Annotated in this window: 45 protein-coding genes, 2 tRNA genes and 3 rRNA genes (1 of these 50 running past the window's edge); 38 read left to right on the top strand and 12 right to left on the bottom strand. The window is 58.8% G+C overall.

What is annotated here, in order from left to right; all coding sequences use genetic code 11:
• The 4 genes in view from ACP3TA_RS00750 to ACP3TA_RS00735 are tightly spaced (at most 60 nt apart) and all read left to right on the top strand, a layout consistent with a single transcriptional unit that may run on beyond the window.
• On the top strand, nucleotides 1–3024 hold the 3' portion of the coding sequence (locus ACP3TA_RS00750) for an alpha-2-macroglobulin (protein WP_206196276.1). The gene continues 2952 nt to the left of window position 1, outside the view; the window shows 3024 of its 5976 coding nt (coding positions 2953–5976); the start codon falls outside the window, past its left edge; the stop codon is at nucleotides 3022–3024.
• A gap of 49 nt (nucleotides 3025–3073) precedes the next feature.
• Nucleotides 3074–5422, top strand: coding sequence for a penicillin-binding protein 1C (gene pbpC / locus ACP3TA_RS00745; RefSeq protein WP_262825749.1), 2349 nt, complete (start codon nucleotides 3074–3076; stop codon nucleotides 5420–5422).
• A 60-nt stretch (nucleotides 5423–5482) separates the two neighbouring features.
• Nucleotides 5483–6253 carry a tRNA pseudouridine(65) synthase TruC gene (truC, locus tag ACP3TA_RS00740; protein WP_096242852.1) on the top strand — a complete coding sequence of 257 codons (771 nt, stop codon included), beginning with the start codon at nucleotides 5483–5485 and terminating at the stop codon, nucleotides 6251–6253.
• A gap of 33 nt (nucleotides 6254–6286) precedes the next feature.
• Complete coding sequence (locus ACP3TA_RS00735; protein ID WP_033644870.1) at nucleotides 6287–6739, top strand: flavodoxin; 453 nt, start codon at nucleotides 6287–6289, stop codon at nucleotides 6737–6739.
• Between the two features lie 57 nt (nucleotides 6740–6796).
• Here ACP3TA_RS00735 and ACP3TA_RS00730 read toward each other — a convergent pair whose 3' ends face one another.
• The 4 genes from ACP3TA_RS00730 to map all read right to left on the bottom strand — a co-directional run bounded on the left by ACP3TA_RS00730 (nucleotide 6797) and on the right by map (nucleotide 11714).
• The gene (locus tag ACP3TA_RS00730) at nucleotides 6797–7186 is read right to left on the bottom strand and encodes a DUF3461 family protein (RefSeq protein WP_004931929.1); all 390 of its coding nucleotides are present in this window, start codon (nucleotides 7184–7186) and stop codon (nucleotides 6797–6799) included.
• 129 nt (nucleotides 7187–7315) lie between these two features.
• Nucleotides 7316–8140, bottom strand: coding sequence for a 2,3,4,5-tetrahydropyridine-2,6-dicarboxylate N-succinyltransferase (gene dapD / locus ACP3TA_RS00725; RefSeq protein ID WP_004931932.1), 825 nt, complete (start codon nucleotides 8138–8140; stop codon nucleotides 7316–7318).
• Nucleotides 8141–8182: 42 nt separating this feature from the next.
• Complete coding sequence (gene glnD, locus ACP3TA_RS00720; RefSeq protein WP_033652507.1) at nucleotides 8183–10846, bottom strand: bifunctional uridylyltransferase/uridylyl-removing protein GlnD; 2664 nt, start codon at nucleotides 10844–10846, stop codon at nucleotides 8183–8185.
• A 73-nt stretch (nucleotides 10847–10919) separates the two neighbouring features.
• Nucleotides 10920–11714 carry a type I methionyl aminopeptidase gene (map, locus tag ACP3TA_RS00715; protein WP_028127527.1) on the bottom strand — a complete coding sequence of 265 codons (795 nt, stop codon included), beginning with the start codon at nucleotides 11712–11714 and terminating at the stop codon, nucleotides 10920–10922.
• A gap of 345 nt (nucleotides 11715–12059) precedes the next feature.
• Here map and rpsB point away from each other — a divergent pair, with 345 nt between their 5' ends.
• The 25 genes from rpsB (at nucleotide 12060) to ACP3TA_RS00590 (ending at nucleotide 43335) form a co-directional block, all read left to right on the top strand.
• Nucleotides 12060–12785, top strand: a complete 726-nt coding sequence (gene rpsB, locus ACP3TA_RS00710; RefSeq protein ID WP_016929891.1) for a 30S ribosomal protein S2 — start codon at nucleotides 12060–12062, stop codon at nucleotides 12783–12785.
• Nucleotides 12786–12914: 129 nt separating this feature from the next.
• Nucleotides 12915–13766 (top strand): translation elongation factor Ts, encoded by an 852-nt coding sequence (tsf, locus tag ACP3TA_RS00705; RefSeq protein ID WP_033644872.1) that lies wholly within the window; start codon nucleotides 12915–12917, stop codon nucleotides 13764–13766.
• A 148-nt stretch (nucleotides 13767–13914) separates the two neighbouring features.
• Nucleotides 13915–14640, top strand: a complete 726-nt coding sequence (gene pyrH / locus ACP3TA_RS00700; protein ID WP_004931940.1) for a UMP kinase — start codon at nucleotides 13915–13917, stop codon at nucleotides 14638–14640.
• Nucleotides 14641–14759: 119 nt separating this feature from the next.
• On the top strand, nucleotides 14760–15317 hold the full coding sequence (frr, locus tag ACP3TA_RS00695; protein ID WP_025160240.1) for a ribosome recycling factor: 558 nt from the start codon (nucleotides 14760–14762) through the stop codon (nucleotides 15315–15317).
• 157 nt (nucleotides 15318–15474) lie between these two features.
• Nucleotides 15475–16680 (top strand): 1-deoxy-D-xylulose-5-phosphate reductoisomerase, encoded by a 1206-nt coding sequence (gene ispC / locus ACP3TA_RS00690; RefSeq protein WP_046687715.1) that lies wholly within the window; start codon nucleotides 15475–15477, stop codon nucleotides 16678–16680.
• A 268-nt stretch (nucleotides 16681–16948) separates the two neighbouring features.
• Nucleotides 16949–17707, top strand: a complete 759-nt coding sequence (gene ispU, locus ACP3TA_RS00685) for a (2E,6E)-farnesyl-diphosphate-specific ditrans,polycis-undecaprenyl-diphosphate synthase (RefSeq protein WP_033644874.1) — start codon at nucleotides 16949–16951, stop codon at nucleotides 17705–17707.
• A 9-nt stretch (nucleotides 17708–17716) separates the two neighbouring features.
• Complete coding sequence (gene cdsA, locus ACP3TA_RS00680) at nucleotides 17717–18559, top strand: phosphatidate cytidylyltransferase (RefSeq protein ID WP_033644875.1); 843 nt, start codon at nucleotides 17717–17719, stop codon at nucleotides 18557–18559.
• A gap of 27 nt (nucleotides 18560–18586) precedes the next feature.
• Nucleotides 18587–19942 (top strand): sigma E protease regulator RseP, encoded by a 1356-nt coding sequence (rseP, locus tag ACP3TA_RS00675; RefSeq protein ID WP_025304033.1) that lies wholly within the window; start codon nucleotides 18587–18589, stop codon nucleotides 19940–19942.
• Between the two features lie 35 nt (nucleotides 19943–19977).
• A complete protein-coding gene (bamA, locus tag ACP3TA_RS00670) occupies nucleotides 19978–22404 on the top strand; it encodes an outer membrane protein assembly factor BamA (RefSeq protein WP_033652498.1) in 2427 nt (808 codons plus the stop codon).
• 157 nt (nucleotides 22405–22561) lie between these two features.
• The gene (skp, locus tag ACP3TA_RS00665) at nucleotides 22562–23059 is read left to right on the top strand and encodes a molecular chaperone Skp (RefSeq protein WP_004931958.1); all 498 of its coding nucleotides are present in this window, start codon (nucleotides 22562–22564) and stop codon (nucleotides 23057–23059) included.
• Between the two features lie 3 nt (nucleotides 23060–23062).
• A complete protein-coding gene (gene lpxD / locus ACP3TA_RS00660; protein WP_025304030.1) occupies nucleotides 23063–24085 on the top strand; it encodes a UDP-3-O-(3-hydroxymyristoyl)glucosamine N-acyltransferase in 1023 nt (340 codons plus the stop codon).
• 160 nt (nucleotides 24086–24245) lie between these two features.
• Complete coding sequence (gene fabZ / locus ACP3TA_RS00655) at nucleotides 24246–24701, top strand: 3-hydroxyacyl-ACP dehydratase FabZ (protein WP_004931962.1); 456 nt, start codon at nucleotides 24246–24248, stop codon at nucleotides 24699–24701.
• Nucleotides 24702–24704: 3 nt separating this feature from the next.
• Nucleotides 24705–25493 (top strand): acyl-ACP--UDP-N-acetylglucosamine O-acyltransferase, encoded by a 789-nt coding sequence (gene lpxA, locus ACP3TA_RS00650; protein ID WP_033644878.1) that lies wholly within the window; start codon nucleotides 24705–24707, stop codon nucleotides 25491–25493.
• 3 nt (nucleotides 25494–25496) lie between these two features.
• Entirely contained in the window at nucleotides 25497–26645 is a 1149-nt protein-coding gene (gene lpxB, locus ACP3TA_RS00645; protein ID WP_004931967.1) for a lipid-A-disaccharide synthase, read from the top strand.
• Nucleotides 26642–27235: a ribonuclease HII gene (gene rnhB / locus ACP3TA_RS00640; protein WP_060660314.1), complete on the top strand. Its 594-nt coding sequence runs from the start codon at nucleotides 26642–26644 to the stop codon at nucleotides 27233–27235. Before lpxB ends, rnhB begins: the two co-directional genes overlap by 4 nt.
• Before the next feature lie 77 nt (nucleotides 27236–27312).
• Nucleotides 27313–30801: a DNA polymerase III subunit alpha gene (gene dnaE / locus ACP3TA_RS00635; RefSeq protein ID WP_033652500.1), complete on the top strand. Its 3489-nt coding sequence runs from the start codon at nucleotides 27313–27315 to the stop codon at nucleotides 30799–30801.
• A gap of 12 nt (nucleotides 30802–30813) precedes the next feature.
• Nucleotides 30814–31773, top strand: coding sequence for an acetyl-CoA carboxylase carboxyl transferase subunit alpha (accA, locus tag ACP3TA_RS00630; protein WP_004931972.1), 960 nt, complete (start codon nucleotides 30814–30816; stop codon nucleotides 31771–31773).
• Nucleotides 31774–31884: 111 nt separating this feature from the next.
• Nucleotides 31885–34029, top strand: coding sequence for a lysine decarboxylase LdcC (locus ACP3TA_RS00625; RefSeq protein WP_042785262.1), 2145 nt, complete (start codon nucleotides 31885–31887; stop codon nucleotides 34027–34029).
• A 107-nt stretch (nucleotides 34030–34136) separates the two neighbouring features.
• Entirely contained in the window at nucleotides 34137–34526 is a 390-nt protein-coding gene (locus ACP3TA_RS00620; RefSeq protein WP_033644884.1) for a VOC family protein, read from the top strand.
• An 89-nt stretch (nucleotides 34527–34615) separates the two neighbouring features.
• Nucleotides 34616–36172: a lysine decarboxylation/transport transcriptional activator CadC gene (gene cadC, locus ACP3TA_RS00615; RefSeq protein WP_033644885.1), complete on the top strand. Its 1557-nt coding sequence runs from the start codon at nucleotides 34616–34618 to the stop codon at nucleotides 36170–36172.
• A 369-nt stretch (nucleotides 36173–36541) separates the two neighbouring features.
• Nucleotides 36542–37885 (top strand): cadaverine/lysine antiporter, encoded by a 1344-nt coding sequence (gene cadB, locus ACP3TA_RS00610; protein ID WP_033644886.1) that lies wholly within the window; start codon nucleotides 36542–36544, stop codon nucleotides 37883–37885.
• A gap of 95 nt (nucleotides 37886–37980) precedes the next feature.
• Entirely contained in the window at nucleotides 37981–40119 is a 2139-nt protein-coding gene (gene cadA / locus ACP3TA_RS00605; protein ID WP_033635725.1) for a lysine decarboxylase CadA, read from the top strand.
• A gap of 68 nt (nucleotides 40120–40187) precedes the next feature.
• Nucleotides 40188–41633 carry a dipeptide permease DtpD gene (gene dtpD, locus ACP3TA_RS00600; protein ID WP_089197371.1) on the top strand — a complete coding sequence of 482 codons (1446 nt, stop codon included), beginning with the start codon at nucleotides 40188–40190 and terminating at the stop codon, nucleotides 41631–41633.
• A gap of 56 nt (nucleotides 41634–41689) precedes the next feature.
• Nucleotides 41690–43021 carry a tRNA lysidine(34) synthetase TilS gene (tilS, locus tag ACP3TA_RS00595; RefSeq protein WP_089197370.1) on the top strand — a complete coding sequence of 444 codons (1332 nt, stop codon included), beginning with the start codon at nucleotides 41690–41692 and terminating at the stop codon, nucleotides 43019–43021.
• The gene (locus ACP3TA_RS00590; RefSeq protein ID WP_025304017.1) at nucleotides 43021–43335 is read left to right on the top strand and encodes a c-type cytochrome; all 315 of its coding nucleotides are present in this window, start codon (nucleotides 43021–43023) and stop codon (nucleotides 43333–43335) included. The genes tilS and ACP3TA_RS00590 overlap by 1 nt, the downstream gene beginning before the upstream one ends.
• A 50-nt stretch (nucleotides 43336–43385) precedes the next feature.
• On the opposite strand, the gene rof is transcribed toward ACP3TA_RS00590, so the two are convergent.
• Together rof and ACP3TA_RS00580 are read right to left on the bottom strand one after the other, a co-directional pair.
• Nucleotides 43386–43649 carry a Rho-binding antiterminator gene (gene rof / locus ACP3TA_RS00585; RefSeq protein ID WP_004931991.1) on the bottom strand — a complete coding sequence of 88 codons (264 nt, stop codon included), beginning with the start codon at nucleotides 43647–43649 and terminating at the stop codon, nucleotides 43386–43388.
• Nucleotides 43636–43836: a YaeP family protein gene (locus ACP3TA_RS00580; RefSeq protein ID WP_033652508.1), complete on the bottom strand. Its 201-nt coding sequence runs from the start codon at nucleotides 43834–43836 to the stop codon at nucleotides 43636–43638. Before ACP3TA_RS00580 ends, rof begins: the two co-directional genes overlap by 14 nt.
• Before the next feature lie 213 nt (nucleotides 43837–44049).
• Here ACP3TA_RS00580 and ACP3TA_RS00575 point away from each other — a divergent pair, with 213 nt between their 5' ends.
• Genes ACP3TA_RS00575 through nlpE form a run of 3 tightly spaced genes read left to right on the top strand, consistent with a single transcriptional unit; the run spans nucleotide 44050 to nucleotide 45728 of the window.
• Nucleotides 44050–44598: a YaeQ family protein gene (locus tag ACP3TA_RS00575; protein ID WP_033644891.1), complete on the top strand. Its 549-nt coding sequence runs from the start codon at nucleotides 44050–44052 to the stop codon at nucleotides 44596–44598.
• Nucleotides 44599–44601: 3 nt separating this feature from the next.
• On the top strand, nucleotides 44602–45015 hold the full coding sequence (arfB, locus tag ACP3TA_RS00570) for an alternative ribosome rescue aminoacyl-tRNA hydrolase ArfB (protein WP_060660319.1): 414 nt from the start codon (nucleotides 44602–44604) through the stop codon (nucleotides 45013–45015).
• 29 nt (nucleotides 45016–45044) lie between these two features.
• Nucleotides 45045–45728 carry an envelope stress response activation lipoprotein NlpE gene (gene nlpE, locus ACP3TA_RS00565; RefSeq protein WP_089197369.1) on the top strand — a complete coding sequence of 228 codons (684 nt, stop codon included), beginning with the start codon at nucleotides 45045–45047 and terminating at the stop codon, nucleotides 45726–45728.
• A gap of 68 nt (nucleotides 45729–45796) precedes the next feature.
• Here the strand turns inward: nlpE and proS are convergent, their stop codons facing one another.
• The 6 genes from proS to metN form a co-directional block, all read right to left on the bottom strand.
• The gene (gene proS / locus ACP3TA_RS00560; protein ID WP_033644896.1) at nucleotides 45797–47515 is read right to left on the bottom strand and encodes a proline--tRNA ligase; all 1719 of its coding nucleotides are present in this window, start codon (nucleotides 47513–47515) and stop codon (nucleotides 45797–45799) included.
• 112 nt (nucleotides 47516–47627) lie between these two features.
• Nucleotides 47628–48335: a tRNA (N6-threonylcarbamoyladenosine(37)-N6)-methyltransferase TrmO gene (gene tsaA / locus ACP3TA_RS00555; RefSeq protein WP_033644898.1), complete on the bottom strand. Its 708-nt coding sequence runs from the start codon at nucleotides 48333–48335 to the stop codon at nucleotides 47628–47630.
• Complete coding sequence (rcsF, locus tag ACP3TA_RS00550) at nucleotides 48332–48736, bottom strand: Rcs stress response system protein RcsF (protein ID WP_025304011.1); 405 nt, start codon at nucleotides 48734–48736, stop codon at nucleotides 48332–48334. Before rcsF ends, tsaA begins: the two co-directional genes overlap by 4 nt.
• A gap of 114 nt (nucleotides 48737–48850) precedes the next feature.
• Nucleotides 48851–49666, bottom strand: coding sequence for a MetQ/NlpA family lipoprotein (locus ACP3TA_RS00545; protein ID WP_033644900.1), 816 nt, complete (start codon nucleotides 49664–49666; stop codon nucleotides 48851–48853).
• Nucleotides 49667–49705: 39 nt separating this feature from the next.
• Complete coding sequence (locus ACP3TA_RS00540; RefSeq protein ID WP_004932010.1) at nucleotides 49706–50359, bottom strand: methionine ABC transporter permease MetI; 654 nt, start codon at nucleotides 50357–50359, stop codon at nucleotides 49706–49708.
• Complete coding sequence (gene metN, locus ACP3TA_RS00535; protein WP_004932012.1) at nucleotides 50352–51383, bottom strand: methionine ABC transporter ATP-binding protein MetN; 1032 nt, start codon at nucleotides 51381–51383, stop codon at nucleotides 50352–50354. The genes ACP3TA_RS00540 and metN overlap by 8 nt, the downstream gene beginning before the upstream one ends.
• A gap of 188 nt (nucleotides 51384–51571) precedes the next feature.
• Between metN and gmhB the strand changes: the two genes are divergently transcribed.
• The 6 genes from gmhB (at nucleotide 51572) to rrf (ending at nucleotide 57664) form a co-directional block, all read left to right on the top strand.
• Nucleotides 51572–52135: a D-glycero-beta-D-manno-heptose 1,7-bisphosphate 7-phosphatase gene (gene gmhB, locus ACP3TA_RS00530; protein WP_025304009.1), complete on the top strand. Its 564-nt coding sequence runs from the start codon at nucleotides 51572–51574 to the stop codon at nucleotides 52133–52135.
• Between the two features lie 393 nt (nucleotides 52136–52528).
• A 16S ribosomal RNA gene (locus tag ACP3TA_RS00525) occupies nucleotides 52529–54070 on the top strand.
• A 74-nt stretch (nucleotides 54071–54144) separates the two neighbouring features.
• Nucleotides 54145–54221, top strand: a tRNA-Ile gene (locus tag ACP3TA_RS00520).
• Nucleotides 54222–54259: 38 nt separating this feature from the next.
• A tRNA-Ala gene (locus ACP3TA_RS00515) sits at nucleotides 54260–54335 on the top strand.
• Between the two features lie 206 nt (nucleotides 54336–54541).
• A 23S ribosomal RNA gene (locus ACP3TA_RS00510) occupies nucleotides 54542–57449 on the top strand.
• Between the two features lie 99 nt (nucleotides 57450–57548).
• Nucleotides 57549–57664 (top strand): 5S ribosomal RNA (rrf, locus tag ACP3TA_RS00505).
• Together the 16S, 23S and 5S rRNA genes with 2 tRNA genes alongside form the textbook arrangement of a ribosomal RNA operon.
• The last annotated feature ends 7 nt before the right edge of the window (nucleotides 57665–57671 follow it).

Here is a 57671-nt window from a genome sequence, read left to right as displayed (position 1 = left end):
CTGAATGTGATCGCCATTGATCCGGCCTTGAAACAGATCGCCATGCCGAACCTGAAGCAGGTGCTGATCGAACAGAAATACATTTCGGTGCTGACCAAACAGGATTCGGGCGTTTACAAATATCAGTCGAAGATGAAGGAAGTGCAGCTCTCGGAACAGCCGCTGGCGCTGGGCGATCAGGGCGCGGAGCTGCGGCTGGCGACCGATAAGCCGGGCGACTTCGTGCTGGTGATCGAAGATGCGCAGGGCAAGACGCTCAACCGCGTCGCCTACAGCGTGGCCGGCAACGCCAACCTGAGTCGTTCGCTGGATCGCAACGCCGAACTGAAGCTAAAACTCAACCAGGCGGAATACCAGCCCGGTGAAGAGATCGAGGTGGCGATTAACGCGCCCTATACCGGCAGCGGCTTGATCACCATCGAGAAGGACAAGGTTTACGCCTGGCAGTGGTTCCACACCGACACCACCAGCTCGGTGCAGACGATCCGCGTGCCGGCCGGCATGGAGGGCAACGGCTACATCAACGTGCAGTTCGTGCGCGACATCAACTCCAGCGAGATCTTCATGAGCCCGCTGAGCTATGGCGTGATGCCGTTCAAGATCAGTACCAAGGCGCGCCAAAACAGCCTTGAGGTGACGGCACCGGAGGTCATCAAACCGGGTGAAAACCTGACGATGACGGTCAAGACCGATGCGCCGCAGCAGGTGGCGCTGTTCGCCGTCGATGAGGGTATTCTGCAGGTGGCGCGTTATCGCCTGAAGGATCCGCTGGAGTTCTTCTTCAGCAAGCGCGAACTGAACGTGAGCAGCTCGCAGATCCTCGATCTGATCCTGCCGGAATTCAGCAAGCTGATGGCGCTGACCGCGGCGCCGGGCGGCGATGCGGGCGAAGGGCTGGATCTCAACCTCAACCCGTTCAAGCGCAAGCGCGATAAGCCGGTGGCCTATTGGTCCGGCATTACCGAGGTCAGCGGCGAGAAACAGTTCGTCTATCCGGTGCCGGATTACTTCAACGGCAAGATCCGCGTCATGGCGATTTCGGTGACGCCGGAGAAAATCGGCAAGGCGCAAACCGCCGCTACGGTGCGCGACAGCTTCATCATGACGCCGAACGTGCCGGCGATGGTGGCGCCGGGCGATGAGTTCGACGTCAGCGTGGGCGTCAGCAACAACCTCGAAGGGCTGAACGGCCAGTCGGCAGCCATCAACGTCCTGCTGACGCCGCCGCCGCAATTGGAGGTGGTGGGCAACGCGACGCAAAGCCTGACGCTAGCGGAAAAACGCGAGGGCGTGATCGCCTTCCGTCTGCGCGCCAAAGCCGTTTTGGGCGATGCGCCGCTGGTGTTCGACGCCCGTTACGGCGACCAGGCCAGCCGTCGCACCGTCAGCACCTCGGTGCGGCCGGCGGCGCCGTACCGTACTCAATCGGTGATGGGGCGCATGAGCGGCGGCAGCCAGAACGTCGATGGCCTGCGCCAGATGTTCGACGCTTTCGCGCAGCGCCGGGCGGCAGTGTCGAATTCGCCGCTGGTGCTGACCAGCGGGTTGGCGCAATACCTGGCGGATTATCCGTATTACTGTTCCGAGCAGATCGTCAGCCGTTCCATTCCGCTGATGTTGCAGAGCCGCCATCCAGAGATGAAAGGCAGCCTGAGCCAGGCGGAAGTCAGCAAGCAGCTGCGCAACCTGCTGGGCGTGCTGCGCGCCCGTCAGAACGACAGCGGGGCGATCGGCGCCTGGCGTTCGTCGCCGGATGCCGATCCTTTCGTCACGCCTTATGTGGTGCAATATCTGCTCGAAGCCAAAGCGGCGGGTTACGCCCTGCCGGAAGGCATGCTGGACGAAGCTAACGGCGCGCTGCGCGAGCTGGCGGCCAGCGGTTTCGACGATCTGTATCTGCTGCGCCTGCGTAGTTGGGCGGTCTACCTGCTGACGCTGCAGGGCGAAGTGACCACCAACTCGCTGGCGGCCGTGCAGGATACGCTGCAAAAACGCTATGGCGAAGGGTGGAAAACCGATCTGAGCGCGCTGTATCTGGCCTCTTCCTATCGTTTGTTGAAGATGGACGACGAAGCCGCCGCGCTGTTGCAACCCAGCTGGCAGCAACTGAGCAAAGCCTATGACAGCGCCTGGTGGACGCAGAACTATTTCGATCCGCTGGTGCAGGATGCGACGCGGCTGTATTTGATTACCCGTCACTTCCCTGAGAAGGTGGCGTCGATTCCGCCGCAGGTGCTGGAGAATATGGTCAAGGCACTGAAGGAAGAGCGTTATACCACCTACTCCTCTGCAATGAGCATCCTGGCGCTGGAAAGCTATTCGGCCCAGGTGGCGGCGCAATCCGCCAATGCGGACGCGTTAGGCATCGTGCAGGTGGGCAAAAGCGGCGGCGACCCGCAGCGCATCAGTGAGCTGCAGGGGCTGTTCGTTCAGGGGCAGTTCAACGCCGATGCCACCGCCGTGCGCTTCACCAACGGCGGCAGCGCGCCGGCCTGGTATGTGGTGACGCAGGCCGGTTACGATCTGAACGCGCCGCAAAAAGCGCTGTCGCGCGGGATTGAGATCGTCCGCGAGTACACCGACGAACAGGGCAAACCGGTGACGCAGGTGACGCTGGGGCAGAAGATCAACGTCCATCTGAAGGTGCGCGCCAACTCGAAAGAGGGGCAGAGCAACCTGGCGATTGTCGATCTGCTGCCGGGCGGGTTCGAAGTGGTGCAGCAGACGCCGCCGGAACCGGCCGATGCCGGTGAGGAGAGCGACGATCGCGGCGGCTGGCAGTCGCCGCTGGCCGCCACCGGCTCCACCTGGGCGCCGGATTACAGCGACATCCGTGAAGATCGGGTGATTATCTACGGCAGCGCCGGCACCGAGGTGCAGGAGTTCGTCTATCAGATCAAGGCCACCAATACCGGCAGCTTTATTATTCCACCGGCCTACGGCGAAGCCATGTATGACCGAGAAGTGCAGGCCATGTCGGCCGGCGGCGGCAAGCTGGTGGTGGTGCCGGCGGGCAACGACTAGGCCGTATCCGGCGCCAGGCCAGTGTCTGGCGCCGGAATGCTGAGAACGTATGAAGATCCTGACCGGGCGCGTGCTGCAAAACGGCTTGATGGCGGTGTTTTTACTGGCGCTGCTGTTGACCGCAATTCGGCTGTGGCCGCATCCGCCCCTGTGGCAGGGGCTGCCGCAGTCTTCCGTTTATTACGACAGGCACGGCGCGCTGCTGCGCATTACGCTGGCCAACGACGATCGCTACCGGCTGTGGACCCCGCTGGAGCAAGTGTCGCCGCTGGCGGTGCGCGGGTTGCTGCTGCACGAAGATCGTTGGTTCTACTATAACCCCGGCTTTAACCCTGTCAGCCTGATGCGCGGTTTCTGGCGCAGCTATGTCGCCGGCGGCAAAATGCAGGGCGGTTCGACCATCAGCATGCAGCTGGCGCGGATGCGCTGGCATCTCAATACCCGTACGCCGGGCGGCAAGCTGCTGCAGGTGCTGCGTGCGGTGCAGCTGGAACTGAGCTACTCCAAGCGCGATATCCTGGAAGCCTATTTGAATTACGCGCCCTACGGCCGCAACATTGAAAGCATCGGCGCCGCCAGCCTGATCTATTTCGCCAAGCCGCCGCGGGAGTTGACTCTGCCGGAGGCGCTGACGCTGGCGGTATTGCCGCAGTCACCCAGCTACCGTCTGGAGCCGAAAACCGGCGTGCTCGGCGCGGCGTTGACGCAGGCGCGCAATCGTCTGTTCCAGCGTTGGCAGCGGGTTTACCCCACCGACGCCAGCCAGCAAACGCTGTTCCGCCTGCCGTTGGCGCTGCGGCAGCCTGAACAAGTACCCTATATCGCACCGCACTTTATCGAACAGCTGCGCCTGCAGACGCAGCAACTGGTGCAGCGCGATACCCGCGTAGACACGACGCTGGACGCCGGGCTGCAGCGGCTGGTCGAACGGCAGGTCAACGCTTTTATCGCCCGCAACCGCAGCCGCGGCATCCAAAACGCCGCGGTGCTGCTGGTGGACAGCCGCGATATGGGGGTGCGCGCGCTGGTGGGCTCGGCGGACTATTACAATCGTCCGATCCAGGGGCAGGTGAACGGCACCAACGCCAAGCGTTCGCCGGGATCGACGCTGAAGCCGTTCATCTACGCGCTGGGCATGGAGCAGGGCGTGCTGCATCCGATGACCATTCTGAAAGACGTGCCTTCGTCGTTCGGCGCCTATGCGCCGGAAAATTTCGACCGGCGTTTTCTCGGCCCGGTGACCGCCACCGACGCGCTGAATTTCAGCCGTAACATCCCGGCGGTCTATGTCGCCTCACAGCTGCGTCAGCCGACCTTTTATCAGTTTTTGCGCCTGACCGGCGTCGCCAATATGGCCAATGAGAGCCACTACGGACTGTCGCTGGTGCTGGGCGGCGGCGAGGTGACGGCGCAGGAGCTGGCGAAGCTGTACGCGTTGCTGGCGAACCGCGGCGAGCTGCGGCCGCTGCGATTGCGGCTGAACGAGGGTGAACCGAGGCCGGTGCGGCTGTTGAGCGAGGAGGCCAGTTTCATCACGCTGGATATGCTGCGCCAGCACCGGCGGCCGGGCGATACGCTGGCGCAGCGTTCTTCGTCGCTGCCGGTGTACTGGAAGACCGGCACCTCATGGGGCTTTCGCGACGCCTGGAGCGTCGGGATTTTCGGCCCTTACGTGCTGGTGGTGTGGGAAGGCAACTTCGATGGGCGCGGCAACAATGCGTTGGTCGGCGCCGAGGCGGCCGCGCCGCTGTTTTTCAATATCATCGACAGCGTCAACGCCAGCTATCCCGCCCTGCGGGAACCGAAACATCCGTTCCCCAAGCGGCTGCGGCGGGTAGACATCTGTCTCGCCAGCGGCGATCTGCCGACGCCGTGGTGCCAGCAAAAGGGCAAGACCTGGTTCATTCCCGGCAAGTCGCCGATCAAGGTAGACAGCGTCTACCGGCCGGTGGTGCTGGATATTCACAGCGGCGAGGTTGTTTGCCCGCCGTATGACGCGGCGCAGACCCGCACCGAAATTTTTGAATTCTGGCCTTCCGATTTGGCCAACGTGTTCGCCCAGGCCGGGCTGCCGAAGCGGGCGCCGCCGGTCAATCGCTGCAAGGACAACGGCATCGCCGTCGGCGGCAACGCGCCGCGCATCACCTCGCCGTTGAAAAACACCACTTATACCCTGCGCCAGTCGCAACAGGGACGGGACAAAATCGCCTTCAATGCGGTGACGGACGCCGACAGCAAGACGGTGTACTGGTTCGTCGACGATATCTATCTCGGCAGCAGCGCCAGTAAAAAACCGATCGACTGGCGGCCGATCAACAACGGGCGCTACCGCATTCGGGCGGTGGACGATCGCGGCCGCGCCGATACGCGCCTGGTGACCATCGAATGGGTGAACTAGCGTTGCGTCTCATGCCTGTTATACTCGCGCCCGAAACGGCTATTGACCTGGGAATGCGATGTGATTGAGATTTTGTATCAGGATGAACACCTGGTGGCGGTGAACAAACCGTCGGGCTGGTTGGTGCACCGCAGTTGGCTGGACCGTCATGAAACTCGCTTTATGATGCAGACGGTGCGCGATCAGCTCGGGAAGCACGTCTTTACCGTGCACCGTCTCGATCGTCCGACGTCCGGCGTGCTGCTGATGGCGCTCTCCAGCGAGGTGGCGCGCCTGCTGTCGCAGCAGTTCGAGCAGCATCAGGTGCAGAAAACCTACCATGCGGTGGTGCGCGGTTACGTGCAGGAGGAGGCGACCCTCGACTACCCGCTGACGGCGGAGCTGGATAAAATCGCCGATAAACATGCCGATGCCGACAAGGGGCCGCAGCCGGCCGTGACGCACTACCGGCCGTTGGCGCAGGTAGAGATGCCGGTGGCCGTCGGCCGCTACGCCAGCGCGCGTTACAGTCTGGTGGAACTGCAGCCGGAAACCGGCCGCAAACATCAGCTGCGGCGCCATATGGCGCACCTGCGCCACCCGATCATCGGCGACAGCAAGCACGGCGATCTGCGGCAGAATCGCGGGATGGCGCAGCATTTCGGTTGCCCGCGCCTGATGCTGCACGCCAGCCATCTGCAGCTGACGCACCCGGTGACCGGCGAGCCGCTGCAGGTAACGGCGCGCTGGGACGAGGCCTGGCAAGGGGGGATGGCGCAGTTCGGCTGGGCGGGGGTATTCCCTGAACTTGCCGGGGTTGAGTTTAACGCGGCTAACGGTCAGGATAGCTGACAATTTTTAAAGGTAATGAAGGGAGTAGGAGCCATGGCTCAGGTTGGTATCTTCGTGGGAACGGTCTACGGCAATTCGCTGCTGGTGGCGGAAGAGGCGCAAAACATCCTCAGCGAGCAGGGCCATGAGGTCAAACTGTTCGAAGAGGGCACGCTGGAGGCCTGGCAGTTTTATCGTCAGCACTACGCGCTGGTGATCACCTCCACCACCGGGCAGGGCGATCTGCCGGACAGCATCGCGCCGCTGTTCCACGCTATCCGCGATCAGGTTGGCTATCAGCCGGAGCTGCGCTATGGGCTGATCGCCCTCGGTGACAGCAGCTATGACCACTTCTGCGGCGCCGGGCGCACGTTCGATGCGCTGCTGCAGGAACAGGGCGCCACCCGCGTTGGCGAAGTGCTGGAAATCGATGCGATGGAACAGCCGGAGCCGGAAGTGGCCGCCTGCCCGTGGGTCGAGCAGTGGGGCACGCTGCTGCAGTCATAACGTAAAAAGGCGCCGCAAAAGGGCGCCTTAACGATGATGCGGGTCAACCGATCCGCATTATTTGCCGCGGGTGAGTTTTTCCAGATCGGCTTCGATCTCGGCAATCTTGTGCGACACCACGCCTTCGAGATGGCGCAGGTCGTCGAGGATTTTACGCTTCAGATCCACTTCCACCTGATCGCGCTGGCACAGCTGATCCAGCTCGTCGATCACGTAACGCAGGTTCGGGTTGATCTCGTGAATTTCCTTGTAGCCCTGGCCGGCGTTGTCCGCCACCACGGTTTTACGCTGGCGCGGATACTTGAACTTCACGCTCTTGGCGAAGAACTCGCCCTTGTCCTTGCGGAAATAGATCTTGAGGATGTCGTTGTTGGCCTCTTGACGCAGGCTATAGCGATCGACGTCTTCCGGTTGATTGATGCCCAAACTCTTCAAGTTATCGTACATACTGCGCCCTCTTTAGATGTGATCGTTATATTCCACGACTGCGATTATGGCGGAAAGCGAGATCTGCGACTGTGACTGCCAGCGAAACGCAGACAAAAAAATAGCGGGTGAATCACCCGCTATTTCAATTTAGTCGATAGTACGCAATAACTCATTAATGCCGACTTTACCGCGCGTTTTGGCGTCGACTTTCTTGACGATCACCGCGCAGTACAGGCTGTAAGAACCGTCTTTCGACGGCAGGTTGCCGGAAACCACCACCGAGCCCGCCGGCACGCGGCCGTAATGGATTTCGCCGGTCTCGCGGTCATAGATGCGGGTGCTCTGGCCGAGGTAGACGCCCATCGAAATCACCGAGCCTTCTTCCACGATCACGCCTTCCACCACTTCGGAACGCGCGCCGATGAAGCAGTTGTCTTCGATGATGGTCGGGTTGGCCTGCAGCGGCTCCAGCACGCCGCCGATGCCGACGCCGCCGGACAGGTGAACGTTTTTGCCGATCTGCGCGCAAGAACCGACGGTGGCCCAGGTGTCGACCATGGTGCCTTCGTCGACGTAGGCGCCGATGTTAACGTAAGACGGCATCAGCACGGTGTTGCGAGCGATGAACGCGCCCTGGCGCACGGTGGCCGGCGGCACGACGCGGAAGCCTTCCTTCTGGAAGCGTGCTTCGTCGTAGTCGGCGAATTTCATCGGCACTTTGTCGTAGTAGCGGGTTTCCGCGCCGTCCATCACCTTGTTGTCGTTGATGCGGAAAGAGAGCAGCACGGCTTTCTTCAGCCACTGGTGGGTGACCCATTGACCGTCGATCTTCTCGGCGACGCGCAGGGCGCCGCTGTCCAGCAGGCCGATCACCTGGTTTACCGCTTCGCGCGTTACGGTGTCTACGTTCGCCGGGGTGATGTCCGCACGGCGTTCGAAGGCGCTTTCAATAACGTTCTGTAATTGCTGCATGCTGTTCTCTTTCCTGATGTTGTCGGTAAAAAGTTACTTGTATCACATTTTATCGTTTGGGGTGAGGGCCTCTGTCAACCGTTGCTCCAACTTTCTGCGCGTTTCTTGGTCGAGCGCGCGCCGCTCGCCGTCGGCCAGGATAAACAAATCCTCGACCCGCTCGCCGATGGTGGAAATGCGCGCGCCGTGCAGCGACAGCCCCAGATCGGCGAACACTTCGCCCACCCGCGCCAGCAGGCCGGGTTGGTCGAGCGCGGTCAGCTCCAAGTAGCTGCGGCGATCGGTGTGGGTCGGCAGGAAAGTGACCTCGGTCGGCACGCTGAAGTGGCGCAGCTTGGAAGAGGGGCGGCGCACGCGCGGCGGCTGGTACTCACGCTGGGTGATGGCCTGCAGCAGCGCCTGGCGGATCGCCGCGTGGCGATCCTGCGCCAGCGGGCTGCCGTCCGGCTCCAGCACGATAAAGGTGTCCATCGCCATACCGTCGCGGTTGGTGAAGATCTGGGCGTCGTGCACGCTCAGGTTGCGGCGATCCATCTCCCCGGCGACGGCGGCGAACAGATAAGGACGATCCGGGCTCCAGATGAAGATCTCGGTGCCGCCGCGCGTCGCCTGGCGGCTGACCAGCACCAGCGGCTGGGTGGAATCGTGGGCCAGCAGATGGCGGGCGTGCCAGGCCAGCTGATTCGGCGAGTGGCGCAGGAAATAGTCGGCGCGGCAGCGGCTCCAGATGCGGTGCAGCGCCTCTTCGTCGATGTTGTCCATGCGCAGCAGCGCCAACGCCTGCAGCCGGTGGTGGCGCACGCGTTCGCGCAGATCCGGGCTGTTTTGCATGCCGCGGCGCAGCTGTTTCTCGGTGGCGAAATACAGCTCGCGCAACAGGCTCTGCTTCCAGCTGTTCCACAGGGTTTCGTTGGTTGCGCAGATATCCGCCACCGTCAGGCATACCAGGTAGCGCAGGCGAGTTTCGCTCTGCACTTCGCTGCTGAACTGCTGGATCACCGTCGGATCCTGGATATCGCGGCGCTGCGCGGTGACCGACATCAGCAGGTGGCAGCGCACCAGCCAGGCCACCAGTTGGGTTTCTCGCGAGTTGAGGCCGTGCAGCTCGGCGAACTCCACCACGTCCTCCGCGCCGAGGATCGAGTGATCGCCGCCGCGCCCTTTGGCGATATCGTGGAACAAGGCCGCCAGCAGCAGCAGTTCCGGGTGCGGCAGGCGCGGATACAGCTCCACGCACAGCGGATGGCGCGGCCGGGTTTGCGGATCGGCGAAGCTCTCCAGCTTCTGCAGCACCCGGATAGTGTGTTCGTCGACGGTATAGGCGTGGAACAGATCGAACTGCATCTGCCCGACGATCTTGCCCCACTGCGGCATATAGGCCCACAGCACGCTGTGACGGTGCATCGGCACCAGCGCGCGCGACACCGCGCCGGGATGGCGCAGGATGGCCATGAACAGATCGCGCGCTTCCGGGATGGTGCACAGCGGCTGTTTCAGGTGGCGGCGCGCGTGGCGCAGCTGGCGCACGGTGGTGGAGTAAATGCCTTTGATCTCGCGGTTGCGCACCATCAGGTAGAACATGCGCATGATGGCTTGCGGCTCGCGGATGAACAGCGTTTCGTCACGCAGATCGATCAGATCGCCGCGCAGTTGGAAATCGTCGTTCAGCGGACGCGGTTTTTCGGTGGCGTCCAGCGCCAGGATGGCTTCGTCGAACAGCTGCAGCAGCATGTGGTTCAGCTCGCTGACGCGCCGCGTCATGCGGTAGAAGTCTTTCATCATGCGCTCGACCGGCTCGTTGCCTTCGCCTTCATAGCGCAGCAGCTGCGCGACGCTGAGCTGGCGATCGAACAGCAGACGGTTGTCGTAACGCGGCAGCACCAGGTGCAGCGCAAAGCGGATGCGCCACAGGAAGCTCTGGCATTCGTTCAGCTCGTTGCGTTCGGCCTGGGTGAGAAAGCCGAAGCCGACCATTTCGTCCAGCGAGGTGGCGCCGAAGTGGCGGCGCGCCACCCACAGCAGCGTGTGGATGTCGCGCAGGCCGCCGGGGCTGCTTTTGATATCCGGCTCCAGGTTATAGCTGGTGCCGTGGTAGCGCTGATGACGTTCTTGCTGCTCGTTGATCTTGGCGTGGAAAAACTGCGGCGAAGGCCAAAAGCCGTCGCTGAAGATATGTTTTTGCATCTGCAGGAACAGCGCGACGTCGCCGCAGATCATGCGCGATTCGATCAGGTTGGTGGCCACGGTCAGATCCGCCAGCCCTTCCAGCAGACACTCTTCCAGGGTGCGCACGCTGTGGCCCACTTCCAGCTTGAGATCCCACAGCAGGGTGATGAATTCGCCGACCCGCTGCGACTGTTGCTCCGTCAGCCGGCGCTGGCTGAGCACCAGCACGTCGATATCCGACAGCGGGTGCAGCTCGCCGCGGCCGTAGCCGCCGACCGCCACCAGCGCGGTTTCCGGGATATCTTCAAAGCCGTAGAACGTCCACAGCCGGCGCAGCAGGCGATCGATGAAGTCGCTGCGCGCCGCCACCAGGCTTTCTGCACTGGAGCCGGCGTCGAACGCCGCCGCCAGCCACAGCTGAAACTGTTCCAGCCGCTGTTTCAGCACCGGGCAGGTGAGCTCGTCGTCGCCGTAGGCGCTGGGGGAGGCGGGCGGCATCGGCACGGCCGGGGCCGCCTGTTGAAGAAGATTGTCAGACATAGTGCGCAGCCCATAAAAAAGGCCGGCATAAGCCGGCCTGGTGATATTCTGCACGCGGCGTTCGCCGCGGTGCTTACATCTCGTGCGTAATGATGTTGGGGATGGTGTCATCCTTGCGCAACGTCATTATCTCGCAGCCGTTATCAGTCACCACAATAGTATGCTCATACTGCGCCGACAAGCTGCGATCTTTGGTTTTTACCGTCCAGCCGTCTTTCATGGTGCGGATGCGGTAGTCGCCGGCGTTGACCATCGGTTCGATGGTGAAGGCCATGCCCGGCTGCAGCACCACGCCGCCGTCGTCCGCGTCATAGTGCAGCACCTGCGGCTCTTCGTGGAACACTTCGCCGATGCCGTGGCCGCAGTACTCGCGCACCACGGAGAACTTCTCGGCTTCGACGAATTGCTGGATAGCCTTGCCCAGGGTGCGCAGACGGATGCCCGGTTTGACCATCTTCAGCGCCAGATACAGGCTTTCCTGAGTAACGCGGCACAGGCGCTCGCCCAGAATGGTCGGTTTGCCGACGATGAACATCTTCGAGGTGTCGCCGTGGAAACCGTCTTTAATCACGGTCACGTCGATGTTGACGATGTCGCCGTCTTTCAGCGTTTTGTCGTCGCTCGGGATGCCGTGGCACACCACTTCGTTCACCGAAATGCACACGGATTTCGGGAAGCCGTGATAGCCGAGGCAGGCGGAAATGGCCTGCTGCTCGTTGGTGATGTACTCGTGACAGATACGGTCCAGCTCGCCGGTGGTCACGCCAGGTTTGACGTGCGGCTCGATGATCTCCAGCACTTCGGCGGCCAGGCGGCCGGCCACGCGCATTTTTTGGATGTCATCAGGTGTTTTAATTGAGATTGCCATGAAATTCGTCCGCAGGTGTCGTTATCGTCGACAATAAGAAGCAGTGACTTATGGTATCAGCCCGGCCGGGGGCTGCCAAATTTCATTTCCTGACGCCCGGCGAAACGCAACAAAAGTTGGTGTCGGCGGCGGGTTTATGGTATAAAGCGCGCCGGCGATCCGTGTCTTGGTTCTTGTGACCTGGCGGGAATGAGCCGAAAATACTTTAACTGCACTCATTTTGTGTAAATAACACACACGTATCGGCACATCCGCCGGGGTGCCCTGAGGTGACTTGTCGCCGCCAGGGTCGGCGTTATGGGATACGTGGAGGCATAACCCCAATTAATCTATAGAGGTTTAATCATGGCAACTGTTTCCATGCGCGACATGCTCAAGGCTGGTGTTCACTTTGGTCACCAGACCCGTTACTGGAACCCGAAAATGAAGCCTTTCATCTTCGGCGCTCGTAACAAGGTTCACATCATCAACCTGGAGCAGACTGTACCAATGTTCAACGCCGCTCTGGCTGAACTGAGCAAGATCTCTTCCCGTAAAGGCAAGATCCTGTTCGTTGGTACCAAACGCGCAGCAAGCGAAGCGGTAAAAGACGCTGCGAACAGCTGTGACCAGTTCTTCGTGAACCACCGCTGGTTGGGTGGCATGCTGACTAACTGGAAAACCGTTCGTCAGTCCATCAAGCGTTTGAAAGATCTGGAAATCCAGTCTCAAGACGGCACCCTGGACAAGCTGACCAAGAAAGAAGCGCTGATGCGCACTCGTGAACTGGCCAAGCTGGAAAACTCCCTGGGCGGTATCAAAGATATGGGCGGTCTGCCAGACGCACTGTTCGTTATCGATGCCGATCACGAGCACATCGCGATCAAAGAAGCCAACAACCTGGGTATCCCGGTATTCTCTATCGTTGATACCAACTCCAACCCAGACGGCGTTGACTTCATCATCCCTGGTAACGACGACGCAATCCGTGCAGTAAACCTGTACCTGACTGCTGTTGCTGCCGCTGTGCGTGAAGGTCGTTCTCAAGATCTGGCCGTTCAGGCGGAAGAAGGCTTCGTAGAAGCTGAATAATAAGGCAAGCTCGTCACTGAGCCCTTATTAACCAGGTATTGACATATGTTGGTTAGGGGGGCCTGTAAAGGCCCCCTTTGCTTATCTGAATGAGAACTGTCTCCACGCGAGATAACCGAGGAAAAATAAATGGCTGATATTACCGCTGCCCTGGTAAAAGAACTGCGCGAGCGTACCGGCGCTGGCATGATGGATTGCAAGAAGGCGCTGGTTGAATCCAACGGCGACATCGAACTGGCAATCGAAAACATGCGTAAGTCCGGTGCGATCAAAGCCGCTAAAAAAGCAGGCAACGTAGCTGCTGACGGCGTGATCAAAACCAAGATCGAAGGCAACTACGGCATCATTCTGGAAGTTAACTGCCAGACTGACTTCGTTGCGAAAGACGCCGGTTTCCAGGCGTTCGCCGACAAAGTGCTGGATGCCGCTATGGCCGGCAAAATCACTGACGTTGACGTGCTGAAAGCACAGTTCGAAGAAGAGCGCGTAGCGCTGGTGGCAAAAATCGGCGAAAACATCAACATTCGTCGCGTTGCTTCCCTGGAAGGCGACGTGCTGGGCAGCTACCTGCACGGCGCGCGCATCGGCGTTCTGGTTGCGGCTAAAGGCGCTGACGAAGAGCTGGTTAAGCAAATCGCAATGCACATTGCGGCGAGCAAGCCAGAGTTCGTGAAGCCAGAAGACGTGTCTGCTGAAGTGGTAGAAAAAGAGTACCAGGTTCAGCTGGACATCGCCATGCAGTCCGGCAAGCCGAAAGAAATCGCAGAGAAAATGGTTGAAGGCCGCATGAAGAAATTCACCGGCGAAGTTTCTCTGACCGGTCAGCCTTTCGTTATGGATCCGAGCAAATCCGTTGCTCAGGTGCTGAAAGAGCACAACGCTGACGTGACCAACTTCATTCGCTTCGAAGTGGGCGAAGGCATCGAGAAAGTCGAAACCGACTTCGCTGCTGAAGTTGCCGCGATGAGCAAACAGTCTTAATGACTGTCGATGGAACCGCCGTCTGGCGGTTCCATACTATCCAGCCAGAATTACACCGGTGGCAGGCCCTGCAGCGTGATGCTCACCTCAGGCGCGTTTCATCGGCTGAAATCCCCAATACTAATACTGCTTCTTAGGACAGAACACCATGGCAACCAATGCAAAACCCGTATATCAGCGTATTCTGCTTAAACTGAGTGGCGAAGCCCTGCAAGGTGCAGAAGGTTTTGGTATCGACGCCAGCGTTTTGGATCGCATGGCTCAGGAAGTGAAAGAGCTGGTCGAACTGGGAATTCAGGTCGGTGTAGTTATTGGCGGCGGGAACTTGTTCCGCGGCGCGGGGCTGGCGCAAGCCGGCATGAACCGCGTAGTGGGCGACCACATGGGAATGCTGGCTACCGTGATGAACGGCCTGGCTATGCGTGATGCACTGCACCGTGCCTATGTGAACGCCCGCCTGATGTCAGCGATCCCGCTGAACGGCGTATGTGATAATTACAGCTGGGCAGAGGCTATCAGCCTGCTGCGCAACAACCGCGTGGTGATCTTCTCCGCCGGTACCGGCAACCCGTTCTTTACCACCGATTCCGCTGCCTGCCTGCGCGGCATCGAGATCGAAGCGGACGTGGTGCTGAAAGCCACCAAAGTGGATGGCGTATACTCCGCCGATCCGGTGAAAAACCCGGATGCGACGCTGTATGAACAATTAACCTATCAGGACGTGCTGGAGCGCGAGCTGAAAGTGATGGATCTGGCGGCATTTACGCTGGCCCGCGATCACGGTCTGCCGATCCGCGTGTTCAACATGAACAAGCCTGGTGCGCTGCGCCGCGTGGTGATGGGTGAGAACGAAGGTACGTTGATCAGCAAATAAGGCTGTTCACACCTCTTTTTCGGAGTGCGTGACGCCAGGCGCCGCGCGCTCTTCGAGTACGATTACGGGCTATACTTGAGTATCGCCTGCCAAGTAACCAGCTTCCAAGGGTTTGCAACGTGACTAATGAAATCAGAAAAGATGCTGATTCACGCATGGAAAAAAGCGTAGAAGCATTCAAAAACCAAATCAGCAAGATCCGTACCGGCCGCGCTTCTCCAAGCATTCTGGACGGCATCATGGTGGAATACTACGGCGCCGCTACGCCGCTGCGTCAGCTGGCCAACGTGACCGTGGAAGACTCCCGCACGCTGAAAATCAACGTATTCGACCGCAGCCTGAGCCAAGCCGTTGAGAAAGCGATCATGAGCTCCGATCTGGGCCTCAACCCGTCTTCCGCCGGTTCTGACATTCGCGTTCCGCTGCCTCCGCTGACCGAAGAACGTCGTAAGGATCTGATCAAGATCGTGCGCGGCGAAGCCGAGCAGGGCCGCGTAGCGGTGCGTAACGTGCGTCGCGACGCCAACGACAAGGTCAAGGCGCTGCTGAAAGATAAAGAGATCAGCGAAGACGAAGAGCGTCGTTCACAAGACGAGATTCAGAAAATGACCGACGCTTACATCAAGCTGGTCGACGCCGCGCTGGCGGAGAAAGAAAAAGAGCTGATGGAATTCTAATCAGCATCGCGCAGAAAAAAAGCGTCGCCTGGGCGGCGCTTTGTTTTTTGTGGCGCAGATCCCGTTTCATCGTACTGAAAGATCATGGACAAGCGGTGTCCAAGGTTCCACACTGGAGCACCTCCGATCTCATCAGACAGTTATTCAGAGTGAACTCATGAAGCAACTGACCATTCTTGGCTCGACCGGCTCGGTAGGGACCAGCACCCTGGCCGTGGTCAGGGCGAATCTCGACCGTTTTGCGATCAAAGCGCTGGTAGCCGGCCGCAATGTTGCGGTCATGGCGCAGCAATGCATGGAATTTCGGCCCGCGTTTGCCGCGATGGCGGATGAAAGCGCCGCGCGCGAGCTGCGCGCCATCCTGGCGGAGAACGGCGTCGCTACCGAAGTGTTGGCCGGGGAACAAGCGGCCTGTGAATTGGCCGCTTTGGATGACGTCGATCAAGTGACGGCGGCCATCGTCGGCGCCGCGGGGCTGTTGCCGACGCTGGCGGCGATCCGCGCGGGCAAGCAGGTGCTGCTGGCCAACAAAGAGTCGCTGGTCACCTGCGGCCGTCTGTTTATGGACGCGGTGCGGCAAAGCCAGGCGCAACTGCTGCCGCTCGACAGCGAGCACAACGCGATTTTTCAGAGTTTGCCTGAGAACATTCAGCGTCAGTTGGGATACTCTTCACTGGACAGTCATGGTGTTTCGCGCATCGTGCTTACCGGTTCCGGCGGCCCGTTCCGCACCACGCCGTTGGAACAGTTCGCCGCGATGACGCCGGATCAAGCCTGCGCCCACCCAAACTGGTCGATGGGCCGCAAGATCTCGGTGGATTCCGCCACCATGATGAACAAAGGTCTGGAATACATTGAGGCCCGCTGGCTGTTTAACGCCTCGGCCGAGCAAATGGAAGTGATCCTGCACCCGCAGTCGGTGATTCACTCGATGGTGCGCTATGCCGACGGCAGCGTGCTGGCGCAGTTGGGGACGCCGGATATGCGCACGCCAATCGCTCACGCGATGGCGTATCCGCAGCGTGTGAATTCCGGTGTGGAAGCGCTGGACTTCTGCCGTATCGGTTCGCTGACCTTCGCCGAACCGGAGCGTGAGCGTTATCCTTGCCTGTATTTGGCGATCGAAGCGTTCGATGCCGGCCAGGCGGCCACCACCGCGCTGAACGCGGCCAACGAAATCGCCGTGGCGGCATTTTTGCAGCAGCAGATTCGCTTTACCGATATCGCGGCGGTCAATCGCCAGGTGGTGGAACGTCTCGCGCTGCAGGAACCGACGAGCATCGAAGCGGTCTTAGACATTGACCGTCAGGCGCGCGCCGCCGCTGAGGAGCGGGTTCGCGCGTTGTGCGGCCGATCACGGTGATTATCCGATTTTGCTCGTAATTCGCGTGCGCCGCAGCGGGGCCGTTTGTTCATGCCCCGCTGAGGTGGTATAGTCTGCGCCACCTGTCAGCGGTTATACCGTTGAATTATGGCCCGATTGGCGCCTTGTGCGTCAATGGCGGCCCGGCTGCGCCGGGTGTCGCAAGGGCAGGCTGAAAGCCGTGTCGGGCACACGGCTTTTTTTGCGCGTAAGGGCCTGATGTTCCGGAAAGGCAGTTATATTTCTATTGAGGAAATAAGTACGAGTTATGTCGTCCGCAAACCAACAAGAGGCTAATCCATCTTCCCCGGGGCCGCGCCATGTCGCCATTATCATGGACGGTAACGGACGCTGGGCCAAACGTCAGGGCAAGTTACGTGTCTTCGGTCATAAAGCAGGGGTGAAATCGGTTCGCCGCGCGGTCAGTTTTGCCGCCAGCCACCATTTAGATGCGCTCACGCTTTATGCCTTCAGCAGCGAAAACTGGAACCGTCCGGTGCAGGAAGTCTCTGCCCTGATGGAGCTTTTTGTCCGCGCTTTGGATAGTGAAGTAAAAAGCCTGCATAAACATAACGTCAGGCTGCGAGTGATCGGCGATATCAGCCGATTCAGCGCGCGTTTGCAGGAGCGGATCCGCCGCTCTGAAGCTCTGACGGAAAATAACGATGGCCTGACGCTCAATATCGCTGCCAACTACGGCGGCCGTTGGGATATCATTCAGGGAGTAAGGGAACTGGCCGAACAGGTACGGGTAGGCGAGTTGCACCCGGATCAGATCAGCGAGGAATTATTGAACGAGCGGGTTTGCATGAGCGACCTGGCGCCGGTGGATCTGGTTATCCGCACCGGTGGCGAGCATCGCATCAGTAATTTCCTGCTGTGGCAAATCGCCTATGCTGAACTTTACTTTACTGATGTGCTCTGGCCTGATTTCGATGAACTTGTCTTTGAAGGTGCGCTGAATGCATTTGCACAACGTGAGCGCCGCTTCGGGGGAACAACACCTAACGGCGCCGATGCGTCCTAGGGAGAACTTTTGCTGAAGTATCGCCTCATAACTGCTCTGATTTTAATCCCGATCGTTATCGCGGCGCTGTTCCTGTTGCCGCCGTTGGCCTTTGCTCTGGTAACGCTCGTCGTGTGCATGTTAGCTGCCTGGGAGTGGGGCCAACTGGCCGGTTTTACCTCCCGTTCGCAGCGCATCTGGTTGGCGATACTGTGCGGTTTTCTGCTTGCGCTGATGATGCTCAGCGTCCCCGCTTACCATCAATCCGTGCCGCAGATAAGCGGCTCGCTGTGGCTGTCGTTGGCCTGGTGGCTGGCGGCGTTGCTGTTGGTGCTGTTCTATCCCGGCTCGGCCGCTATCTGGCGCAATTCGCGCCCGCTGCGCCTGCTGTTTGGCCTGCTGACCATCGTGCCGTTTTTCTGGGGCATGCTGGCGCTGCGCCAGTTCGGCTACGAGCAAAACCCGTTTACCGGCGCCTGGTGGCTGCTGTACGTGATGTTGCTGGTGTGGGGCGCAGATTCCGGTGCCTACATGTTCGGCAAGCTGTTCGGCAAGCATAAGCTGGCGCCGAAGGTCTCACCGGGCAAAACGTGGGAAGGTTTGATCGGCGGGTTGCTGACGTCGGCGGTGATCTCGTGGCTGTTCGGCCGCTACGCGCCGCTGAACGTGGTGCCGACCACGCTGCTGGCCTGTTCGGTGATCGCCGCGCTGGCTTCGGTGCTGGGCGATTTGACCGAAAGCATGTTCAAACGCGAAGCGGGCATCAAGGACAGCGGGCATTTGATTCCCGGTCATGGCGGCATACTGGATCGTATCGACAGCCTGACCGCGGCGGTGCCGGTGTTTGCCTGCCTGATGCTGTTGGTGTTTTAATCCGTCGATGACGGAAAGTGAGGGATGATGGTCAGCGTGCTTTGGAACCTGGTGGCGTTTCTGATTGCGCTCGGTATCTTGATTACCGTGCATGAGTTCGGACACTTTTGGGTTGCCCGTCGTTGCGGCGTGCGCGTTGAACGCTTCTCCATCGGCTTTGGCCGGGCGCTGTGGCGCCGAACCGATCGCCAGGGCACCGAGTACGTTATCGCTCTGATCCCGCTCGGCGGCTACGTGAAGATGCTGGACGAGCGCGTGGAGTCGGTGGCGCCGGAGATGCGCCACCAGGCCTTCAACAATAAAACCGTCTGGCAGCGCGCGGCCATCATCAGCGCCGGCCCCATCGCCAACTTCCTGTTTGCTATCCTTGCCTACTGGCTGGTGTTCATCATCGGCGTGCCGAGTTTCCGTCCGGTGATCGGCGAAATCGCGCCGCAATCGATCGCCGCCAAGGCTGAAATTTCGTCTGGCATGGAACTAAAGTCGGTTGACGGCATCGAAACGCCTGATTGGGAGTCAGTTCGTCTGGCGCTGGTGGCGAAGATTGGCGATGCGCAAACCGAAGTCGGCGTAGCGCCGTTCGGCTCTTCGCAGGTGGTGACCAAAACCCTGGACTTGCGCCAGTGGAACTTTGAACCGGACAAGCAGGATCCCGTTGTCGCGCTGGGGATTATGCCGCGCGGCCCGCAGATCGAATCCGTGTTGGCGGAAGTGCAGCCGAACTCGGCGGCGCAAAAGGCGGGTTTACAAGCGGGGGACAGGATCGTTAAAGTCGATGGTCAGCCGTTGGGTCGTTGGCAGACGCTGGTGAAGCGTATACACGATGGCCCGGGGCAACCGCTGGCTTTGGAGATTGAAAGAAACGGCGCCCCCTTGTCTTTGACGCTGATACCGGATACAAAGCCGGTGGGAAAAGACAAATCGGTGGGGTTTGCAGGCATCATTCCAAAGGTGCTGCCGCTGCCGGAAGAGTATAAGACGATTCGCCAGTATGGACCGTTCCCGGCGCTGTATCAGGCCGGCGACAAGACCTGGCAGCTGATGCGGCTGACGGTCAACATGCTGGGCAAATTAATAACCGGTGATGTAAAGCTGAACAACCTGAGTGGCCCGATCTCGATTGCACAGGGAGCTGGGGCGTCAGCCGGAGTCGGATTCGTGTATTATCTGATGTTCCTGGCGTTGATTAGCGTCAACCTGGGGATCATCAACCTGTTCCCATTACCGGTGTTAGATGGTGGGCATCTCCTCTTCCTGGCGATAGAAAAGCTGAAGGGTGGGCCGGTTTCCGAGCGAGTACAGGACTACAGCTACCGCATAGGTTCGATCGTGTTGGTGTTGTTGATGGGTCTTGCACTTTTCAATGATTTTTCCCGCCTTTAGGGGCGGGGATAGGTTAGGAAGAACGCATAACAACGATGGCGATGAAAAAGTTGCTCATAGCGTCGCTGCTGTTTGGCAGCGCCACCGTATACGGTGCAGACGGGTTCGTAGTGAAAGACATTCATTTCGAAGGCCTGCAGCGAGTTGCCGTCGGTGCGGCGTTACTCAACATGCCGGTTCGCGTCGGCGATACCGTCACTGACGATGACATCAGTAATACCATTCGTGCCTTGTTTGCCACCGGCAACTTCGAGGACGTGCGCGTACTGCGCGATGGTAATACCTTGATCGTGCAGGTGAAGGAACGTCCTACCATCGCCAGCATCACTTTCTCCGGCAACAAGTCGGTGAAGGATGACATGCTCAAGCAAAACCTGGAAGCCTCCGGCGTCCGGGTGGGCGAGGCGCTCGACCGCACCACGATTTCCAGCATTGAAAAAGGGCTGGAAGACTTCTACTACAGCGTCGGTAAATACAGCGCCTCGGTGAAAGCCGTAGTCACGCCGTTGCCGCGCAACCGTGTCGACCTGAAGCTGGTGTTCACGGAAGGGGTCTCCGCCAAGATTCAACAAATCAACATCGTCGGCAACCACGCCTTCACCAACGACGAACTGATCTCGCGCTTCCAGCTGCGTGACGAAGTGCCGTGGTGGAACCTGGTCGGCGATCGCAAATACCAGAAGCAAAAACTGGCGGGCGATCTCGAAACCCTGCGCAGCTTCTATCTGGATCGCGGCTATGCCCGCTTTAACATCGATTCTACCCAGGTGAGCCTGACGCCGGATAAAAAAGGCATCTACATCACCATCAACATCACCGAAGGCGATCAGTACAAGCTTTCTGATGTTGTCGTGAACGGCAACCTGGCCGGCCACTCGGCGGAAGTCGCTCAGATCACCAAAATCGAGCCGGGCGAGCTGTATAACGGCAGCAAAGTGACCAAAATGGAAGACAACATCAAAACGATGTTGGGCCGTTATGGTTACGCCTACCCGCGCGTCGGCACCCAGCCGGAGATCAATGACGCGGATAAAACCGTCAAGCTGCACGTCAACGTTGACGCGGGCAACCGTTTCTACGTGCGCCGCATCAAGTTCGAAGGCAACGACACCAGCAAGGATTCCGTACTGCGTCGCGAAATGCGCCAGATGGAAGGCGCCTGGCTCGGCAACGAGCAGGTCGAGCAGGGCAAGGAGCGTCTGAACCGCCTGGGCTACTTCGAAACGGTCGATGTGGAAACCCAGCGCGTGCCGGGCACCGCCGATCAGGTCGACGTGACCTATAAGGTAAAAGAACGCAACACCGGTACCTTTAACTTCGGCGTCGGTTACGGCACCGAGAGCGGCGTCAGCTTCCAGGCCGGCGTGCAGCAGGATAACTGGTTGGGTACCGGCTACTCGGTCGGCATCAGCGGCACCAAGAACGATTACCAGACGTACACCGAATTCTCGGTCACCAACCCGTACTTCACCGTTGACGGTGTGAGCCTGGGCGGCCGCGTCTTCTACAACGACTTTAAAGCGGATAACGCGGATCTGTCCGACTACACCAACAAGAGTTACGGTGTTGACGGCACGCTGGGCTTCCCGATCAACGAAAATAACTCGTTGCGCACCGGCCTGGGCTATGTCCACAACGGCCTGTCGAACATGCAGCCGCAGATCGCCATGTGGCGTTACCTCGACTCGATGGGTGTGGATGCGAACAAGACCGACCGCGCCAGCTACTCGACGGACGACTTTACCCTGAACCTGGGCTGGACCTACAACAACCTGGACCGCGGCTACTTCCCGACTTCGGGTAACCGCACCACGTTGAACGGCAAGGTCACCATTCCGGGCTCGGACAACGAATACTACAAGGTGACGCTGGACAGCGTACAGTACGTGCCGATCAACGACGACCGCACCTGGGTGCTGTTGGGTCGCGGCCGTCTGGGTTACGCGGATGGGCTGGGCGGCAAGGAAATGCCGTTCTACGAGAACTTCTACGCCGGTGGTTCGAGCACCGTGCGTGGCTTCCAGTCCAACACCATTGGTCCGAAGGCGGTGTACTACAACTCCAATTCGTACCAGTGCCAGTTCAACGCCGGCAGCACCACCGATCGTCAGAGCATCTGTGGTTCGGATGACGCGGTGGGCGGTAACGCCATGGCGGTCGCCAGCCTGGAGCTGATCACCCCAACGCCGTTCATCAGCGAGAAATACGCCAACTCTGTGCGCACGTCGCTGTTCATCGATGCGGGTACCGTGTGGGATACCAAGTGGAAGAATACCAACGAGACGCTGATGTACGGCGTGCCGGACTACAGCAAGGCCAGCAATATTCGTTCTTCCGCCGGTATCGCGCTGCAGTGGATGTCGCCATTGGGGCCATTGGTGTTCTCTTACGCCAACCCGATCAAGAAATACGAAGGCGACAAGTCCGAACAGTTCCAGTTTAACATCGGTAAGACCTGGTAACGGGTCTCGCCTCTGGGCATAGACAGTTATTAAGAATCGCAATGGCCAGGCGCCCGCCGGCAGAGGGAGATGATTCTCATTGTTTGGTGGGATAAGTCTGGCAAATTGTGTACTTCAGTGTCATATGACACAAATGGGTGATGGTAAGGAGTTTATAGTGAAAAAGTGGTTGTGTGCCGCAGGCCTCGGTTTAGCAATGGCTGCTTCAGCTGGCGTTCAGGCAGCAGATAAGATCGCTGTCGTTAACGTCTCCAGCATTTTCCAACAGCTGCCGGCCCGCGAAGCGGTCGCTAAACAGCTGGAAAACGAGTTTAAAGGCCGTGCAAGCGAACTCCAGAACATGGAACGTAGCCTGCAGACCAAAATGCAACGTCTGCAGCGTGACGGCGCTACCATGAAAGCCAGCGACCGCAGCAAGTTGGAAAAAGACGTGATGGCGCAGCGCGAGCAGTTCTCTCAGAAAGCCCAGGCTTTCGAGCAGGACAACCGTCGTCGCCAGATGGAAGAGCGTAACAAGATCCTGAGCCGCATTCAGGACGCGGTGAAATCTGTCGCGAGCAAAGGCGGTTATGACGTGGTGATCGACGCCAACGCCGTTGCCTATGCAGACTCTTCCAAAGATATCACTGCTGACGTGCTGAAACAGGTTAAATAACACATGCTTTCAATTCGACTGGCTGATTTAGCGCAGCAGTTGGATGCACAATTGCACGGTGATGGCGATCTCGTCATCACCGGCATTGCTTCTATGCATTCGGCACAGCCTGGCCAAATCACGTTTTTGTCAAACAGCCGCTATCAAGAGCAGCTGTCTTCCTGCCAGGCAAGCGCCGTGGTGCTTACCGAAGCGGATTTACCACACTGCCGTGCTGCGGCGCTGGTGGTTAAGAACCCTTACCTGACCTATGCGCGCATGGCGCAGCTGATGGACACCACGCCGTCGCCGGCTCAGGATATCGCGCCAAGCGCGGTGATCTCGCCTGAAGCGCAGCTGGGGCAGAATGTCGCCATTGGGGCGAACGCGGTGATCGAGTCGGGTGCGGTGCTTGGCGATAACGTGGTTATCGGCCCGGGCTGCTTCATCGGCAAACACGCACGCATCGGCGCGGGAACGCGTCTGTGGGCGAACGTAACGATTTATCATGCGGTCGAAATCGGCCAGCGCTGCCTGATTCAGTCGGGCACCGTGATCGGCGCAGACGGTTTCGGCTATGCGAATGAGCGCGGCGAGTGGATCAAGATCCCTCAGTTGGGCACGGTGATTATCGGCGATCGCGTCGAAATCGGCGCTTGCACCACCATTGACCGCGGCGCTTTGGATAACACCCAAATCGGGAATGGTGTTATCATCGACAACCAATGCCAGATTGCACATAACGTCGTGATTGGCGACAATACCGCCGTCGCCGGCGGTGTGATCATGGCCGGCAGCCTGAAAATCGGCCGCTACTGCCAGATTGGCGGCGCCAGCGTGATCAACGGTCACATGGAAATTGCCGACAAGGTTGTTGTTACCGGAATGGGAATGGTTATGCGACCAATCACCGAACCTGGGGTATACTCTTCGGGCATTCCGTTGCAGCCTAACAAGGTTTGGCGTAAAACCGCTGCGTTGGTAATGAATATCGATGAGATCAGCAAGCGCTTGAAAGCTGTCGAACGTAAAGTCGGAAAAGACTAGTCATTGCCGCCCGCTCTCGCGGGTACAAAACGAAACGCGTTGGTCGTGAGACCAAAAGCGCAAAGAGATGTTAATTTGCGGCCTGCATGATGATCTCCTTTTGGGGTCAGCGCAGGCCGTGTTGTTGATGCCATCAGTTTTTAGAGACAGGAAGAGTATTTTGACTACTGACACTCATACTCTGGATATTGCAGAAATTTTGGATCTGCTTCCTCACCGTTACCCGTTCTTGCTGGTCGACCGCGTCCTCGAGTTTGAAGAGCACAAATATCTGCGTGCGGTGAAGAACGTATCGGTGAATGAACCGTTTTTCCAGGGCCACTTCCCTGGCAAACCGATTTTCCCAGGCGTATTGATCCTGGAAGCCATGGCGCAGGCCACCGGCATCCTGGCGTTTAAAAGCGTCGGCAAACTGGAACCGGGCGAGCTGTATTACTTCGCCGGTATCGATGAAGCTCGCTTCAAGCGCCCTGTGGTGCCAGGCGATCAGATGGTCATGGAAGTCACCTTCGAGAAAACTCGCCGCGGTCTGACTCGCTTCAAAGGCGTGGCGACCGTTGACGGTAAAATTGTCTGCGAAGCAACCATGATGTGTGCCCGCAGCCGGGAGGCTTAATCCGTGATTGACCAAACCGCCTTTATCCATCCTAGCGCGATAGTCGAAGAAGGCGCCGTGATTGGCGCCGGCGTGCATATCGGCCCTTTCTGCTACGTCGGCTCCCAGGTGGAAATCGGCGCCGGCACGGTGCTGAAATCCCACGTGGTGGTGAACGGCATTACCAAGATTGGCCGCGATAACCAGATTTATCAGTTCGCCTCTATCGGCGAAGTGAATCAGGATCTGAAATACGCGGGCGAGCCGACGCGTGTGGAAGTGGGCGATCGCAATCGCATCCGCGAAAGCGTCACCATCCACCGCGGCACCGCGCAGGGCACCGGCCTGACCAAAGTGGGCAACGATAACCTGCTGATGGTCAACGTGCACGTCGCCCACGACTGCGTGGTCGGCAACGCTTGCGTGCTGGCCAACAACGCCACGCTGGCGGGGCATGTGGAAATCGACGATCACGCCATCATCGGCGGCATGACGGCGATCCATCAGTTCTGCATTATCGGCGCGCATGTGATGGTAGGCGGTTGTTCCGGTGTCGCTCAGGACGTGCCTCCGTTCGTCATCGCTCAGGGCAACCACGCTACGCCGTTCGGCGTCAACGCGGTCGGCCTCAAGCGCCGCGGTTTTGACAAGGATGAAATGCAGGCGATCCGCAACGCCTACAAAATCCTGTATCGCAGCGAAAAAACGCTGGATGAAGCGAAAGCGGAAATCGAAGCCCTGGCCAAAGAGCAGCCGGTGGTGCAGCAGTACCTCGATTTCTTCACCCGTTCTACCCGTGGCATCATTCGCTGAGTTATGTCGAATCGTCCATTGACTATCGGATTGGTCGCCGGAGAAACCTCCGGTGACATTCTCGGCGCCGGTTTGATCCGTGCGCTCAAGGCGCAGATCCCTGACGCGCGTTTCGTTGGCGTCGCCGGCCCGCTGATGCAGGCCGAAGGGTGCGAGGCCTGGTACGAAATGGAAGAGCTGGCGGTAATGGGCGTGGTGGAGGTGCTCGAGCGCTTGCCACGCCTGTTGAAGATCCGCAAGGATCTCACCCGCCGCTTCGGTGAGCTGCGGCCGGACGTGTTTGTCGGCATCGACGCGCCGGACTTCAACATCACGCTGGAAGGCCGCCTCAAGCAGCGCGGCATTCGCACCATCCACTATGTCAGCCCTTCCGTGTGGGCCTGGCGACAAAAGCGCGTTTTCAAAATAGGCAAAGCCACCGATTTGGTGCTGGCCTTTCTCCCTTTCGAAAAAGCGTTTTACGATCGTTTCAACGTCCCCTGCCGGTTTATCGGTCACACCATGGCGGACGCTATGCCGCTGCAGCCCGATCGGTTGGCGGCGCGCGCTCAGCTTGGCATCGCTCCGCAGGCGCGCTGTTTGGCCTTGTTGCCGGGCAGCCGCGGCGCCGAAGTCGAGATGCTGAGCGCCGACTTCCTCAAAACCGCGCAGCTGCTGCGTACGCGTTATCCCGAGCTGGAAGTGGTGGTGCCGCTGGTCAACGCCAAACGGCGTGAGCAGTTTGAGCGCATCAAGGCCGAAGTGGCGCCGGATCTGACCGTACACCTGCTGAATGGGCAGGGGCGTGAAGCGATGATCGCCAGCGACGCGGCGCTGCTGGCATCCGGCACGGCGGCGCTGGAATGCATGCTGGCCAAGTGCCCGATGGTCGTGGGCTATCGCATGAAGCCGTTCACTTTCTGGTTGGCGCAGAAGCTGGTGAAAACGCCTTATGTCTCGCTGCCGAATCTGCTGGCGGGGCGGGAGATCGTCACCGAACTGCTGCAGCATGACTGCGTCCCGGACAAACTGGCTGCCGCCGTGATGCCGCTGCTGGAAGAGAGCCCGGAAACCGACGCGCTGAAACAGACTTTCCTTACCTTGCACCAAAGCATCCGTTGCGGTGCGGACGAACAGGCCGCTCAGGCTGTGTTGGAGCTGGCGAAAGCATGATTGAACCCTTTATCTATCCCACTGCCACGCTGATTGCCGGTGTGGACGAAGTGGGCCGCGGCCCGTTGGTCGGCGCGGTGGTCACCGCCGCCGTGATCCTCGATCCGGCGCGGCCGATCGTCGGGCTGGCGGACTCCAAAAAGCTCAGTGAAAAACGCCGGCTGGCGCTGTATGACGAAATCGTCGCCAAAGCGCTCTCCTGGAGCCTGGGGCGCGCCGAACCGGCGGAAATCGACCAGCTGAACATTTTGCACGCCACCATGTTGGCGATGCAGCGCGCGGTGGCCGGGTTGCATATCGCGCCGGACATGGTTTTAATCGACGGTAACCGTTGCCCGAGCTTGCCGATGCGTTCGCAGGCGGTGGTGAAGGGCGACAGCCGCGTGGCGGAGATCAGCGCGGCGTCCATTCTGGCGAAGGTCACGCGCGATCGCGAAATGGCCGAGCTGGACAGCGAGTTCCCGGACTACGGTTTCGCGCAGCATAAAGGCTACCCGACCGCCTTCCACCTGGAGCGGCTGGCCGCGCTGGGCGCCACCGAGCATCATCGCCGCAGCTTCGCGCCGGTGAAAAGGGCGCTCGCGCTGTAGCCTGCGAGCCTGACCGGCTCGACGATAGCATTAACCCGGGCTCAGCACGCTGAGCCCCTTCAATCAGGTATCTGGAGATGGCCGAACCTCGTTTTATTCACCTGCGCGTCCACAGTGACTACTCCATGATTGATGGATTGGCCAAGACGGCGCCGCTGGTGAAAAGAGCCGCCGCGTTAGCCATGCCTGCTCTGGCAATCACCGATTTCACCAACCTGTGCGGGCTGGTGAAGTTCTACGGCAGCGCGCACGGCGCCGGGATCAAACCGATCATCGGCGCGGATTTCCATGTGCAAAGCGAAGTCTTGGGCGACGAACTCGCTCAACTGACGGTGCTGGCCAGCAACAACGAAGGCTACCAGAACCTGACGCTGCTGATTTCCCGCGCCTATCAGCGCGGCTACGGCGCCGCCGGCCCGATCATCGATCGCGACTGGCTGATTGAACATCGCGAAGGGCTGATCCTGCTCTCCGGCGCGCGTCAGGGCGACGTCGGCAAGTTCCTGCTGCGCGGCAACCAGGCGCAGGTGGATCAGTGTCTGGATTTCTACCAGCAATATTTCCCCGACTGCTACTACCTGGAGTTGATCCGCACCGGCCGCCCGGATGAAGAGAACTATCTGCATGCGGCGGTGGCGCTGGCCACCGAGCGCGGTTTGCCGGTGGTGGCCACCAACGACGTGCGTTTCCTGGTGGAAGATGACTTCGACGCTCATGAGATCCGCGTCGCCATCCACGACGGCTTTACGCTGGACGATCCCAAGCGGCCGCGCAACTACAGCCCGCAACAATACATGCGCAGCGAAGACGAGATGTGCGAGCTGTTCGCCGACATCCCGGAAGCGCTGCTGAACAGCGTCGAAATCGCCAAACGCTGTAACGTCACCATTCGCCTCGGCGAGTACTTCCTGCCGCAGTTCCCGACCGGCGATATGAGTACCGAGGACTTCCTGGTACTCAAATCGAAAGAGGGGCTGGAAGAGCGCCTCGAGTTCCTGTTCCCCGATCCTGAAGTGCGCGCGCAGCGCCGCCCGGAATACGACGAGCGTCTGGACGTCGAGCTGAAAGTGATCAACCAGATGGGGTTCCCCGGCTACTTCCTGATCGTGATGGAATTTATCCAGTGGTCGAAGGACAACAACGTGCCGGTGGGCCCAGGGCGTGGCTCCGGCGCCGGTTCGCTGGTGGCCTATGCGTTGAAAATCACCGACCTCGATCCGCTGGAATTCGACCTGCTGTTCGAACGCTTCCTGAACCCGGAACGTGTCTCGATGCCCGACTTCGACGTCGACTTCTGCATGGAGAAACGTGACCAGGTAATCGAGCACGTGGCGGAGATGTACGGCCGCGAAGCGGTATCGCAGATCATCACCTTCGGCACCATGGCGGCGAAAGCGGTTATCCGCGACGTAGGCCGCGTGTTGGGGCACCCGTACGGGTTCGTCGATCGCATCTCCAAACTGGTGCCGCCGGATCCGGGCATGACGCTGGAGAAAGCCTTCGCCGCCGAACCGCAGCTGCCGGAGATTTACGAGGCCGACGAAGAGGTCAAAGCGCTGATCGACATGGCGCGCAAGCTGGAAGGGGTGACGCGCAACGCCGGTAAACACGCCGGTGGCGTGGTGATCGCGCCGACCAAGATCACCGACTTCGCGCCGCTGTACTGCGATGCCGAAGGGAACCACCCGGTGACCCAGTTCGACAAGAACGACGTGGAATACGCCGGGCTGGTGAAGTTCGACTTCCTCGGTCTGCGCACCCTGACCATCATCGACTGGGCGCTGGAGATGATCAACGCCCGGCGCGCCAAGACCGGGCTGGAACCGATCGACATCGCCGCCATCCCGCTCGACGACAAGAAAAGCTTCGACATGCTGCAGCGTTCGGAAACCACGGCGGTGTTCCAGCTTGAATCGCGCGGCATGAAAGATTTGATCAAACGTCTGAAGCCCGACTGCTTCGAAGACATGATCGCACTGGTGGCGCTGTTCCGTCCGGGGCCGCTGCAGTCGGGCATGGTGGATAACTTCATCGACCGCAAACACGGCCGCGAAGAGATCTCCTACCCGGACATTCAGTGGCAGCATGAGTCGCTCAAGCCGGTGCTGGAGCCGACCTACGGCATCATCCTGTATCAGGAACAGGTGATGCAGATTGCCCAGGTGCTGGCCGGCTATACGCTGGGCGGCGCGGACATGCTGCGCCGTGCGATGGGTAAAAAGAACCCGGTCGAAATGGCCAAGCAGCGCGGCGGCTTTGAAGACGGCGCCAAAGCGCGCGGCATCGACGGCGAACTGTCGGTGAAAATCTTCGACCTGGTGGAGAAATTCGCCGGTTATGGCTTCAACAAATCGCACTCCGCCGCCTACGCGCTGGTGTCGTACCAGACGCTGTGGCTGAAGGCGCACTATCCGGCCGAGTTTATGGCGGCGGTGATGACCGCCGATATGGACAACACCGACAAAGTGGTGGGTCTGGTGGACGAATGCTGGCGCATGGGGCTGAAGATCCTGCCGCCGGACATCAACAGCGGCCTGTATCACTTCCACGTCAACGACGACGGCGAGATCGTTTACGGCATCGGCGCCATCAAGGGCGTGGGGGAAGGGCCGATCGAAGCCATTATCGAAGCGCGCAACAGCGGCGAGCAAGGTTATTTCAAAGACCTGTTCGATCTCTGCGCGCGCTCCGACATCAAGAAACTGAACCGCCGCATTCTGGAAAAACTGATCATGTCCGGGGCGTTCGATCGCCTTGGGCCACACCGCGCCGCGCTGATGAATTCGCTCGGCGACGCGTTGAAAGCGGCGGATCAGCATGCGAAAGCCGAAGCTATCGGCCAGGTGGACATGTTTGGCGTGCTGGCGGAAGCGCCGGAGCAGGTGGAGCAATCCTACGCCAACATCGCGCCCTGGCCGGAGCAGGTGGTGTTGGACGGTGAACGGGAAACGCTGGGGCTGTACCTGACCGGCCACCCGATCACCCAATACCTCAAGGAGATCGAACGTTACGCCGGTGGCCAGCGTTTGAAAGACATGCACCCGACGGATCGGGGCAAAATGACCACCGCCGTCGGGTTGGTGGTCGCCGCGCGGGTGATGGTGACCAAGCGCGGCAACCGCATCGGCATCTGTACGCTGGATGACCGTTCGGGCCGTCTGGAAGTGATGCTATTCACCGAAGCGTTAGAAAAATACCAGCATTTGTTGGAAAAAGACCGTATCCTTATCGCCAGTGGACAGGTCAGCTTTGATGACTTTAGCGGCGGGCTTAAAATGATGGCCCGCGAGGTAATGGACATCAGTGAAGCCCGGGAAAAATACGCTCGCGGGCTTGCTATCTCGCTGACTGACAGGCAAATTGATGACCAGCTTTTGAACCGTCTCCGTCAGTCGTTGGAACCCCATCGCTCGGGGACGATTCCAGTGCATCTCTACTATCAACGGGAAGATGCGCGAGCCAAGCTGCGTTTTGGCGCAACCTGGCGCGTGACGCCCACCGACCGCTTGTTGATCGACTTGCGGACGTTGGTAGGCAATGAGCAGGTGGACTTGGAATTTGACTAAAATAGGAATGCTATGAGTCTGAATTTTCTTGATTTTGAACAGCCGATTGCAGAGCTGGAAGCGAAAATTGACTCGCTGACTGCAGTCAGCCGTCAAGACGAAAAATTAGATATTAATCTGGACGAAGAGGTTCAGCGCCTGCGTGAAAAGAGCGTTGAGCTGACGCGCAAGATTTTTGCCGATCTTGGGGCCTGGCAGATTGCCCAATTGGCACGCCACCCGCGCCGTCCTTATACCCTGGATTATATCAAACACATCTTTACCGACTTCGAAGAGTTGGCGGGCGATCGCGCTTACGCCGACGACAAAGCGATCGTCGGGGGGATTGCGCGCCTGGATGGCCGCCCGGTGATGATCATCGGGCACCAGAAAGGCCGTGAGACCAAAGAGAAGATCCGCCGCAACTTCGGCATGCCGGCGCCGGAAGGCTACCGCAAGGCGCTGCGCCTGATGGAAATGGCCGCCCGCTTCAAAATGCCGATCATCACCTTTATCGATACCCCGGGCGCTTATCCGGGCGTGGGCGCGGAAGAACGCGGCCAGTCGGAAGCCATCGCGCGCAACCTGCGTGAGATGTCGCGTCTGAACGTACCGGTCATCTGCACCGTCATCGGTGAAGGCGGCTCGGGCGGCGCGCTGGCGATCGGCGTGGGCGACAAGGTGAACATGCTGCAGTACAGCACCTACTCGGTGATTTCGCCGGAAGGCTGCGCCTCCATCCTGTGGAAGAGCGCCGACAAGGCGCCGCTGGCCGCGGAAGCGATGGGCATCACCGCGCCGCGTCTGAAAGAGCTGAAGCTGATCGACTCGGTGATCCCGGAGCCGCTGGGTTCCGCGCACCGCGACGTGCCGGCGATGGCCGCCGCGTTGAAAGCGCAGCTGCTGGCCGATCTGAAAGATCTGGATGGCCTGAACGACGAAGAGTTGCTCAACCGCCGTTACCAGCGTCTGATGAACTACGGCTACTGCTGAGTTGCGATCTTCACGGTAATAAACCGCCTTCGGGCGGTTTTTTTTTGGCTACACACCGCCGGATTTTCGTGGTGTTATAGAGACTTGGCCGTTAACTGACAGGAGCTGCCGATGAATATCATCGCCATCATGGGCCCGACGGGCGTCTACTACAAAGATGAGCCGATCCGCGAGCTCCACGCGGCGCTGGGCGCGATGGGATTCCAGCTGGTATACCCCAAAAACAGCGGTGACCTGCTGAAGCTGATCGAAGCCAATGCCCGCATCTGCGGCGTGATCTTCGACTGGGACGATTACAGCCTGGAGCTGTGCAGCGAGATCAACGAGCTGAACGAATACCTGCCGCTGTACGCCTTTATCAATACCCACTCCACCTTCGACGTCAGCCTGCATGAAATGCGCATGGTGCTCTATTTCTTCGAGTATGGCCTGAATGCGGCGGACGATATCGCGCAGCGCATCCAGCAATACACGGCGGAATACATCGACACCATTACGCCGCCGCTGACCAAGGCGCTGTTCAACTACGTGCGCGAAGGAAAGTACACCTTTTGCACGCCGGGCCACATGGCCGGCACCGCGTTCCAGAAAAGCCCGGTGGGCTGCCTGTTCTATGACTTCTTCGGCGCCAATACCCTGAAGGCCGACATCTCGATTTCGGTCACCGAGCTCGGGTCGCTGCTGGATCACACCGGCCCGCATCTGGAAGCCGAAGAGTACATCGCACGCACCTTCAATGCCGAGCAGAGCTATCTGGTCACCAACGGCACCTCCACCGCCAACAAGATCGTCGGCATGTATTCAGCGCCGGCGGGCAGCACGGTGCTGATCGACCGCAACTGCCACAAATCGCTGTGCCACCTGCTGATGATGAGCGATATCGTCCCGATCTATCTGCGCCCGCTGCGCAACGCCTACGGCATCCTCGGCGGCATTCCGCAGCGCGAGTTTACCCGCGCCAGCATCGCCGCCCGGGTGCAGGAGACCCCGAACGCCACCTGGCCGGTGCATGCGGTGATCACCAATTCCACCTATGACGGCCTGCTGTACAACACCGACTACATCAAGCAGACGCTGGAGGTGCCGTCGATCCACTTCGACTCCGCCTGGGTGCCTTACACCAACTTCCACCCGATTTACGACGGCAAGAGCGGCATGAGCGGCGATCGGGTGCCCGGCAAGGTTTTCTACGAAACCCAATCCACCCACAAGCTGCTGGCGGCCTTCTCGCAAGCCTCGATGATTCATATCAAGGGCGACTACGACGAGAGCACCTTCAACGAAGCCTACATGATGCACACCACCACTTCGCCGCACTACGGCATCGTGGCGTCGATGGAGACCGCCGCCGCCATGCTGCGCGGCAATCCGGGGCGCCGCTTGATCAACCGTTCGGTGGAGCGCGCGCTGCATTTTCGCCGTGAAGTGCAGCGGCTGCGCGAGGAAAGCGACAGCTGGTTCTTCGATATCTGGCAGCCGGAAGAGATCGATGAAGCGCAGTGCTGGCCGCTGGATCCGGACGATAACTGGCACGGTTTCGGCCAGACCGATCGCGATCATATGTATCTCGATCCGATCAAGGTGACGATCCTGACGCCGGGCATGAATGAACTGGGGGCGCTGGAGGAAGAGGGGATCCCGGCGGCGCTGGTGGCGAAGTACCTCGACGAGCGCGGCATCGTGGTGGAGAAGACCGGGCCGTACAACCTGCTGTTCCTGTTCAGCATCGGCATCGATAAAACCAAGGCGATGAGCCTGCTGCGCGGCCTGACCGACTTCAAGCGCGCCTACGATCTCAACCTGCGGGTGAAGAACATGCTGCCGGATCTGTACGCCGAGGATCCGGATTTCTATCGCCATATGCGCATCCAGGATCTGGCCGCCGGCATTCATCGCCTGATCTGCCAACACGATCTGCCGCGCCTGATGCAGCGGGCGTTTGACGTGCTGCCGGAAATGAAGCTGACGCCGCACCAGATGTTCCAGGAGCAGGTGCGCGGCAATGTGGAAACCTGCGAGCTGGATCAGTTGGTGGGCAAGGTGGCGGCCAATATGATCCTGCCTTATCCGCCGGGCGTGCCGCTGGTGATGCCGGGGGAAATGATCACCGAAGAGAGCCGGGCGGTGCTCGATTTCCTGCTGATGCTGTGCTCGATCGGCGAGCGCTATCCCGGTTTTGAAACCGATATCCACGGCGCCAAGCTGACGGAAGACGGACGCTATCTGGTGAAGGTGCTGAAGGCCCCGCAGCCATAAGGCCATAATGCGCCCGGCGGTTTGGAAAGATGCGCCGGGCTTCCTCATTGACGGCCTCATCGCCGCCGGATACCGTGCACCATCAGAATGAACAGGAGAGGGTTTCTATGCTGGCATTACGTCAGGTGCATCACATCGCGATCATTGGCGCGGACTACACCGCCAGTAAGCATTTCTATTGCGACATTCTCGGCTTTACCCTGCTGAGTGAAGTTTACCGCGAGGAGCGTGACTCCTGGAAAGCGGATCTGGCGCTCAACGGGCAATACACCCTCGAGCTGTTTTCTTTCCCTTCGCCGCCGGCCCGCGTCAGCCGCCCGGAGGCTTGCGGCCTGCGCCATCTGGCGTTCAGCGTTGACGATATAGACCAAGCCATCGCCCATCTGCAGGCGGCCGGCGTCGCCTGCGAACCGGTACGCGTCGATCCTTATACTCAATCTCGTTTTACCTTTTTCAGCGATCCCGATGGTTTACCGTTAGAATTATACGAGAGTTAACGGCTTAATCGCCTCCCGGCGGCCACAGCCGGGGGCGATTATGCTATGATCGCGCCCTTGCCCCACATGCCTACAGAGTTATTTCCGCCATGCAAGAGCCTGCTTTTCGCGTCGGGGAGTGGCTGGTTACCCCTGCCGACAATACCATCAGCCGTGACGGCCGCCAGAAAACGCTGGAACCGCGCCTGATCGACATGCTGTGCTATTTCGCCCGGCACCCCGATGTGGTGTTGAGCCGCGACGAGCTGATCGATAGCGTTTGGAAGCGCAATATCGTCACTAATCACGTGGTGACCCAATGCATTTCAGAACTGCGCAAATACCTGAAAGACGGCGACAGCGACAGTCCGGAATACATTATCACCGTGCCTAAGCGCGGGTATAAGTTGGCGGCTTCGGTGATCTGGTGTGAAGACGGGGAGTCGCAGCCCGCCCCTGCGCCGGCGCCGCAGATTGCGGTGATCATGCATGAGCCGGAAGACGGCAGCGATGATGAAGACGATACGCCGTACGTGCCGCCGAGCCGGACCCGAACGCCGGTTGCCGCGCCCGGCGAAAAGCAGCCGCGCTTTTATCGCCGCTCGACGTTCTGGGTGTGGCTGGCGTTTCTGGCGGCGCTCAGCGTCTGCGTGGCGTTTGTCGGCATCGCCACGCTGTCGCAACGCGTGCCGGTATCGACCATGCCGGTGCTGCTTAACCCGCGCGACATCGATATCCGCATCCAGGGCGGCGAGAGCTGCAGCAACTGGATGCCGCAGCTCTCCTATGTGGTGGGCGTCAGCGAGCTGATCACCGATTCGCTCAACACCTACTCGACCTTCCTGGTGCACGACCAAACCAATTACAACTATTCCGGCCCCAGCAACTCCGGCAAGTCGCTGTATATCGAGTTCGTCAATCAGCGCCACTACCGCGCCCAGCAGTGTTTCCTGTCCGTGCGGCTGGTGGATAACGCCGACAGCTCAATCATGTTGGACAAGCGTTACTTCATTACCGCCGATAACCAGCTGAAGATCCAAAGCGACTTCCTCGCCAGCCTGTCCGCCGCGCTGAAACAGCCCTGGCCGCCGCAGCTGGAACAGCGTCTGGCGCAGCTGCTGCCGGACAACGGGCCGCTGCTGCAGCGCTTCTACCAGGCGCATCAATTGTTGATCCATGGCGACGCCGATTCGTTGACTCGCGCCAGCGCGCAGCTGAGCGAGCTGATTAAAAGCGCGCCTAATTTCCACTACCTGCTGGCGGAAAAAGCGCTGGTGGATGTGCTGCGCAACTCTTATCAACCGTTCGACAGCCAGGGGCTGGCGCAATTGCGCGCCGATATCAGCCATCTGGCGACGATCCCCGAATTGAAAAATACGCCGATCGTGCAGCAAGTTCTGGCGGTTGATGCGCTGGCGCAGGGACGCATTGACGATGCGCACCGGGCGATCGAGCTGGGGATTGAGTTGCAAATGTCGTGGCTGAATTATGTGCTGCTGGGCAAAGTGTATGAAATGCAGGGGCAGAATCATTTGGCGGCGGATTCTTATATTACCGCGTTCAACCTGCGCCCCGGTGAAGATACCTTGCATTGGATCACCAATGGCGTATTCCAGACGTCATTGACCAACGTGGTGCCTTATTTAAATAACTATCAGCGCCAATAATTCACCAGAACCACGCCGCCATTATTCTCAGGGAATTCCGGCGGCGTTATTTATTGGTGAAGACATGTTGCGCCATTGTGTTATTTTGCTGCGCAATATCGTTCCTTTTCTGCCGTTTGTTATTCGTGATTAACCTGGTTATTATCCTGTTTTTTAACGATGTTTATCTTTTCTTTAGCTTACCTTTTTATCTTGATGTGTTAATCAAAAACCTCAGATTATCATTTGTATGATCATGAGCGTAATCTCACTTTATCTTTAGGACTTTATTTCTGCCGATGGTTAGCATCCTGACTATCAAGCCGGCTCATTAAAATCTTTTATTTATGGGTGTGGCTTATAAGAAACGTAAATCAGGAGAAACTGACCATGGCTTCACCCAAGAAAATAGGGCTTATTGCCTGCACCGGCGTAGTCGCCGGTAATATGATGGGGAGCGGGATTGCCTTATTGCCCGCCAACCTGGCGAGTCTCGGATCCATCGCCATTTGGGGATGGGTGATCTCGATTATCGGGGCGATGTCGCTGGCCTACGTGTACGCCCGCCTCGCGACCAAAAACCCGCAGCAGGGCGGCCCTATCGCCTACGCCGGTGAAATTTCCCCGGCGTTCGGCTTCCAGACCGGCGTGCTTTATTACCATGCCAACTGGATCGGCAACCTGGCCATCGGCATTACCGCCGTTTCTTATCTCTCCACCTTCTTCCCGGCGTTGAACAACCCGGTGCCTGCCGGCATCGCCTGTATCGCCATCGTGTGGATCTTCACCTTCGTCAACATGCTGGGCGGGACCTGGGTCAGCCGCTTGACCACCCTGGGCCTGGTGCTGGTGCTGATCCCGGTGATCGTAACCGCCACCCTCGGCTGGCACTGGTTTGACGCCGCCACCTACCAGGCTAACTGGAATACCTCCGGCACCACCGACAGCCATGCGGTCATCAAAAGTATTCTGCTGTGCCTGTGGGCGTTCATCGGCGTGGAATCCGCGGCGGTCAGCACCGGCATGGTGAAAAACCCGAAACGCACCGTGCCGCTGGCGACCATGCTTGGCACCGGCCTGGCGGGCATCATCTACATCGCCGCCACCCAAGTGATCAGCGGCATGTTCCCGGCGTCTGAAATGGCCGCCAGCGGCGCGCCGTTCGCCATCAGCGCCTCGGCGATTATGGGCAACTGGGCGGCACCGATGGTTTCCGCGTTCACCGCCTTTGCCTGCCTGACCTCGCTCGGGTCATGGATGATGCTGGTCGGCCAGGCCGGGGTGCGCGCCGCCAACGACGGCAACTTCCCGAAAGTGTACGGCGAGCTGGATAAAAACGGCATTCCGAAAAAAGGCCTGCTGCTCGCGAGCTGCAAAATGACCGCGCTGATGGTGCTGATCACCCTGATGAGCTCCGCCGGCGGCAAGGCTTCCGATCTGTTCGGCGAGCTGACCGGCATCGCGGTGCTGCTGACCATGCTGCCTTACTTCTACTCCTGCGTAGACCTGATTCGCTTCGAAGGGGTCAACGTGCGCAACCTGCTGAGCCTGATCGCTTCGGTGTGCGGCTGCGGCTTCTGCTTCATCGCGCTGATGGGCGCCAACTCTTTCGAACTGTCCGGCACCTTTATCATCAGCCTGATTATCCTGATGTTCTACGCCCGGAAAATGAATACCCGCCAGGCTGCCAATGCAGCGGCGGTCGATGAAAACACCACGGCCAAAGCGCACTGATTCGCGTCCGCTGACCGACTGAATTTACCCAGCCCCTTTCTTTCCGACCTGTCAGCCGCGACGGGAAGGGGCTTGCTTTGCCAGGAGAAATGCATATGAACGTTATCGCCATCATGAATCACATGGGTGTCTACTTCAAAGAAGAGCCTATCCGTGAACTGCATCAGGCGCTGGAAAGTCTGGATTTCCGCATCGTTTACCCTAACGATCGCGAAGACCTGCTGAAACTGATCGAGAACAACGCCCGTCTGTGCGGGGTGATCTTCGACTGGGACAAATACAATCTGGAGCTGTGCGAAGAGATCAGCCAGCTGAACGAATACATGCCGCTGTACGCATTCGCCAACACCTATTCCACGTTGGACGTCAGCCTGAACGATCTGCGCATGCAGGTGCGCTTCTTCGAGTATGCGCTCGGCGCGGCAACCGACATCGCCGCCAAGATCAAACAGAACACCGACGAGTATATCGACACCATCCTGCCGCCGTTGACCAAGGCGCTGTTCAAATACGTGCGCGAAGGCAAATACACTTTCTGTACGCCGGGCCACATGGGCGGCACCGCGTTCCAGAAAAGCCCGGTGGGCAGCCTGTTCTACGATTTCTTCGGCCCGAACACCATGAAGTCGGATATTTCGATTTCGGTGTCCGAACTGGGATCGTTGCTGGATCACTCCGGCCCGCACAAAGAGGCGGAAGAGTACATTTCCCGCGTGTTCAACGCAGAACGCAGCTACATGGTGACCAACGGCACCTCCACCGCCAACAAGATCGTCGGCATGTATTCGGCGCCGGCGGGCAGCACGGTGCTGATTGACCGTAACTGCCACAAATCGCTGACTCACCTGATGATGATGAGCGACATCACGCCGATCTACTTCCGCCCGACCCGCAATGCCTACGGCATCCTCGGCGGCATTCCGCAGAGCGAGTTCCAGCGCGCCACCATCGCCAAACGCGTGAAGGAGACCCCGAACGCCACCTGGCCGGTGCATGCGGTGATCACTAATTCCACCTATGACGGCCTGCTGTACAACACCGACTTTATCAAGAACACTCTGGACGTGAAGTCGATCCATTTCGACTCCGCCTGGGTGCCTTACACCAACTTCCATCCGATCTATAAAGGCAAGTGCGGCATGAGCGGCGGCCGCGTGGAGGGCAAGGTGATCTACGAAACCCAGTCCACCCACAAACTGCTGGCGGCCTTCTCGCAGGCTTCGATGATTCATGTGAAGGGCGATATCAACGAAGAGACCTTCAACGAAGCCTACATGATGCACACCACCACTTCGCCGCACTACGGCATCGTGGCGTCGACCGAAACCGCCGCGGCGATGATGAAAGGCAACGCCGGCAAGCGCCTGATCAACGGCTCTATCGAGCGCGCGATCAAGTTCCGCAAAGAGATCAAACGCCTGAAAGTCGAGTCCGACGGCTGGTTCTTCGACGTCTGGCAGCCGGAGCATATCGATGAGCCGGAATGCTGGCCGCTGCGCTCCGACAGCGCCTGGCACGGTTTCAAGAACATCGACAACGAACACATGTATCTGGACCCGATCAAGGTCACTATCCTGACCCCGGGGATGAGCAAGGAAGGCGAGATGCAGCCGTTCGGCATCCCGGCCAGCATCGTGGCGAAATACCTCGACGAACGCGGCATCATCGTCGAGAAAACCGGGCCTTACAACCTGCTGTTCCTGTTCAGCATCGGCATCGATAAAACCAAGGCGCTCAGCCTGCTGCGCGCGATGACCGACTTCAAACGCTCGTTCGACCTGAACCTGCGGGTGAAAAACATGCTGCCTTCGCTGTATCAGGAAGCGCCTGATTTCTATGAAAACATGCGCATTCAGGATCTGGCGCAGAACATTCACCGCCTGGTGGAGCAACACAACTTGCCAGACCTGATGTACCGCGCGTTCGAAGTGCTGCCAACCATGGTGATGAATCCGTACCAGGCGTTCCAGAAAGAGCTGCACGGCGAAGTGGAAGAGGTCTATCTGGAAGAGATGGTCGGTAAGGTCAACGCCAACATGATCCTCCCATACCCGCCGGGCGTGCCGCTGGTGATGCCGGGCGAGATGCTGACCGAAGAGAGCCGGCCGGTGCTGGAGTTCCTGCAGATGCTGTGCGAAATCGGCGCGCATTATCCGGGCTTTGAAACCGACATTCACGGCGCCTATCGCCAGGCGGACGGACGTTATCGGGTGAAAGTGCTGAAGGCGAAATAACCGCAGCCAATAAGAGGGGAGGCGCTCGCGCTTCCCCTTTGTCGTTCACCGACTGATGGGAGACCACCATGAAAACACCCTCACAGCCGCGCGCAATCTACTATGTCGTAGCGATACAAATTTGGGAATATTTCAGCTTTTACGGCATGCGTGCGTTATTGATCCTCTATCTGACCCACCAACTCGGCTATACCGACAGCCACGCCATCGATCTCTACAGCGCTTACGCTTCGTTAGTTTACGTCACTCCTATTCTTGGCGGCTGGCTCGCCGACCGCCTGCTGGGCAACCGCGTCGCGGTGATCGCCGGCGCGGCGCTGATGACCCTGGGGCATATCGTGCTCGGCCTGAGCGCGGTCTCCGCCCAGTCGCTCTATCTGGCGCTGGCGATCATCATCTGCGGCTACGGCCTGTTCAAATCCAATATCAGCTGCCTGCTGGGCGAACTGTATCCGGCGCAGGACTCGCGCCGCGAAGGGGGCTTCTCGCTGCTGTACGCCGCCGGCAACGTCGGATCTATTCTGGCGCCGATCGCCTGCGGGCTGGCGGCCGAGCGCTATGGCTGGCACGTCGGCTTTGCGTTGGCCGGGATCGGCATGTTCGCCGGCCTGGTGATTTTTCTGCTGGGCGGACGCCATTTCCGCCATACGCGCGGCGTGAATGCACCGCTGATGCGCGCCAGGAGCCTGGGCCTGCCGCACTGGGGATGGCTGCTGGCGGCGCTGCTGGCGTCGCCGCTGTTCTTCACGCTGCTGTTTGAACGCGACTGGGCCGGCTATTTGCTCGGGTTGGTGTGCGTGGCGGCGGTGGCGCTGGTGGCGCGCATTATGCTGCGCGCGGACGCCGGCCAGCGCCGGGGGCTGTGGCAGATCATCGTACTGATGCTGCTGGGCACGCTGTTCTGGGCTTTTGCCCAGCAGGGCGGCAGCTCCATCAGCCTGTTTATCGATCATTTCGTTGACCGGCGCTGGTTTGGCTGGACGGTGCCGACCGCGCTGTTCCAGTCGGTTAACGCCTGCGCGGTGATGCTGGGTGGCGTGGCGCTGGCCTGGCTGGCGAGCGGCGATGGCGATCGCACGCTGCGCATCTGGTGCAAGTTCGCCTTCGGTCTGCTGTTGATCGGCGTCGGCTTTACGCTGATGGCGCTCAATACGCGGCTGCACGGGCCGGGATCGATGGGGCTGATGATCGCCGGTTTGGCGGTGATGGGCTTTGCCGAACTGTTTATCGATCCGGTGGCGATGGCGCAGATCACCCGGCTGAATATCCCCGGCGCCACCGGCGTGTTGACCGGCATCTATATGTTGGCGACCGGTTCGATCGCCAACTATCTGGCGGGCATTATCGCCAATCAGACCGCCGAGGATCACATCGAAGGGGCGGCGATGCAGGCGTATGGCCGCATTTTCGCCCAGATCGGCTGGGGAGCGGCCGGATGTGCGCTGGCGGTGATCGCGGTGCTGGGCGGCTGGTGGCTGCTGACGCGACGCCAGGCCCGGACGGTTAATGCTTGATTGATGGCGGTAGGCGGGGTTAACGTGCAGCTATGTAGAAGTGACAAAGCCTACCGATGGATACTGATCAATTAACGACGCAGGTGGCGGACCAGCTGGGCGCGCAGCAGCGGCTGCTGGTGGCGTTCAGCGGCGGCCTGGATTCCAGCGTGCTGCTGCATCTGCTGGCGGCGTTGCGCCGCCAACGTCCGGCGCTGCAGCTACGTGCGCTGCACGTGCACCATGGCCTGAGCGCCTTTGCCGACCGTTGGGTTGAGCATTGCCGCAGCCGGTGTGCCGAGTGGCGGATCCCGCTGACGGTGACGCACGTGCAGGTGGATGCCCGCCAGGGCGGCATCGAAGCGGCGGCGCGTGCGGCGCGCTATGCCGCTTTCAGCGCAGCATTGGCGGAGGGCGAAGCGCTGCTCACCGCCCAACACCTTGACGATCAAAGCGAAACCTTCCTGTTGGCGCTCAAGCGCGGCAGCGGGCCGGCGGGATTGTCGGCGATGGCGGCGCGCGCCACGCTGGGCGAGCACCTGCTGTTGCGGCCGCTGCTGGGCTGCTCGCGTCAAACGCTGGAAAATTACGCGCAACGCCACGCCTTAACCTGGATAGACGACGACAGCAATCAGGACACGCGCTTCGATCGCAATTTCCTGCGGTTGCAGGTGTTGCCGCAGCTCAATCAACGTTGGCCGCACTTCGCTTCGGCGGTGGCGCGCAGCGCCAGCCTGTGCGCCGAACAGGAACAATTGTTGGACGAGCTGCTGGCGGAACCGCTGCAAAGCCTGTTGGCGGCGGATCGCTCATTGGCGATCGACGGTTTGACGGCCTGTTCGCCGGTGCGGCGCTTCGCTCTGTTGCGGCGCTGGATCGCATTGTTCAACGTTACCATGCCGGCGCGTGAGCAGTTGCAGCGTCTGTGGGATGAGGTGGCGCTCAGCCGGGAAGATGCCGAACCGCAGCTGCAGCTCGGCGCCTATCAGATCCGCCGCTTCCGAGGCCGATTGCACCTGTTGCCGCCGCTGGCGGCACTGCGCGATGTGCATCTGCCCTGGCAGCCTGACCTGCCGCTGACGTTGCCGGACGGGCTGGGGCAGTTGGTTGCCGGGGAGGGCGATCTGGCGCTGCGCGCGCCGCTGCCATCGCAGCAGATTAGCATTCGTTTCGGCGGCGTGCAGGGCGCGGTGCGCATCGCGGGGCGCGCCCATTCGCGGCCGATAAAAAAACTGTGGCAGGAGCTGGGTATCCCTCCCTGGCAGCGTGAACGTATCCCGTTGATTTATTATGATGAGCAGCTGATCGCCGCGCTGGGCGTATTCGTCTGTGAGGCGGGGCAGGTGCCGGAATGCGAATGCCCGTGGCGGCTGCGCTGGGAAAAAAATCATAATCGTGAGGAGCAATGATGAAGTTTGTGGAAATCGCGCTGTTGGCCGCCGGCCTGTTCAGCCTGCCGGCGTTGGCGGCGGGGGATGCGGCCGCCGGTCAGGCCAAAGCCGCCGCGTGCGCGGCCTGCCACGGCGCGCAGGGCAAGGTGACGGTGCCGATGTACCCGAATCTGGCCGGGCAGAACGCCATGTACCTGCAGCACGCGTTGCAGGCCTACAAGAAAGGGGAACGCAACGGCGGCCAGGCCGAGGTGATGAAAGCCTATGTGTCGGGATTGTCGGATGACGATATCGCCGATCTGGCGGCTTATTACGCCAGCCTGAAGCCCTAAATGACGAGGGCAGCCGTTGGGCTGCCCTGTTGGGATGGGGTTACCGCTGCTCAGTCCGACAGACTGACGACCACGGTACCGATTTCCGGATGACTGAAACTGCTGATATGGTCCAGACGCAGGTCGCGCTGCTGGCCGTTCTGTTCGATGGTCAGATACTCAACGCGTTTCTTTTGCAGCAGGTCGATCGCCTTGGCCTCGATCACTTCTCCGTCGCGTAACTCCAGCTTCAGAATAAGTTTATGCTGACAGGCGAGTTCCAGGTTGTCGTAGTCATCGCAATTGATGGGTTGGTACTCATCATTCATCAACATAGTCGCTCACCAATAAGTTAGCGGCGGCAAAGGCCGCCTGTTCCCTAACGGAGGACGGTAGCGCGTGGTTCGCTGCGACATCGTCCAATGCCTTTAACGCACAAGCCAGCGCATCAGGCACGTAGCCAAGATCTCCACTGCCAATCTCGGCGTAAGTACGGCGTACTAACTCACAGTATTGTTGCACAGTTTCCTCCCTTAAGAACCTCTGCATCATCAAGACTACTATCGCGATGAGGCGCAGACTCTCGGAGTTTTATCCTATCCTAGACGACTATAGCACAGCTGTTATGGAGTTATCAGCACCCCGGCACGCCTTTCGCACTGCCGCAGCCTGGCCGCGCTGGCGGGGTTTGGCCCTGATCAAGTACACTGTCGCCGGATAATAACGAGGTCACCCATGGCGCTGAAAGCAACCATTTATAAAGCCGCGGTCAATATTGCTGATATGGATCGTCACTTCTACCACGACGCCACGCTGACGCTGGCGCAACACCCGTCCGAAAATGAGCAACGCATGATGCTGCGCCTGTTGGCCTGGATCTGCCACGCCGACGAGCGGCTGGTGTTCACCAAAGGGCTGAGCGCCGACGACGAGCCGGAGATCTGGCAGCGCAACGACCACAACGGGCTGGAAATGTGGATCGAGATGGGATTGCCCGACGAGAAACGCATCCGCAAGGCCTGCAACCAGTCGCCGCGCGTGGTCTTGTACGCTTACGGCGAGCGCGCCGCGCACGTTTGGTGGCAGGCGATGCAGGGAAAAGTGGCCGGCTACAAGAACCTGAGCGTGCGCTTCCTCGATGACGAACAGCTGGCGCGCCTGACGGCGCTGGCCAGCCGCACCATGACGCTGCAGGCAACGCTGCAGGAGGGAACTATTTGGCTGTCTGATGCTCAGAATAGTCTGGAAATCCAGTTTGCCGAGTGGCAGCAGGCACAGGTGTGACCGGTGCTGGAACTGTCAAGAAACGTAGCCATACCGGATAATGAGCTGGAATTGACGGCGATCCGCGCGCAGGGCGCGGGTGGCCAGCACGTGAACAAAACCTCAACGGCGATCCATTTGCGCTTTGACATCCGGGCATCCAGCCTGCCAGAGTATTATAAGGAAAGGCTGCTGGCGCTGAATCATCATCTCATTACCGCTGATGGCGTAGTGATTATCAAGGCGCAAGAGTATCGCAGTCAGGAATTGAATCGCGAAGCGGCGTTGGCCAGATTGGTCGCGCTGATTCAGCAGGCGATGGTGGTGGAAAAAACGCGCAAGGCGACCAAGCCGACCAAAGGGGCAAAATTGCGCCGTTTGGAAGGCAAGGCGCGTAAGGGCGCCACCAAGGCGCTGCGTGGCAAGGTTCGCACTTAGGAATACATGAACACAGTAGGAGAATAACTGTGAAGAAAATTACGGTAGCCCTGTTCTTGGCGGCAGGCGCACTCTCGTTGTTGGGATGCAACAATCATTATCAACCGAAGGAACAACCGCTGCAGGCGATGCCGCAGAGTTATCAAGGGCTGTTGCCTTGCGCCGATTGCGGCGGGCTGGATACGGCGCTGTTCCTGGATGAGGACGGCACCTTTGTGCTGCAGGAAACTTATCGCGGCACCAAAGACGGCGATCAGACCTTCGCCGACTACGGCAAATGGGCGCGCACCGCGGATAAGCTGGTGCTGACTGACAGCACCGGGGAAAAACGCTACTTCCGCCCGGTGGGCAAGAGTCTTGAGATGCTGGATCGCAGCGGCGCGCCGATCGCCTCCAAGCTGAATTATCGTCTGGAGCCGGTCGAGAAGCCATTGCCTAAAACGCCGATGGTGATGAAAGGCAGCTACACCTATATGGCCGACGCGGCGGTGTTCAAAGATTGCGCCACCGGCATCACGTTCCCGGTGGATAACAACATCGCGCTGGAGCAAGGTTACGCCAAAGCCAATAAGGATGCCGGTGAGCCGGTGTTTCTGACTTTCAACGCGCACTTCAGCGTGCAGCCGTCGATGGAAGAGGGGCAGATAGAGAAGGCGGTGGTGCCGGACGGTAAAATCGCGTTCGACCGCAGTAAAAGCTGCAGCAACAACTAACTTCCCCTGTCCCCATGGACATAAATAAACCCGCCTAGGCGGGTTTTTTATTCGCTGACGCTCGGTGTTTAGCGTTTGATCTGGCCCAGCAGGAAATCAACGATTTCACCGGTTTTGATCATTTGCTTCTCGCCGACGCGGCGGTTTTTGTACTCGATCTCTTCGTTGTCGAGGTTACGGTCGCCGATAACGATAGAGTGCGGCACGCCGATCAGCTCCATATCCGCGAACATCACGCCCGGGCGCTCTTTGCGGTCATCGAGGATCACGTCGATGCCGTGGGAGCGCAGGGTGTTGTACAGCTCTTCGGCCAGCGCCTGCACGCGGAACGACTTGTGCATGTTCATCGGCAGAATAGCGACCTGGAACGGCGCGATGGCGTCCGGCCAGATAATGCCGCGTTCGTCGTGGTTCTGCTCGATGGCGGCGGCCACGACGCGCGTCACCCCGATGCCGTAGCAACCCATGGTCAGCACCTGGTTGCGGCCGTCTTCACCCTGTACGGTAGCTTTCATCGCTTCCGAATACTTGGTGCCGAGCTGGAAGATATGGCCCACTTCAATGCCGCGTTTGATCAGCAGCGTGCCCTGACCGTCCGGGCTGGCGTCGCCTTCCACCACGTTACGGATGTCGGCCACCTGCGGCAGCGGCAGATCCCGCTCCCAGTTGATGCCGAAGTAGTGTTTGCCGTCGACGTTGGCGCCGGCGCCAAAGTCGCTCATCGCCGCTACGCTGCGGTCGGCAACCACCGGCATCTGCAGCTTGACCGGGCCGAGGGAACCCGGGCCGGCGCCGACGATGGCGCGGATCTCTTCTTCAGTGGCGAAGGTCAGCGGCGCGGCAACCTGCGCCAGCTTCTCGGCCTTGATTTCGTTCAGCTCGTGATCGCCGCGCACCAGCAGGGCGACCAGTTTATGGCCGCTCTCTTCGGTGGCGCGCACCATCAGCGTCTTCACGGTTTTTTCCACCGGCAGCTGGAATTGCTCGACCAGCTCGGCGATGGTTTTGGCGTTTGGCGTATCCACCAGGCGCAGCTCTTCGCTGGCCGCCGCGCGCGGCGCTGCCGGAGCGACCGCTTCCGCCAGCTCGATGTTGGCGGCGAAGTCGGAACCGGTGGAGAACACGATATCGTCTTCACCGCTGTCTGCCAGCACCTGGAATTCGTGCGACGCACTGCCGCCGATCGAGCCGGTATCGGCCTGCACCGGGCGGAAATCCAGGCCCATGCGGCTGAAGATTTTGCTGTACGCTTCGTACATCGCGTCGTAAGTCTCCTGCAGAGACTCCTGCGAGGTATGGAAGGAGTAGGCATCCTTCATCAGGAACTCACGGGAACGCATCACGCCGAAACGTGGGCGCACTTCATCACGGAACTTGGTCTGGATCTGGAAGAAGTTCAGCGGCAGCTGCTTGTACGAGCTGATCTCGTTGCGGATCAGATCGGTGATCACTTCTTCATGCGTCGGGCCCAGCACGAAAGGACGGTCGCCGCGGTCGACGAAACGCAGCAGCTCGGGGCCGTATTGCTCCCAACGGCCGCTTTCCTGCCACAGGTCGGCAGGCTGAACCACCGGCATGGACACTTCGATCGCGTTAGCATTGTTCATTTCTTCGCGAACGATGTTTTCAACCTTTTTCAGAACGCGCAGGCCGGTCGGCAGCCAGGTGTAAAGACCGGAGGCCAGCTTGCGGATCATCCCGGCGCGCAGCATCAGCTGGTGGCTGATCACTTCGGCGTCGGCAGGTGTCTCCTTCAGAGTGGAGAGCAGATATTGGCTAGTACGCATGGTGTTTTGGTTCCGTTAGAACTGCAAATTGCATCGGGCTGCCAGAGTGGCGGCCAAAAAGTGATTTAGTTTACCAGCGCGAGCGGGTCGCCAAAAGAGAGGCGGCGGAATTTTAACGCGGGTCGAGCGACAGCACTTCGGTGTGGCCGTCCACGACGCGCCAGCGCACGTTGAAATCCAGCAGCCAGACGGCGTAATCCCGTTCGACGTCCTCTCCTTTACGATAGGCGGGACGGGGGTCCTGTGCCAGCACCTGGCTGATAAAACGCCTTAATTGCGGGTAGCGCGCCTGATGTTGCTGCAGCTGCTGTTCCGCCTGCGGCGCGAAACGCACCGGCATATCGCCGGCGGGCGCGGCCTGGGCAAAGCCGGCGCGGGCCTGCGGTTGGCTCTCGGCGAACGGCAGATAAGGCTTGATGTCCACCACCGGGGTGCCGTCGACCAGATCGAGGCTGCCCAGTTCCAGCGCCACTTCCCCGTTTTTCACCCGTACGCCTTTGAGCTCAATGAGCGACATGCCGAGCGGGTTGGGGCGGAAGGTGGAGCGGGTGGCGAACACGCCCATGCGGGCATTGCCGCCTAAACGCGGTGGGCGTACCGTCGGGCGCCAGCCGCCTTCCATGGTTTGATGGAAAATGAACATCACCCACAGATGGCTGAAATCGCTGAGACCGCGAACCGCTTCCGCCTGGTTGTAAGGCGGCAGCAGCAGCAGTTCGCCGCCACCGTCTTCGACCAGCCCCGGTTGGCGGGGCACGGCGAATTTCTCTTTATACGGCGAGCGGATCACGCCGATCTGCTCAAAAACGAATTCGGTCATTTAGACGAGACGTTAAGCGCCGAGCCCTGGCAAACGGCCTGCTGGTAACAACCGGCGACGCCGCTGACAATCTGGCAGTCGTGCAGCAGCACGGCGTTGGCCTTCATGTAAGACGCACGGATTTGCATGCGTTTACGGGCGGTAGCCAGATTCGGTGGGGAGTCTTGTACGGTGGTTTGGCACGATTCGCCGGACACTTCACCCAGATCGCGGAATGGTTTACCCACGAGTTCTTCTGCACTTTTATACAGTTTTACCGGAGCGGGGCGGGCGGCCGGCGTGGTCTTGGCCGGGGCGGTCGTGGTCGGCTTGCTGGTGCTGTTTGTTGAGGATGGCGCGATACGTTGCGATGAACATCCGGCCAGCGCGAGCGCTAACAAACAGAGAGGTAAAACACGCATTGAGATTCCTCTGCCTTAATGAAAGTGGCGCTATTGAAGCAATCTATGGCGGAAATAACAAGACGGGCCTTGGCCCGTCTTGCAATTATAGGAATAAAATTGGTGAATAAGCGCTTACCAGCCTTTCACGGCACCGCCGTTGAAGATTTTGTTGGCGGCGGCGTCCACTTCGTCAGACTGGTAGGCCTGAACGAATTTCTTCACGTTTTCCGCGTCTTTATTATCTTCGCGCGCAACCAGCAGGTTGACGTAAGGCGAGTCTTTATCTTCCACAAACAGACCGTCTTTCGCCGGCGTCAGGCCGATCTGGCTGGCATAGGTGGTGTTGATCACCGCCAGCGCGATCTGCTGATCGTCCAGAGAGCGCGGCAGCTGAGGGGCTTCCAGCTCAACCAGCTTCAGGTTTTTCGGGTTCTCGGTCACGTCCAGTACGGTCGGCAGCAGGCCAACGCCGTCTTTCAGTTTGATCAGACCGACTTTCTGCAGCAGCAGCAGCGAACGGCCCAGGTTGGTCGGATCGTTCGGCAGTGCGATCTGAGAACCCTCTTTCAGCTCGTCCAGCGATTTGATTTTCTTGGAGTAACCGGCGATCGGGTAAACAAAGGTGTTGCCGACCGGCACCAGCTTGTAGCCGCGATCTTTGATCTGCTGATCCAGATACGGTTTGTGCTGGAAGGCGTTCAGGTCGATATCGCCTTTGCTCAGCGCTTCGTTAGGCAGCACGTAGTCGTTGAAGGTGACCAGCTCAACGTCCAGACCGTATTTCTCTTTCGCCACTTTCTGCGCCACTTCGGCCACTTGCTGTTCAGCGCCGACGATCACGCCGACCTTGATGTGGTTTGGATTCTTTTCATCCTGGCCGCAGCCCGCCAGAGCCAGAGTGCCGATCAGTGCGCCAATTGTCGCGATGGATTTAAATGTTAACGACATATCCCTTCCTCATTAGACTCGCATTAATATGCTGTGAAACTATTTATGGGTAACGGCTTTGACGATGCGATCGCCGCAGAATTGGATCAGATAAACCAAAACTACCAGTAATACTAATACGGTATTCATAACTGTGGCGTTATAACCGATATAACCGTATTGGTAACCGATTTGGCCCAGGCCGCCGGCGCCGACCGCGCCGCCCATGGCGGAGTAGCCCACCAGGGTGATCAGGGTGATGGTCGCGGCGTTGACCAGGCCCGGCAGGGCCTCCGGCAGCAGCACTTTCTTGATGATCTGCATCGGCGTGGCGCCCATGGCGCGCGCCGCTTCCACCAGACCGGACGGGATCTCCAGCAGGGCGTTTTCCACCATGCGCGCGATGAACGGCGCGGCACCGACGGTCAGCGGCACGATCGCCGCTTGCAGACCGATCGAGGTGCCGACGATCATGCGGGTAAACGGAATCATCCAAACCAACAGGATAATGAACGGGATGGAACGGAAGATGTTCACCAGCCCGGACAGGATTTTATACAGCGAATTGTTGGCGATGATCTGCCCCGGGCGGGTGACATACAGCAGCACGCCTACCGGCAGGCCGAGCACGAAACCGAAAAAGCCGGAGACAAAGGTCATCATGACGGTTTCCCACACGCCACGCGCCATCAACCACATCATTGCCTCAGACATAACCCAGAACCTCTACTTTTACCTGATTTTCTTGCAGGAACTTAATCGTTGCCAGCGCGTCTTCGTCGCTGCCGTGCAGCTCCGCCAGCATCACGCCGAATTTCACGCCGCCGGCATAATCCATCTGGGCGCTGATAATGTTGTTGTTCACGTTGAAGCGGCGAGCGGCTTCAGACAGCAGCGGCGCATCGACCGACTGACCGGTGAACTCCAGGCGCAGCAGCGGCTGACGGTCGCCCTGACGCTCCGGCGACAGGCGCGCGGCGTAGTCGTCCGGGATATCCAGATGCAGCGTGGACTGAATGAACTGTTGGGCCAGCGGCGTTTTCGGGTGCGAGAACACTTCGCTGACGCTGTCTTTTTCGATCAGCTGCCCCTGGCTGATGACCGCGACCTGGTCGCAGATGCGTTTCACCACGTCCATTTCATGGGTGATGAGCAGAATGGTCAGGCCCAGACGGCGGTTGATGTCTTTCAGCAGTTCCAGGATGGAACGGGTGGTGGCCGGATCCAGCGCGCTGGTGGCCTCGTCGCACAGCAGCACTTTAGGGTTGCTGGCCAGCGCGCGCGCGATCGCCACACGCTGTTTCTGGCCGCCGGACAGGTTGGCCGGGTAGGCGTCGTGCTTGTCCGCCAGGCCGACCAGTTCCAGCAGTTCGGTCACGCGCTTTTTGATCTCGGCGCGCGGCGTATTGTCCAGCTCCAGCGGCAACGCCACGTTGCCGAACACCGTACGGGAAGAGAGCAGGTTAAAGTGCTGGAAGATCATGCCGATTTGGCGACGGGCGCGCGTCAGTTCGCTTTCTGACAGAGACGTCAGATCCTGGCCATCGACCAGCACCTGGCCGGAGGTGGGGCGCTCAAGCATGTTGGCGCAGCGGATCAGCGTGCTTTTACCGGCGCCGGAGGAACCGATGACGCCATAGATTTGCCCGGCAGGAACGTGAAGGGTCACGTCAGAGAGCGCGGTAATGGTGCGCGAACCCTGCTGGAACACTTTAGTGATGTTAGAAAGTTTAATCATATTCTTCTTATTTTAGCGTGGTTGCCCGTGGCTAGATAAAAGTAAACCTCGGCGTGGAACCAAGGTATGCCTCAGATGTTAAGGCGTCTAGACGTCTAAGTCAATGACCAACGACGTTCTCCGGCGTTCTCAGCGTGGGGTAAAACATGCGATACTGTTAGCGTATACAGGCCCTCAGGAGCAAAGCGGTGACACAAAGCGTTCCAGCAATTTTTCTCGATCGTGACGGCACGATTAATGTTGACCATGGCTATGTCCATGAAATCGACAACTTCCACTTTATCGACGGCGTGATCGACGCCTGTCGCGAGCTCAAAAAGATGGGCTTCGCGCTGGTGATGGTGACCAACCAGTCCGGCATTGCGCGCGGCAAGTTCAGCGAAGACCAGTTTATGTACCTGACCGAGTGGATGGACTGGTCGCTGGCCGATCGCGACGTCGACTTCGACGGCATCTATTTCTGCCCGCATCATCCGGAGGCGGCAGTAGAAGAGTATCGTCAGGTGTGCGACTGCCGTAAGCCGCAGCCGGGCATGTTGCTGCAAGCGCAGCAGGAATTGAACATCGATATGGCCGCTTCTTATATGGTGGGTGATAAACCGGAAGACATGCAGGCGGCGATCGCGGCCGGCGTCGGCACCAAGGTGCTGGTGCGTACCGGCAAGCCGGTGACGGAGCAGGGCGAAAAGCTGGCCGATTGGGTGCTAAACAGCCTGGCGGACCTGCCGGCAGCCATCAAAAAGCGGGTTTAATAGGCGTTACGAATGAATAGTGAGCGGTCAGATAAAAAATGCAGATTATCGCTTGTCATTCTGAACCGGCTCCCTATAATGCGCCTCCATCGACACGGAACATGTGAACAACTTCACAGAGTCTCCGGGGGTCGCAGAGAAAAAATCCTGAAAATTAGGGTTGACTCTGAAAGAGGAAAGCGTAATATACGCCACCTCGAGTTAGCAAGCGAAAGCGCCTAACTCACTGCTCTTTAACAATTTATCAGACAATCTGTGTGGGCACTCCACAAGACGATATCCAGCATCTTCGGATGCAAAAAAATATCAAGTCTTGAAGAGTGACTAACTGAAGTAAAATTCATGCAGTAAATCTTTGAGCATCGCTTCTCGAGTGGAAGCAAATCAAGCTTTTAATTGAAGAGTTTGATCATGGCTCAGATTGAACGCTGGCGGCAGGCTTAACACATGCAAGTCGAGCGGTAGCACAGGGGAGCTTGCTCCCCGGGTGACGAGCGGCGGACGGGTGAGTAATGTCTGGGAAACTGCCTGATGGAGGGGGATAACTACTGGAAACGGTAGCTAATACCGCATAACGTCGCAAGACCAAAGAGGGGGACCTTCGGGCCTCTTGCCATCAGATGTGCCCAGATGGGATTAGCTAGTAGGTGGGGTAATGGCTCACCTAGGCGACGATCCCTAGCTGGTCTGAGAGGATGACCAGCCACACTGGAACTGAGACACGGTCCAGACTCCTACGGGAGGCAGCAGTGGGGAATATTGCACAATGGGCGCAAGCCTGATGCAGCCATGCCGCGTGTGTGAAGAAGGCCTTCGGGTTGTAAAGCACTTTCAGCGAGGAGGAAGGTGGTGAGCTTAATACGCTCATCAATTGACGTTACTCGCAGAAGAAGCACCGGCTAACTCCGTGCCAGCAGCCGCGGTAATACGGAGGGTGCAAGCGTTAATCGGAATTACTGGGCGTAAAGCGCACGCAGGCGGTTTGTTAAGTCAGATGTGAAATCCCCGGGCTCAACCTGGGAACTGCATTTGAAACTGGCAAGCTAGAGTCTCGTAGAGGGGGGTAGAATTCCAGGTGTAGCGGTGAAATGCGTAGAGATCTGGAGGAATACCGGTGGCGAAGGCGGCCCCCTGGACGAAGACTGACGCTCAGGTGCGAAAGCGTGGGGAGCAAACAGGATTAGATACCCTGGTAGTCCACGCTGTAAACGATGTCGATTTGGAGGTTGTGCCCTTGAGGCGTGGCTTCCGGAGCTAACGCGTTAAATCGACCGCCTGGGGAGTACGGCCGCAAGGTTAAAACTCAAATGAATTGACGGGGGCCCGCACAAGCGGTGGAGCATGTGGTTTAATTCGATGCAACGCGAAGAACCTTACCTACTCTTGACATCCAGAGAACTTTCCAGAGATGGATTGGTGCCTTCGGGAACTCTGAGACAGGTGCTGCATGGCTGTCGTCAGCTCGTGTTGTGAAATGTTGGGTTAAGTCCCGCAACGAGCGCAACCCTTATCCTTTGTTGCCAGCGGTTCGGCCGGGAACTCAAAGGAGACTGCCAGTGATAAACTGGAGGAAGGTGGGGATGACGTCAAGTCATCATGGCCCTTACGAGTAGGGCTACACACGTGCTACAATGGCGTATACAAAGAGAAGCGACCTCGCGAGAGCAAGCGGACCTCATAAAGTACGTCGTAGTCCGGATTGGAGTCTGCAACTCGACTCCATGAAGTCGGAATCGCTAGTAATCGTAGATCAGAATGCTACGGTGAATACGTTCCCGGGCCTTGTACACACCGCCCGTCACACCATGGGAGTGGGTTGCAAAAGAAGTAGGTAGCTTAACCTTCGGGAGGGCGCTTACCACTTTGTGATTCATGACTGGGGTGAAGTCGTAACAAGGTAACCGTAGGGGAACCTGCGGTTGGATCACCTCCTTACCTAAAGATATTAGTTCGAGTGGCGTGCTCACACAGATTGTCTGATAGAAAGTAACGAGCAGAAATACCTTTATAGGCTTGTAGCTCAGGTGGTTAGAGCGCACCCCTGATAAGGGTGAGGTCGGTGGTTCAAGTCCACTCAGGCCTACCACTTCTTGTAAGTGGAAAAGGTACTGCACGTGACTGTATGGGGCTATAGCTCAGCTGGGAGAGCGCCTGCCTTGCACGCAGGAGGTCAGCGGTTCGATCCCGCTTAGCTCCACCATATAGTCCGGTATTGAATACTTCAGAGTATATTGGCGACAGTATGCTGCGAAGTATTTTGCTCTTTAACAATCTGGAACAAGCTGAAAATTGAAACATGACGGCTGAAATTTATCCCTCCGTAGATGTACTGGGATGAAGAGTAACCTGTCATAGAGTCTCTCAAATGTTTGCAGCGCGAACGATGGAAACATCTTCGGGTTGTGAGGTTAAGTGACTAAGCGTACACGGTGGATGCCTAGGCAGTCAGAGGCGATGAAGGGCGTGCTAATCTGCGAAAAGCGTCGGTAAGGTGATATGAACCGTTATAACCGGCGATACCCGAATGGGGAAACCCAGTGTGTTTCGACACACTATCATGTCATGAATACATAGTGGCATGAGGCGAACCGGGGGAACTGAAACATCTAAGTACCCCGAGGAAAAGAAATCAACCGAGATTCCCCCAGTAGCGGCGAGCGAACGGGGAGGAGCCCAGAACCTGAATCGGCTTGTGTGTTAGTGGAAGCGTCTGGAAAGTCGCGCAGCAAAGGGTGATAGCCCCGTACACTAAAATGCACAGGTCGTGAGTTCGATGAGTAGGGCGGGACACGTGACATCCTGTCTGAATATGGGGGGACCATCCTCCAAGGCTAAATACTCCTGACTGACCGATAGTGAACCAGTACCGTGAGGGAAAGGCGAAAAGAACCCCGGCGAGGGGAGTGAAATAGAACCTGAAACCGTGTACGTACAAGCAGTGGGAGCACCTTCGTGGTGTGACTGCGTACCTTTTGTATAATGGGTCAGCGACTTATATTTTGTAGCAAGGTTAACCGTATAGGGGAGCCGTAGGGAAACCGAGTCTTAATTGGGCGATTAGTTGCAAGGTATAGACCCGAAACCCGGTGATCTAGCCATGGGCAGGTTGAAGGTTGGGTAACACTAACTGGAGGACCGAACCGACTAATGTTGAAAAATTAGCGGATGACTTGTGGCTGGGGGTGAAAGGCCAATCAAACCGGGAGATAGCTGGTTCTCCCCGAAAGCTATTTAGGTAGCGCCTCGTGAACTCATCTTCGGGGGTAGAGCACTGTTTCGGCTAGGGGGCCATCCCGGCTTACCAAACCGATGCAAACTCCGAATACCGAAGAATGTTATCACGGGAGACACACGGCGGGTGCTAACGTCCGTCGTGAAGAGGGAAACAACCCAGACCGCCAGCTAAGGTCCCAAAGTCATGGTTAAGTGGGAAACGATGTGGGAAGGCATAGACAGCCAGGATGTTGGCTTAGAAGCAGCCATCATTTAAAGAAAGCGTAATAGCTCACTGGTCGAGTCGGCCTGCGCGGAAGATGTAACGGGGCTAAACCATGCACCGAAGCTGCGGCAGCGACGCTTAGGCGTTGTTGGGTAGGGGAGCGTTCTGTAAGCCGTTGAAGGTGGCCTGTGAGGGTTGCTGGAGGTATCAGAAGTGCGAATGCTGACATAAGTAACGATAAAGCGGGTGAAAAGCCCGCTCGCCGGAAGACCAAGGGTTCCTGTCCAACGTTAATCGGGGCAGGGTGAGTCGACCCCTAAGGCGAGGCTGAAAAGCGTAGTCGATGGGAAACAGGTTAATATTCCTGTACTTGGTGTTACTGCGAAGGGGGGACGGAGAAGGCTAGGCTAGCCGGGCGACGGTTGTCCCGGTTTAAGCGTGTAGGGGGTGTGACCTGGTAAATCCGGTTGCATACTAACCCTGAGGCGTGATGACGATGCACTACGGTGCAGAAGTAGTTGATGCCCTGCTTCCAGGAAAATCCTCTAAGCTCCAGGTAACATTAAATCGTACCCCAAACCGACACAGGTGGTCAGGTAGAGAATACCAAGGCGCTTGAGAGAACTCAGGTGAAGGAACTAGGCAAAATGGTGCCGTAACTTCGGGAGAAGGCACGCTGGCATGTAGGTGAAGTCCCTTGCGGATGGAGCTGAAGCCAGTCGAAGATACCAGCTGGCTGCAACTGTTTAATAAAAACACAGCACTGTGCAAACACGAAAGTGGACGTATACGGTGTGACGCCTGCCCGGTGCTGGAAGGTTAATTGATGGGGTCAGCCGCAAGGCGAAGCTCTTGATCGAAGCCCCAGTAAACGGCGGCCGTAACTATAACGGTCCTAAGGTAGCGAAATTCCTTGTCGGGTAAGTTCCGACCTGCACGAATGGCGTAATGATGGCCAGGCTGTCTCCACCCGAGACTCAGTGAAATTGAACTCGCTGTGAAGATGCAGTGTACCCGCGGCAAGACGGAAAGACCCCGTGAACCTTTACTATAGCTTGACACTGAACATTGAGCCTTGATGTGTAGGATAGGTGGGAGGCTTTGAAGCGTGGACGCCAGTCTGCGTGGAGCCATCCTTGAAATACCACCCTTTAATGTTTGATGTTCTAACTCGGCCCCATAATCTGGGGTGAGGACAGTGTCTGGTGGGTAGTTTGACTGGGGCGGTCTCCTCCCAAAGAGTAACGGAGGAGCACGAAGGTTAGCTAATCACGGTCGGACATCGTGAGGTTAGTGCAAAGGCATAAGCTAGCTTGACTGCGAGAGTGACGGCTCGAGCAGGTACGAAAGTAGGTCTTAGTGATCCGGTGGTTCTGAATGGAAGGGCCATCGCTCAACGGATAAAAGGTACTCCGGGGATAACAGGCTGATACCGCCCAAGAGTTCATATCGACGGCGGTGTTTGGCACCTCGATGTCGGCTCATCACATCCTGGGGCTGAAGTAGGTCCCAAGGGTATGGCTGTTCGCCATTTAAAGTGGTACGCGAGCTGGGTTTAGAACGTCGTGAGACAGTTCGGTCCCTATCTGCCGTGGGCGTTGGAAGATTGAGAGGGGTTGCTCCTAGTACGAGAGGACCGGAGTGAACGCACCACTGGTGTTCGGGTTGTCATGCCAATGGCATTGCCCGGTAGCTAAGTGCGGAAAAGATAAGCGCTGAAAGCATCTAAGCGCGAAACTTGCCTCAAGATGAGTCTTCCCTGGGCCTTTAAGGTCCCTGAAGGAACGTTTAAGACTAAGACGTTGATAGGCTGGGTGTGTAAGTGCAGCGATGCATTGAGCTAACCAGTACTAATGATCCGTGAGGCTTAACCTTACAACACCGAAGGTGTTTTTAGAGAGATTTTCAGCGACGTTCCGAGATTGGTTCTGATGGCTTCATGGAAGTGAAGCGGTTGGAATGAAACAGAATTTGCCTGGCGGCAATAGCGCGGTGGTCCCACCTGACCCCATGCCGAACTCAGAAGTGAAACGCCGTAGCGCCGATGGTAGTGTGGGGTCTCCCCATGCGAGAGTAGGACACTGCCAGGCATCAAAC

It is taken from the genome of Serratia sp. 2C06, assembly GCF_050037615.1.
GTDB classification, from domain to species: domain Bacteria; phylum Pseudomonadota; class Gammaproteobacteria; order Enterobacterales; family Enterobacteriaceae; genus Serratia; species Serratia ureilytica.
Note: the sequence above shows the minus strand (reverse complement) of the source record. Positions and strands in the feature narration are given on the sequence as shown.

Coding starts and splice junctions, on each gene's coding strand:
- pbpC (WP_262825749.1), top strand. CDS start 3,074: ATGAAGATCCTGACCGGGCGCGTGCTGCAAAACGGCTTGATGGCGGTG.
- ACP3TA_RS00735 (WP_033644870.1), top strand. CDS start 6,287: ATGGCTCAGGTTGGTATCTTCGTGGGAACGGTCTACGGCAATTCGCTG.
- ACP3TA_RS00730 (WP_004931929.1), bottom strand. CDS start 7,186: ATGTACGATAACTTGAAGAGTTTGGGCATCAATCAACCGGAAGACGTC.
- dapD (WP_004931932.1), bottom strand. CDS start 8,140: ATGCAGCAATTACAGAACGTTATTGAAAGCGCCTTCGAACGCCGTGCG.
- glnD (WP_033652507.1), bottom strand. CDS start 10,846: ATGTCTGACAATCTTCTTCAACAGGCGGCCCCGGCCGTGCCGATGCCG.
- map (WP_028127527.1), bottom strand. CDS start 11,714: ATGGCAATCTCAATTAAAACACCTGATGACATCCAAAAAATGCGCGTG.
- rpsB (WP_016929891.1), top strand. CDS start 12,060: ATGGCAACTGTTTCCATGCGCGACATGCTCAAGGCTGGTGTTCACTTT.
- tsf (WP_033644872.1), top strand. CDS start 12,915: ATGGCTGATATTACCGCTGCCCTGGTAAAAGAACTGCGCGAGCGTACC.
- pyrH (WP_004931940.1), top strand. CDS start 13,915: ATGGCAACCAATGCAAAACCCGTATATCAGCGTATTCTGCTTAAACTG.
- ispC (WP_046687715.1), top strand. CDS start 15,475: ATGAAGCAACTGACCATTCTTGGCTCGACCGGCTCGGTAGGGACCAGC.
- ispU (WP_033644874.1), top strand. CDS start 16,949: ATGTCGTCCGCAAACCAACAAGAGGCTAATCCATCTTCCCCGGGGCCG.
- rseP (WP_025304033.1), top strand. CDS start 18,587: ATGGTCAGCGTGCTTTGGAACCTGGTGGCGTTTCTGATTGCGCTCGGT.
- bamA (WP_033652498.1), top strand. CDS start 19,978: ATGGCGATGAAAAAGTTGCTCATAGCGTCGCTGCTGTTTGGCAGCGCC.
- lpxD (WP_025304030.1), top strand. CDS start 23,063: ATGCTTTCAATTCGACTGGCTGATTTAGCGCAGCAGTTGGATGCACAA.
- lpxB (WP_004931967.1), top strand. CDS start 25,497: ATGTCGAATCGTCCATTGACTATCGGATTGGTCGCCGGAGAAACCTCC.
- rnhB (WP_060660314.1), top strand. CDS start 26,642: ATGATTGAACCCTTTATCTATCCCACTGCCACGCTGATTGCCGGTGTG.
- dnaE (WP_033652500.1), top strand. CDS start 27,313: ATGGCCGAACCTCGTTTTATTCACCTGCGCGTCCACAGTGACTACTCC.
- accA (WP_004931972.1), top strand. CDS start 30,814: ATGAGTCTGAATTTTCTTGATTTTGAACAGCCGATTGCAGAGCTGGAA.
- ACP3TA_RS00625 (WP_042785262.1), top strand. CDS start 31,885: ATGAATATCATCGCCATCATGGGCCCGACGGGCGTCTACTACAAAGAT.
- ACP3TA_RS00620 (WP_033644884.1), top strand. CDS start 34,137: ATGCTGGCATTACGTCAGGTGCATCACATCGCGATCATTGGCGCGGAC.
- cadC (WP_033644885.1), top strand. CDS start 34,616: ATGCAAGAGCCTGCTTTTCGCGTCGGGGAGTGGCTGGTTACCCCTGCC.
- cadB (WP_033644886.1), top strand. CDS start 36,542: ATGGCTTCACCCAAGAAAATAGGGCTTATTGCCTGCACCGGCGTAGTC.
- cadA (WP_033635725.1), top strand. CDS start 37,981: ATGAACGTTATCGCCATCATGAATCACATGGGTGTCTACTTCAAAGAA.
- dtpD (WP_089197371.1), top strand. CDS start 40,188: ATGAAAACACCCTCACAGCCGCGCGCAATCTACTATGTCGTAGCGATA.
- tilS (WP_089197370.1), top strand. CDS start 41,690: ATGGATACTGATCAATTAACGACGCAGGTGGCGGACCAGCTGGGCGCG.
- ACP3TA_RS00590 (WP_025304017.1), top strand. CDS start 43,021: ATGAAGTTTGTGGAAATCGCGCTGTTGGCCGCCGGCCTGTTCAGCCTG.
- rof (WP_004931991.1), bottom strand. CDS start 43,649: ATGTTGATGAATGATGAGTACCAACCCATCAATTGCGATGACTACGAC.
- ACP3TA_RS00575 (WP_033644891.1), top strand. CDS start 44,050: ATGGCGCTGAAAGCAACCATTTATAAAGCCGCGGTCAATATTGCTGAT.
- proS (WP_033644896.1), bottom strand. CDS start 47,515: ATGCGTACTAGCCAATATCTGCTCTCCACTCTGAAGGAGACACCTGCC.
- tsaA (WP_033644898.1), bottom strand. CDS start 48,335: ATGACCGAATTCGTTTTTGAGCAGATCGGCGTGATCCGCTCGCCGTAT.
- rcsF (WP_025304011.1), bottom strand. CDS start 48,736: ATGCGTGTTTTACCTCTCTGTTTGTTAGCGCTCGCGCTGGCCGGATGT.
- ACP3TA_RS00545 (WP_033644900.1), bottom strand. CDS start 49,666: ATGTCGTTAACATTTAAATCCATCGCGACAATTGGCGCACTGATCGGC.
- ACP3TA_RS00540 (WP_004932010.1), bottom strand. CDS start 50,359: ATGTCTGAGGCAATGATGTGGTTGATGGCGCGTGGCGTGTGGGAAACC.
- metN (WP_004932012.1), bottom strand. CDS start 51,383: ATGATTAAACTTTCTAACATCACTAAAGTGTTCCAGCAGGGTTCGCGC.